The sequence below is a fragment of the Vibrio sp. 05-20-BW147 genome (assembly GCF_013369385.1).
In the GTDB taxonomy this organism is placed as follows: Bacteria; Pseudomonadota; Gammaproteobacteria; order Enterobacterales; family Vibrionaceae; genus Vibrio; species Vibrio floridensis.
The window spans coordinates 230,070-287,740 of the sequence record NZ_SZTO01000001.1 but is presented as its reverse complement, the minus strand read 5'-3'; the positions used below and the strand labels follow the sequence as shown (position 1 = coordinate 287,740).

At 46.0% G+C, this 57,671-nt stretch carries 51 protein-coding genes (2 of these 51 cut by a window edge); 28 read left to right on the top strand and 23 right to left on the bottom strand.

Annotated elements, in window-relative coordinates; genetic code table 11:
* Both FC652_RS01275 and FC652_RS01270 read left to right on the top strand, forming a co-directional pair.
* Positions 1 to 526, top strand: partial view of an ABC transporter permease gene (locus tag FC652_RS01275; protein ID WP_176297177.1) — the final stretch only. It extends 620 nt beyond the left edge of the window; 526 of the gene's 1,146 nt are visible here — the last part of the coding sequence; its start codon lies beyond the left edge, outside the window; it ends in the stop codon at positions 524 to 526.
* A gap of 178 nt (positions 527 to 704) precedes the next feature.
* Positions 705 to 1,892 carry a helix-turn-helix transcriptional regulator gene (locus tag FC652_RS01270; RefSeq protein ID WP_176297176.1) on the top strand — a complete coding sequence of 396 codons (1,188 nt, stop codon included), beginning with the start codon at positions 705 to 707 and terminating at the stop codon, positions 1,890 to 1,892.
* Positions 1,893 to 2,010: 118 nt separating this feature from the next.
* On the opposite strand, the gene FC652_RS01265 is transcribed toward FC652_RS01270, so the two are convergent.
* Positions 2,011 to 3,294 (bottom strand): DEAD/DEAH box helicase, encoded by a 1,284-nt coding sequence (locus tag FC652_RS01265; protein WP_176297175.1) that lies wholly within the window; start codon positions 3,292 to 3,294, stop codon positions 2,011 to 2,013.
* Positions 3,295 to 3,643: 349 nt separating this feature from the next.
* On the opposite strand from FC652_RS01265, the gene FC652_RS01260 reads away from it, so the two are divergent.
* The gene (locus FC652_RS01260; protein ID WP_176297174.1) at positions 3,644 to 6,631 is read left to right on the top strand and encodes a DUF6701 domain-containing protein; all 2,988 of its coding nucleotides are present in this window, start codon (positions 3,644 to 3,646) and stop codon (positions 6,629 to 6,631) included.
* Positions 6,632 to 6,755: 124 nt separating this feature from the next.
* On the opposite strand, the gene FC652_RS01255 is transcribed toward FC652_RS01260, so the two are convergent.
* From FC652_RS01255 to FC652_RS01245, 3 genes are all read right to left on the bottom strand, one after another.
* Positions 6,756 to 7,739 carry a GTP-binding protein gene (locus tag FC652_RS01255; protein WP_176297173.1) on the bottom strand — a complete coding sequence of 328 codons (984 nt, stop codon included), beginning with the start codon at positions 7,737 to 7,739 and terminating at the stop codon, positions 6,756 to 6,758.
* 193 nt (positions 7,740 to 7,932) lie between these two features.
* The gene (locus tag FC652_RS01250; RefSeq protein WP_176297172.1) at positions 7,933 to 8,865 is read right to left on the bottom strand and encodes an exopolyphosphatase; all 933 of its coding nucleotides are present in this window, start codon (positions 8,863 to 8,865) and stop codon (positions 7,933 to 7,935) included.
* A 153-nt stretch (positions 8,866 to 9,018) separates the two neighbouring features.
* Positions 9,019 to 9,915, bottom strand: coding sequence for a YdcF family protein (locus tag FC652_RS01245; RefSeq protein ID WP_369597872.1), 897 nt, complete (start codon positions 9,913 to 9,915; stop codon positions 9,019 to 9,021).
* Between the two features lie 157 nt (positions 9,916 to 10,072).
* Here FC652_RS01245 and FC652_RS01240 point away from each other — a divergent pair, with 157 nt between their 5' ends.
* Positions 10,073 to 11,443 (top strand): L-serine ammonia-lyase, encoded by a 1,371-nt coding sequence (locus FC652_RS01240; RefSeq protein WP_176297171.1) that lies wholly within the window; start codon positions 10,073 to 10,075, stop codon positions 11,441 to 11,443.
* 361 nt (positions 11,444 to 11,804) lie between these two features.
* Positions 11,805 to 13,289 (top strand): peptide MFS transporter, encoded by a 1,485-nt coding sequence (locus FC652_RS01235; protein ID WP_176297170.1) that lies wholly within the window; start codon positions 11,805 to 11,807, stop codon positions 13,287 to 13,289.
* Between the two features lie 101 nt (positions 13,290 to 13,390).
* Here FC652_RS01235 and FC652_RS01230 read toward each other — a convergent pair whose 3' ends face one another.
* Positions 13,391 to 14,209 carry a hypothetical protein gene (locus tag FC652_RS01230; RefSeq protein WP_176297169.1) on the bottom strand — a complete coding sequence of 273 codons (819 nt, stop codon included), beginning with the start codon at positions 14,207 to 14,209 and terminating at the stop codon, positions 13,391 to 13,393.
* Between the two features lie 395 nt (positions 14,210 to 14,604).
* Between FC652_RS01230 and FC652_RS01225 the strand changes: the two genes are divergently transcribed.
* The 4 genes from FC652_RS01225 to FC652_RS01210 all read left to right on the top strand — a co-directional run bounded on the left by FC652_RS01225 (position 14,605) and on the right by FC652_RS01210 (position 19,259).
* On the top strand, positions 14,605 to 15,288 hold the full coding sequence (locus tag FC652_RS01225) for a winged helix-turn-helix domain-containing protein (RefSeq protein ID WP_176297168.1): 684 nt from the start codon (positions 14,605 to 14,607) through the stop codon (positions 15,286 to 15,288).
* Positions 15,267 to 15,749, top strand: coding sequence for a hypothetical protein (locus tag FC652_RS01220; RefSeq protein WP_176297167.1), 483 nt, complete (start codon positions 15,267 to 15,269; stop codon positions 15,747 to 15,749). The genes FC652_RS01225 and FC652_RS01220 overlap by 22 nt, the downstream gene beginning before the upstream one ends.
* Before the next feature lie 169 nt (positions 15,750 to 15,918).
* Positions 15,919 to 17,541 carry an MFS transporter gene (locus FC652_RS01215; RefSeq protein WP_176297166.1) on the top strand — a complete coding sequence of 541 codons (1,623 nt, stop codon included), beginning with the start codon at positions 15,919 to 15,921 and terminating at the stop codon, positions 17,539 to 17,541.
* Between the two features lie 74 nt (positions 17,542 to 17,615).
* Complete coding sequence (locus FC652_RS01210) at positions 17,616 to 19,259, top strand: MFS transporter (protein ID WP_176297165.1); 1,644 nt, start codon at positions 17,616 to 17,618, stop codon at positions 19,257 to 19,259.
* Positions 19,260 to 19,534: 275 nt separating this feature from the next.
* Here the strand turns inward: FC652_RS01210 and FC652_RS01205 are convergent, their stop codons facing one another.
* From FC652_RS01205 to FC652_RS01180, 6 genes are all read right to left on the bottom strand, one after another.
* Entirely contained in the window at positions 19,535 to 19,957 is a 423-nt protein-coding gene (locus FC652_RS01205; RefSeq protein WP_176297164.1) for a hypothetical protein, read from the bottom strand.
* A 118-nt stretch (positions 19,958 to 20,075) separates the two neighbouring features.
* Positions 20,076 to 21,818 carry an amidohydrolase gene (locus FC652_RS01200; protein WP_255199113.1) on the bottom strand — a complete coding sequence of 581 codons (1,743 nt, stop codon included), beginning with the start codon at positions 21,816 to 21,818 and terminating at the stop codon, positions 20,076 to 20,078.
* A gap of 197 nt (positions 21,819 to 22,015) precedes the next feature.
* Positions 22,016 to 22,186, bottom strand: coding sequence for a hypothetical protein (locus FC652_RS01195; RefSeq protein WP_176297162.1), 171 nt, complete (start codon positions 22,184 to 22,186; stop codon positions 22,016 to 22,018).
* A gap of 232 nt (positions 22,187 to 22,418) precedes the next feature.
* The gene (locus FC652_RS01190; protein ID WP_176297161.1) at positions 22,419 to 23,204 is read right to left on the bottom strand and encodes a phosphotransferase enzyme family protein; all 786 of its coding nucleotides are present in this window, start codon (positions 23,202 to 23,204) and stop codon (positions 22,419 to 22,421) included.
* A 208-nt stretch (positions 23,205 to 23,412) separates the two neighbouring features.
* On the bottom strand, positions 23,413 to 24,117 hold the full coding sequence (phnR, locus tag FC652_RS01185; RefSeq protein WP_176297160.1) for a phosphonate utilization transcriptional regulator PhnR: 705 nt from the start codon (positions 24,115 to 24,117) through the stop codon (positions 23,413 to 23,415).
* A 74-nt stretch (positions 24,118 to 24,191) separates the two neighbouring features.
* The gene (locus FC652_RS01180) at positions 24,192 to 25,061 is read right to left on the bottom strand and encodes a GyrI-like domain-containing protein (protein ID WP_176297199.1); all 870 of its coding nucleotides are present in this window, start codon (positions 25,059 to 25,061) and stop codon (positions 24,192 to 24,194) included.
* Positions 25,062 to 25,174: 113 nt separating this feature from the next.
* On the opposite strand from FC652_RS01180, the gene FC652_RS01175 reads away from it, so the two are divergent.
* On the top strand, positions 25,175 to 26,329 hold the full coding sequence (locus FC652_RS01175; protein WP_176297159.1) for a PLP-dependent aminotransferase family protein: 1,155 nt from the start codon (positions 25,175 to 25,177) through the stop codon (positions 26,327 to 26,329).
* A gap of 55 nt (positions 26,330 to 26,384) precedes the next feature.
* Positions 26,385 to 27,104, top strand: coding sequence for a lipoate--protein ligase (locus tag FC652_RS01170; RefSeq protein WP_176297158.1), 720 nt, complete (start codon positions 26,385 to 26,387; stop codon positions 27,102 to 27,104).
* Between the two features lie 3 nt (positions 27,105 to 27,107).
* On the opposite strand, the gene yjjG is transcribed toward FC652_RS01170, so the two are convergent.
* A complete protein-coding gene (yjjG, locus tag FC652_RS01165) occupies positions 27,108 to 27,782 on the bottom strand; it encodes a pyrimidine 5'-nucleotidase (protein WP_176297157.1) in 675 nt (224 codons plus the stop codon).
* 160 nt (positions 27,783 to 27,942) lie between these two features.
* Between yjjG and FC652_RS01160 the strand changes: the two genes are divergently transcribed.
* A complete protein-coding gene (locus tag FC652_RS01160; RefSeq protein WP_011082494.1) occupies positions 27,943 to 28,257 on the top strand; it encodes a hypothetical protein in 315 nt (104 codons plus the stop codon).
* Between the two features lie 44 nt (positions 28,258 to 28,301).
* Positions 28,302 to 28,988, top strand: a complete 687-nt coding sequence (locus tag FC652_RS01155; protein WP_176297156.1) for a YafY family protein — start codon at positions 28,302 to 28,304, stop codon at positions 28,986 to 28,988.
* A gap of 57 nt (positions 28,989 to 29,045) precedes the next feature.
* Here FC652_RS01155 and FC652_RS01150 read toward each other — a convergent pair whose 3' ends face one another.
* Positions 29,046 to 29,594 carry a sugar O-acetyltransferase gene (locus FC652_RS01150; protein WP_015727642.1) on the bottom strand — a complete coding sequence of 183 codons (549 nt, stop codon included), beginning with the start codon at positions 29,592 to 29,594 and terminating at the stop codon, positions 29,046 to 29,048.
* A gap of 123 nt (positions 29,595 to 29,717) precedes the next feature.
* Positions 29,718 to 30,116, bottom strand: a complete 399-nt coding sequence (locus FC652_RS01145; protein ID WP_047111874.1) for an OsmC family protein — start codon at positions 30,114 to 30,116, stop codon at positions 29,718 to 29,720.
* Positions 30,117 to 30,263: 147 nt separating this feature from the next.
* Between FC652_RS01145 and msrB the strand changes: the two genes are divergently transcribed.
* The 3 genes from msrB (at position 30,264) to FC652_RS01130 (ending at position 34,292) form a co-directional block, all read left to right on the top strand.
* Positions 30,264 to 31,406 (top strand): peptide-methionine (R)-S-oxide reductase MsrB, encoded by a 1,143-nt coding sequence (gene msrB, locus FC652_RS01140; protein WP_176297155.1) that lies wholly within the window; start codon positions 30,264 to 30,266, stop codon positions 31,404 to 31,406.
* Positions 31,407 to 31,812: 406 nt separating this feature from the next.
* Positions 31,813 to 32,829 (top strand): GGDEF domain-containing protein, encoded by a 1,017-nt coding sequence (locus FC652_RS01135; protein WP_176297154.1) that lies wholly within the window; start codon positions 31,813 to 31,815, stop codon positions 32,827 to 32,829.
* 389 nt (positions 32,830 to 33,218) lie between these two features.
* The gene (locus tag FC652_RS01130) at positions 33,219 to 34,292 is read left to right on the top strand and encodes an OmpA family protein (protein ID WP_176297153.1); all 1,074 of its coding nucleotides are present in this window, start codon (positions 33,219 to 33,221) and stop codon (positions 34,290 to 34,292) included.
* A gap of 142 nt (positions 34,293 to 34,434) precedes the next feature.
* Here the strand turns inward: FC652_RS01130 and FC652_RS01125 are convergent, their stop codons facing one another.
* On the bottom strand, positions 34,435 to 35,070 hold the full coding sequence (locus FC652_RS01125; RefSeq protein ID WP_176297198.1) for a LysE family translocator: 636 nt from the start codon (positions 35,068 to 35,070) through the stop codon (positions 34,435 to 34,437).
* Positions 35,071 to 35,301: 231 nt separating this feature from the next.
* Between FC652_RS01125 and FC652_RS01120 the strand changes: the two genes are divergently transcribed.
* Positions 35,302 to 36,777, top strand: a complete 1,476-nt coding sequence (locus FC652_RS01120; protein WP_176297152.1) for a carboxypeptidase M32 — start codon at positions 35,302 to 35,304, stop codon at positions 36,775 to 36,777.
* Between the two features lie 179 nt (positions 36,778 to 36,956).
* Here the strand turns inward: FC652_RS01120 and torS are convergent, their stop codons facing one another.
* The gene (gene torS, locus FC652_RS01115; protein WP_176297151.1) at positions 36,957 to 39,905 is read right to left on the bottom strand and encodes a TMAO reductase system sensor histidine kinase/response regulator TorS; all 2,949 of its coding nucleotides are present in this window, start codon (positions 39,903 to 39,905) and stop codon (positions 36,957 to 36,959) included.
* A gap of 109 nt (positions 39,906 to 40,014) precedes the next feature.
* Here torS and torT point away from each other — a divergent pair, with 109 nt between their 5' ends.
* Together torT and FC652_RS01105 are read left to right on the top strand one after the other, a co-directional pair.
* Positions 40,015 to 41,031, top strand: a complete 1,017-nt coding sequence (torT, locus tag FC652_RS01110) for a TMAO reductase system periplasmic protein TorT (RefSeq protein WP_176297150.1) — start codon at positions 40,015 to 40,017, stop codon at positions 41,029 to 41,031.
* 52 nt (positions 41,032 to 41,083) lie between these two features.
* Positions 41,084 to 41,539: a methylglyoxal synthase gene (locus tag FC652_RS01105; protein ID WP_176297149.1), complete on the top strand. Its 456-nt coding sequence runs from the start codon at positions 41,084 to 41,086 to the stop codon at positions 41,537 to 41,539.
* A gap of 118 nt (positions 41,540 to 41,657) precedes the next feature.
* Here the strand turns inward: FC652_RS01105 and helD are convergent, their stop codons facing one another.
* Positions 41,658 to 43,730 carry a DNA helicase IV gene (helD, locus tag FC652_RS01100; protein WP_176297148.1) on the bottom strand — a complete coding sequence of 691 codons (2,073 nt, stop codon included), beginning with the start codon at positions 43,728 to 43,730 and terminating at the stop codon, positions 41,658 to 41,660.
* A gap of 207 nt (positions 43,731 to 43,937) precedes the next feature.
* Between helD and yccS the strand changes: the two genes are divergently transcribed.
* The 4 genes from yccS (at position 43,938) to FC652_RS01080 (ending at position 48,213) form a co-directional block, all read left to right on the top strand.
* The gene (yccS, locus tag FC652_RS01095) at positions 43,938 to 46,091 is read left to right on the top strand and encodes a YccS family putative transporter (RefSeq protein ID WP_176297147.1); all 2,154 of its coding nucleotides are present in this window, start codon (positions 43,938 to 43,940) and stop codon (positions 46,089 to 46,091) included.
* 246 nt (positions 46,092 to 46,337) lie between these two features.
* Positions 46,338 to 46,499, top strand: a complete 162-nt coding sequence (locus FC652_RS01090; RefSeq protein ID WP_255199112.1) for a hypothetical protein — start codon at positions 46,338 to 46,340, stop codon at positions 46,497 to 46,499.
* An 81-nt stretch (positions 46,500 to 46,580) separates the two neighbouring features.
* Entirely contained in the window at positions 46,581 to 46,874 is a 294-nt protein-coding gene (locus tag FC652_RS01085) for a hypothetical protein (RefSeq protein WP_176297196.1), read from the top strand.
* 79 nt (positions 46,875 to 46,953) lie between these two features.
* Complete coding sequence (locus tag FC652_RS01080) at positions 46,954 to 48,213, top strand: hydroxymethylglutaryl-CoA reductase (RefSeq protein WP_176297146.1); 1,260 nt, start codon at positions 46,954 to 46,956, stop codon at positions 48,211 to 48,213.
* 94 nt (positions 48,214 to 48,307) lie between these two features.
* Here the strand turns inward: FC652_RS01080 and FC652_RS01075 are convergent, their stop codons facing one another.
* Complete coding sequence (locus tag FC652_RS01075) at positions 48,308 to 48,574, bottom strand: hypothetical protein (protein WP_176297145.1); 267 nt, start codon at positions 48,572 to 48,574, stop codon at positions 48,308 to 48,310.
* Between the two features lie 347 nt (positions 48,575 to 48,921).
* On the opposite strand from FC652_RS01075, the gene FC652_RS01070 reads away from it, so the two are divergent.
* Positions 48,922 to 49,170 (top strand): YgjV family protein, encoded by a 249-nt coding sequence (locus tag FC652_RS01070; RefSeq protein ID WP_176297144.1) that lies wholly within the window; start codon positions 48,922 to 48,924, stop codon positions 49,168 to 49,170.
* Between the two features lie 94 nt (positions 49,171 to 49,264).
* On the opposite strand, the gene FC652_RS01065 is transcribed toward FC652_RS01070, so the two are convergent.
* The gene (locus FC652_RS01065) at positions 49,265 to 49,687 is read right to left on the bottom strand and encodes a VOC family protein (protein ID WP_176297143.1); all 423 of its coding nucleotides are present in this window, start codon (positions 49,685 to 49,687) and stop codon (positions 49,265 to 49,267) included.
* A gap of 29 nt (positions 49,688 to 49,716) precedes the next feature.
* Positions 49,717 to 50,145 (bottom strand): VOC family protein, encoded by a 429-nt coding sequence (locus FC652_RS01060; RefSeq protein ID WP_045622767.1) that lies wholly within the window; start codon positions 50,143 to 50,145, stop codon positions 49,717 to 49,719.
* Between the two features lie 242 nt (positions 50,146 to 50,387).
* Here FC652_RS01060 and FC652_RS01055 point away from each other — a divergent pair, with 242 nt between their 5' ends.
* Both FC652_RS01055 and ylqF read left to right on the top strand, forming a co-directional pair.
* Positions 50,388 to 51,917 (top strand): DEAD/DEAH box helicase, encoded by a 1,530-nt coding sequence (locus FC652_RS01055; protein ID WP_176297142.1) that lies wholly within the window; start codon positions 50,388 to 50,390, stop codon positions 51,915 to 51,917.
* 173 nt (positions 51,918 to 52,090) lie between these two features.
* Positions 52,091 to 53,035, top strand: coding sequence for a ribosome biogenesis GTPase YlqF (gene ylqF / locus FC652_RS01050; protein WP_176297141.1), 945 nt, complete (start codon positions 52,091 to 52,093; stop codon positions 53,033 to 53,035).
* 53 nt (positions 53,036 to 53,088) lie between these two features.
* Here ylqF and FC652_RS01045 read toward each other — a convergent pair whose 3' ends face one another.
* The gene (locus FC652_RS01045) at positions 53,089 to 53,637 is read right to left on the bottom strand and encodes a GNAT family N-acetyltransferase (protein ID WP_176297140.1); all 549 of its coding nucleotides are present in this window, start codon (positions 53,635 to 53,637) and stop codon (positions 53,089 to 53,091) included.
* Positions 53,638 to 53,803: 166 nt separating this feature from the next.
* On the opposite strand from FC652_RS01045, the gene FC652_RS01040 reads away from it, so the two are divergent.
* Together FC652_RS01040 and FC652_RS01035 are read left to right on the top strand one after the other, a co-directional pair.
* Positions 53,804 to 54,928 carry a fatty acid desaturase gene (locus tag FC652_RS01040; RefSeq protein ID WP_176297139.1) on the top strand — a complete coding sequence of 375 codons (1,125 nt, stop codon included), beginning with the start codon at positions 53,804 to 53,806 and terminating at the stop codon, positions 54,926 to 54,928.
* Positions 54,929 to 55,172: 244 nt separating this feature from the next.
* Entirely contained in the window at positions 55,173 to 57,065 is a 1,893-nt protein-coding gene (locus tag FC652_RS01035; RefSeq protein ID WP_176297138.1) for a sensor domain-containing phosphodiesterase, read from the top strand.
* Positions 57,066 to 57,147: 82 nt separating this feature from the next.
* On the opposite strand, the gene FC652_RS01030 is transcribed toward FC652_RS01035, so the two are convergent.
* Positions 57,148 to 57,381 (bottom strand): hypothetical protein, encoded by a 234-nt coding sequence (locus tag FC652_RS01030; RefSeq protein WP_176297137.1) that lies wholly within the window; start codon positions 57,379 to 57,381, stop codon positions 57,148 to 57,150.
* 137 nt (positions 57,382 to 57,518) lie between these two features.
* Positions 57,519 to 57,671 carry the 3' portion of a response regulator gene (locus FC652_RS01025; RefSeq protein WP_176297136.1) on the bottom strand. It continues 1,509 nt past the right edge of the window, so the window shows 153 of its 1,662 coding nt (coding positions 1,510–1,662); its start codon lies beyond the right edge, outside the window — the gene reads right to left on this strand; it ends in the stop codon at positions 57,519 to 57,521.

Below are 57,671 nucleotides of genomic sequence, written 5' to 3'. Positions count from 1 at the left end.
TGGCACGCAAAAACATGGTCACGGATATTGGACTAGCCAACCTCGTTGGAAGCTACTCGCTGTCAGAACTCTGGTATTGGTTGGTGTGTACTACCTTTTAAGCGCGTACTATTTTGGTGCCAGCTTTACCATGCATCAGGTCAACACTTTAGGCCACGCTACCCAGTTGTTGACGCTCTTGTTACCCTTCCTCATCGCGTCGTGTTTGGCTGGTTATTGGTTGGGCGAGCTACTGCCGCGAAGAGAGCTTGTCACCCTCGTGGTGCTGATTAGCTCAATGCCACTGATCTTCTTAGCAGGTTTCATTTGGCCTGTGGAGATGATACCAACACCGCTACTATGGCTGGCACAACTGAGCCCAAGCACCAGCGCAATCAAAGGATTCTTAGCCCTCAATCAAATGGGCGCGAGTTGGCAACAAATCGCCAACTATTGGAGCGCCTTGTGGTTAGTGGCCGTGTTTTGGTTAGTACTTTGTCTCTTCCAAACCGTTCAGCAAAGACGCGTAGCTAAAAGACTGACTTAATGGTCTAACACCCATATGTTTGATATTCAAAAAGGCTCATTAATTTGAGCCTTTATCAATTGTGAGACGGGCAAAGATCGAGTGACTTAACACTTCTCACAGTAAAAACTTCGATCCATTGAGAATATCTATAAGTTATAAATTACACATAATGATAAGTAGAAGAGCGACCATTTTTATGGAAAAGGATATCCATTCATCGATTAGTCGTTTTAGCCAACTTATTGATTCTCTCTACCAAGCTCCTGTTCATCCTCGTGGATTCGAACCGTTTCTAGAGCAAATGGTGGACGAATTTCGTTTGGCCGACGCAGTCTTTTATATTCAATCAAGCTATCGCGGAGAGCTGGTATCAGGCTGGATGGCGGGACCTCAAATTGATGCGGTCCTCGAGTACATAGAATTAGATTTGGCCGAAGGCAATTTGGTAAACGACTTTGTCGCCGCTCAGCCTATAGGTCGTTTTTATTCACTCGATAAGCACATTGGAAAACAAGCTCATCTGACATCAAAAGAGCAAAAAGTAGAAGCGTGGTTCGATCGTCATGGCTTCTGTGATGTTGCTGCAGCCCTTGTTGGGCACGCTGATGGCAATATCGCTTTTTTGTCTGTACATCGAAACGAACGTGAAAAGCCATTAAGTGAAACAGACCTTTACTTAATGGAGATACTGGTACCCCATATTCAACGAGCCTTCACACTTTACCAACAGTTTAAAGCGTCTCAGAAATATACCGTCAACCTCACTCAGATCATTAGCCAACTGCCACACGCAGCCTTACTGTATGATAGTAAAGGTGCATTCGTCGCAGCGAACTACCGAGCAAAAGACCTTATCTCTCTACAAGAAAACCTGACGCTGCTACCTAGTGAGCTGAAGTTCCGAGACACTGAGAGAAAAAAGGAATTTATGCTTAATATTCAAGAAACACTGCATCATAGGAGCGCCAAAAATGATGATGCTTGTAAGGTGATGCATTTCATGTCACCTCGTGGCGGGTTGACTTTACTTTTTGTCGCCATAGGCTTAGAAGCTCAGACCATCCCCAAAGGATATCCTATTGCTCTTGAAGAAAAACAGCTCTTAGATGAAGGTATTGGTTGTATTGTCTATCTCTATGATCGTGAAAAAAGTGCCACATTAAACCCGACTCTCCTCAAACCAATCTTCAATTTTACCGACGCGGAGACCGAAGTTTGCCAACTGTTAGCACTCGGGTATAGCCGTGATGAAATCGCCCAGCTTAGCCATCGCTCACCACACACCATTAAAGATCACATTAAGTCCATTTACAGTAAAACTGGCACCGGAAAGCAATCTGATCTCATTGCAACCATCTTGACCAGTCCGGCACATACACCCTGACCAACCTAAATGATGGTCAGTCGACTGACTCTCCGTATTTCAGCCAAGTACCCTCATCGCCATAAAAAATCCGAGTGTTTAAAAACACTCGGATTAAAAATACCGCTCTCAACACCCATTAACCACGGCGGGCTTTAATACGCTTCATCATTGTTAAACGACGCTCTGCTGCGGCTTGATCCGCTGGCTCATTAGCGTTGTTGCGACGGCCCTGACGGTTTTTGAATGACGGCTTTGAATTTAGTTTGTCGATGTAGGCGTCTCGATTCTTTGGCTCATAACCAGCAAGCTCAATACGACGAATGTGTTGCTTAATCAGGTTCTCTACCTGAACAACTGTTAACTCTTCTTCGCGATTGACGAAAGAGATAGCGTGGCCTTGTTTTCCAGCGCGACCAGTACGACCAATGCGATGAACGTAGTCTTCTGCCAAGAACGGCATATCGTAGTTGATCACGTGGGGCAGATCTTCAATGTCTAATCCACGAGCCGCAACGTCAGTCGCAACCATCACGCGAACTTTACCTTCTTTAAACTCTTCTAAGGCGCGGCGACGTGCGCTCTGCGCTTTGTCACCATGACAAACATTGGCTTTGATGCCATCAAGCTTGAGTTCTTTAACAATCTCATTCGCCGTTTCTTTGTAGTTAACAAATACCAACACTTGTTGCCAGTTTTTACGCCCAATCAACTCTGAAAGCAGCTCGGTTTTACGCTCCTGATCGACAGGATAAAGAACGTGGGCAACAGTATGAGCCGTGGTGTTTTCGCGCTCGACCGCAATACGTTTTGGCTTGCGAAGAATATCTTTGGACAATTCATTCAATTGGCTTGATGTGGTTGCCGAGAACATCATGATTTGTGGGTTGGTTTCAACATCCAACATGATCTTACGCACCGCGTTGATGAAGCCCATATCCAAAATACGGTCGGCTTCATCAAAGACGAGGAACTCGATATTCGCGACAGAGACATTGCCCGATTCAATGTGTTCTTCAAGACGACCAGGCGTGGCGACAAGAATATCCACACCGTTTTCGAGCATGCGCTCTTGGCTTGACATCTTGCGACCACCAAATATCGCGGCGACCGAAAGATCGGTGTATTTAGTGTAGGCTTTGATGTTATCAGCGATCTGTTCCGCCAGCTCACGAGTTGGAGCGAAAATAAGTGCACGCGCTGTTTTGCGCGACGCGGATTTTCCACTTTCCAGCAGCTGCTGAATCAAAGGTAGAGAGAAAGCCGCTGTTTTACCGGTTCCTGTTTGGGCGGTTGCAAAGATGTCGTGGCCACGACGTGCAACTGGAATGGCTTTTTGCTGAATTGGGGTTAGCTTTTCGTAACCGCACTCTTCGAGCGCTTTCACGACTTCCGGAGCAAAACCTTGAGATGCAAATGACATTGAGCGTTTCCTTAAACAGACAAAAAATGATCGCCGATACAAATGGCCGCACATTCTACATGAAAATGAGTGATATATCTCAATCTAGTGAAAATATTTTAGGATTTTGAAAAATACACTTTCCTGATTCTAAATGGTCCTGCAGCAAACGGGTCAAATTTGGCGCAATTCACCACCGCAGACACATTCTTCAACAATTATTCCGTACAAAAAAACAGAACGACGAACGGTATGGTATTGATTATTGGTCAGACCTCATGGTTAAATTCGGCCCATAAAAAAACACGAAATATAAACACTATTTTTCGCTTACAGCCATTGTTTCCATTAAGTTTGTAGGAAATTTTAGATGTCCAAATGGCATTTGCTCGCATTGTCTATTTCACTGCCTTTTACCAGCGATGCGCTCGAGTATGATCTTTACAACCCAGAACATTTTAATCAACTGTGCAGCCAAAGTACGTCACAAACGGGAGATGACTTTCTCTGTTATGGCGCATTTTCACTCCCTGCGGGTGCGACTCTCATTGCTTCTAAGGCATCCAGCCTAGGTGTCACAGTGTCTGCCCACAGCGGTGTTAAGCTCCATGGCAACAACATGGTCGGCAGCCCAGAGAAGCGAATTTCTTTGAAAGCACTGTCAACGGGCATTTCGATTCTGCAACCCAATGGTGGCCTCCCTCCAACGACCTACCATCGCAGCCAGATATTCGGTGATCTACTTTCACAAAATTTCATTCACATGCGCAACGCCGAGGTTGATGGTGATGTTATCACTCAAGGCTTAGAGGTCATGACCGAAGGTGACCATAACATCGTCAATGGCAACGTTTTTGGCCACCACAAAGTCATTTTGAGAAACACCAACGTCTGCGGCAATGTTGAATCTCAGGGGCATGAAATATTACTCACATCGAACAAAGCCACTCACTACGTTGTCGGAAACATCACCTCGCTCAATAAGCTCGATCTCAGAAATATTGATGTGTATGGCCAAATATACTCGCCAGGGGCCAGTGGTCGGCTTGATCTGTCAGGCAGTGCGGTTTACGCGCACAAAGTGGCATTGAAAGTCCACCAAGACGGAACGGTGAAAAACGGGACCGTTTGTGGCGAAATCACCACGCACGAATCCAGAATCCACAATGTAAAAAACTATTGTGGTATCAGTGACCTTGGCTGTAACTACTCTAACCAAGGCTCAAACACCGCATGTCCGGTTCCCGAAACCCCGCCGCTTTGTGAAGTTAAGCCTCCTGTAGATAATGATTATCAATTTGTCGTTGGTCCAGACAATGACATGGCGTTGATGTGTGGAGAAAACCTGCCTCAGTTCAATATTGTCACAACCAATAATGGGGAAGTGGCGAGCGTAGAGATGTTTACGGAGCTTTCCGAGCCTTCTTTGTTTGACGTTACGATTGTGAATAACATCGGCTCAGGTAACTATCCCACTTTCACCTCATCCAATGAGGGGCAACTGCGTCTACAGATTCGCCCCAAAAACCTTGATGCAATAAGGCTAGACAAGGTCTATACGATGAGTCTTCACCCAATCGGTGAACCCGGTAAAAAGAAAACCGTCCGTTTCCTTTTCACTCCATACATGTTCGAGCCTTACGAACCCAGTTCCGGTAAGGAGATTTCTGAACTCTCTTTGGTTGCTGCAAAACCAGAACCGTTGGGCGTTCGACTGCTTGCCTGCAGTGACAACTTACAGCCTAGGATTGCGACCAGCTATCAAGGTACGCCGAATGTCACTCACACCGTCACTACGCCATCGAAAGCCGCGGGTGGCTTAGACGGAACGATGCTCTACCAACCCAGTTTCAGCCAAGGGAAAAGTGAATCGCCGATTTCCTTATCTGAGTCAGGTATCTTTACCCTAAATATCCAAGATTCTTTTTCTTGCGCAGGCTTCGCTGAGTGTCCCTCTTCAGGCAAAAAAATGGTCTCTGGTAACCTATCGATTAAAGTTCGCCCATGGACGCTGGCTATCTGCCCTGCTGCTCACGCTCTAGAGTCGGGTACGTCCCAAGGTGGCAATCGATTTATGCCTTCGGGCGAGACCTTTTCACTCAACGTCAAACCAATTCATTGGCTTGAAAATGGCAGTGTCACTCAAGCGATTAATACCGAGACACTTTGCTCCACCGGTATCACACGAAACTTCTATCATTCTCAAGCGCCCGCTGCACGAATCCTACTGAGTAGCCGTCAAGCCTCTCCGTATGAAACCGCTGCAACGCAAACCACGCTGTTGGAGAGCACAACTGGCCTCGATAAGCAGCATCACCAAATCAACAATGGTTCGTATCTCTTTAACGATTTGCTGTGGCGCGAAGTCGGCAGTTTGAAAGTGCAAGCGGATGTCTCGAACACTTACTTAGGCATGAAGGTGAACCAAGGCTATCGCAACATCGGTCGCTTTTACCCGAAATATTTCAAAGCTTTCAACCAGTATTGGGATTACCCAGGTAACCAACCGTTCGCTTACATGAATCAGCCATTTGATCAGGTATGGGTAGACGTTGCGCCGCTCAATAGCCTAAAACAGCATGTGGCCAACTATCACTATTTTGCCACCAAAGCGCATTTTGAACTGGCGGAGTTAGGGCATCATTTAGATCGTTTTATCACGCCTTCAATTCAGGCTCCGCTATGGTATGAGAACGAACAAATAAGTTTGGGCCGTTTTACCATCCCTAGGGGAAACACCTGCCAAGACAGTGCTTGCTGGGTCAAAGATGCCATTTCAGAACAGTATCCGGATGGGCCATACAATACCTATTCAGATTCTGAGACCAGTAAAATTGGGTTGGTGTACCTGCAAAATGCGGATCCAATCGAACACTTTGATGATAGTCATATTTTATCGGAACAACCGGACGTACGTTTCGGAAGATTGAAATTCGAAGATGTTGGTGGCTATCAGGGGCAGACGATCGTCGTCCCGCTAGATGTTCAATACTGGCGAGCGGGTCAGTTTGTGGAAAACAAACACGACCACTTCACGCTTGCTGATGGCGCAAAACACTATCAACAACCAATCTGGTCGCACAGTTTAGAAAACAACGCTTATCTAGCAGGAATCGGCAAGATGCACTTCGGCAATACGGATGGAATCAAGGCCACACAGAAAATTCCCGCACGTGAACAGATTCGCTTTTGGTTGGATCTAACCGTTAGTCAGAACAATCTCCCTTGGCTGCAATACGACTGGGATACGCATAGTGCAGGAGAAGAAGACCCTTCTACCGTTGTTACATTTGGCATTCATCGTGGCCACGACAAAATCATCTTTCGCGGCGAATCTAACCTTACGGGAATGCTGTAAGCAGAGTCAATTATCACGCTGGATCGCACTACCCAGTCACTCATAACGAAAAAAAGCCAGTGAGCTTCCTCACTGGCTTTACGGAATCACACGGGTTTAGTGGGAGACGGGTAAAACGAGCTGCTTATTGAATATTGGCGAGCTTGAGTAAAATCGCCTCCAGCTCATCCCACGGCATCAACTGAGAATCGATCACCTCAATACGAGATTCAAACCCTTCAAGACTCATTTGGTTCACTGAGACCACACCATTTGCAACGTTAAACGCGAAACAACCTTGATTCGTATTAACCACCGCTTTGACACGCTCAGCAGTCAACGCTGAAAACATCGAGAAAAGCTGGTCAAAATCAAACCGATATTCCGCACCTATTAACCAACCGCAGCTGTGGTATCCCTGTCCTCGGTTTTCTTTGCGCACATAGGCTTTGCCCGGCGCCAATTCAAACTGCGGCTCCATTTCAGCATGATGATGGTGATGCGCTTCAATGTGGGTCGACGCGCTACCATACACACGTTCGATGTCTAACACTTCAACAGGCAGTTGACCATCGTGGATGAGCTTACTGAACACTTTTGCCGGTGTTTGATCTGTAACCCAATCATTAAACACATCGATATCATGCGATGTAGAGAGATCCACTTTGCTGCCAATCACCACATCGGCAGAATCGAGCTGATCATTAAAGTTTTGATTACCAGTGTATTTTTCATCACTCAAGTTTCTCGGGTCCACCAGTGCTATCGTCGCTTTAAGATCCACATATGGTTCATACTGAGCGGAGGTTAAGGTTGCGATGACCTGTTTAGGATGACCAAGGCCTGTTGGCTCAATAAGCAGGCGATCCGGTTTTTGGCGTAGCAAGGTATTAATACCAACGCTCATCGGTACCCCAGCCGTACAGCACATACAGCCTCCAGGGACTTCCTTGATCAACGCGCCACTGTCAGTCATCATTGCGCCATCAATACCAATCTCACCGAACTCATTGACCAGAACTGCCCATTTTTCGTCTGCGGGTTTCTCTTTCAATAGACTAAGGATGGTCGTGGTTTTCCCTACACCAAGAAAACCGGTGATAATATTCGTTGGAACCCTGTTGTTCATTCTTGTCTCCACAATGCCATCGCGTTATGAACGGTATTGTACTTTTCCTTAATGAAACCTCAACAACAGAAACGCTCAAAGCTCAGTTCCCCTATGGCATTGATTGTCGCTTCTTTACAATAGGTAGGGGTTATTTCTCGATTGACCGTTAAGCGACCAGTAAAAAGCCTCGCGATTGCGAGGCTTTTAGCATTTACCCATCCAGATTTATCTGCTCAATCAGTTCCGCCTGAACCCGCTCGGCATCTTCAATATTGATCTGACACGTACCTGCTGCCTGATGCCCACCACCACCGTACTTCAGCATCAACTCACCGACGTTCGTTTTGGATCCACGGTCGAAAATTGATTTACCCGTCGCGAACACCACGTTTTGCTTCTGAAATCCCCACATTTTGTGGATCGAAATATTGCACTCAGGAAACAGAGCATAAATGATGAAGCGATTACCAGCGTAGATGGTTTCTTCATTGGTTAAATCCAGTAACACTAGGTTCTTGTGTACTGTGGCACAACGTTGGACCTGCTCTTTAAACTTCGTTTCGTGCTCGCGGTATAAATCAATACGTTCTTTAACATCTGGCAGGTCTAGAATTTGCTCAATGGTATGGTTTTTACAGTAGTCAATGAGATCCATCATCAGGCTGTAGTTTGAAATACGAAATTCTTTGAAACGCCCTAGACCAGTACGTGCATCCATTAGGAAATTGAGTAAGTTCCACCCTTTCGAGTCTAAGACATCGTCGCGGCTAAACTGAGCAGAATCACCTTTGTCTACCGCTTCCATCATTTCCATCCACTCAACGGGGAACACCGAGGTGCCACCATAGTAATCCCACACCACTCGCGCGGCAGATGGCGCATTAGGATTGATAATATGATTAGCATGACGGCCACGATTGCGAATGGTTTCGGAGAGATGGTGGTCGAAAACAAGGTGAGCTTCAGCAACATAGGGCAAGTTGGTGACAATATCGTTTTCAGTGATTTCGATAAGGCCATCTTGCATATCTTTGGGATGCACAAACTTGATCTCATCAATCAAATCTTGTTGTTTTAATAAAACTGCACAAACCAAGCCGTCAAAATCACTGCGAGTTACCAAACGGAATTTTTGTTGTGACATTTACATTTCCTTTGCCAATGATGAGTTGCGATACGATAACCGCAGAATGAAAAGTGGCGCAACAAACCTATTAATATCAATGGTAAAAATCGGAGCTTCACCACTTTGAAGCTACTCTAAGCGTAGTCGAGCGTGCGCTAAGTTCCAAATCACTCAACTCGCTTTCTCACCTGTTCCACTTTGTTCGGGATCGAACTGGCGATTTAAGCGAATCAATGTGCGGTTAAACAGCCGAGCAATTTGCGCGATGGTCTGACTATCTTGTTCAACCCCACTCTCTTCAATCCACTGCTGTAACTGGGCAAAATCATAAAAATATCCGGTGTATTCAGGATGAGCGCGCAATATGGGTTTAATTTTTTGCAATGCACTTTGCGCCAGTTGATACGGTATGGTACGCACCTCGGCTAAGGAGCGAGCAAACACACCTCGCGCAACCCCTTCTAAATAGACTCGGTATGTAGTGAGCTCATCGATAAGCAAAAACAGTTGCGCATCCACGCCAAAATGAGGATATGGCACACTGATATGATCGGCCACGCGATAGCTAATGGAAAGCTCAGCCCCTTGCTCTGCACACCGCTCGCGTAATACACGCAACAAACCTTGCTCGTCCATCAATTGCTGAATTTCAAAAATGCGTTTGAGGTGGTAGTCGTTTGAAACAAAGGTAACATGAAGTGCTGAGCCCGCTGTACATTCGCCACTTTCAAGCAGCACTTTAGAGACTTCAAAGATATTCTCGACGGTACTGGTCGAACGCTCTTCTAACAACACATTTTCTGCCCGAAAGCGCACATGTCGCTCGGCGCACAGCTGGCAGAAATAATCGTACATCGCTTTGGCTTCTGAGACCGTTTGACCTTGTGTGACTCCACCGCAAAAAGCAATAGATGTGGTCAGCGCCAGCCGACCAACCGCCAGAGCGTCGACCAAAGCCTCTACACGACTGCGCCCTTCAGCGGTTAACGTGTCATTAAACAGCCTCTTACCTAATACAATGATCAGTGGTTTTTCGGCCTTTATTAACAGATCTCTCGTTTTGCTCACTCGACTCTCATCTTCTACTGTACTTTTACCTAAACTGACGTTATTTTCACCGCAACGAAATTAATTAACAAAATTTCAACATACATATCCAAGTTCAACTGGTACAACTCACTGCTTCATCCATACTTATTAGCAGGTTGTCAGATAGGAAGTTATTATGCTGTCTATTTTTGAAATTTTTAAGATCGGTGTTGGCCCTTCAAGCTCCCATACCAATGGTCCCATGATTGCGGGTTACCAGTTTACGCAATTATTGGGCGATGATCTTGATAAAGTGCAACGAATTCAAGTCGATCTCTACGGTTCTTTATCACTAACTGGCCGTGGCCATCACACGGACCGAGCGGTGATTCTCGGACTGCTTGGTAATCGTCCCGATACCATTCGTATTAGCAGTGCTAATCAAGCAATGCGCCAAGCGATTCAGGAAGGCCAACTATCTCTGCGTGGTGAACGTTTTGTTGAGTTCGATTTTGCCAGCGATATTCTTTTCCATACCGAGAACTTGCCTCTGCACGAAAATGGCATGACCATCAGTGCGTTCGACGAAACCAATCAACGTATCCACTTTGAAACCTACTACTCGATTGGTGGAGGCTTTATTGCGACCGAAGATGAACTTAAAAATGGCAAGAAAGAATCCGCTGTGAAGGTGGATTTCCCCTTTAGAAATGCCGATGAAATGCTAGAAATGGCAGAAAAGAACGGGCTTAGCCTTGGTGGAATGGTGCTGCGTAATGAGCAAATGTTCCACGATATGGAGACCATCGATGCCAAAGCCGAGCAGATTTGGAAAGTGATGAGCCTGTGCATGAAGCGCGGTTTTGAAACCGAAGGCATTCTTGATGGTGGTTTAAATGTGACTCGCCGTGCGCCGAACTTGTTGAAAAAACTCGAAGCCAATGCCGCGATTGAAAACGATCCGATGGAAATCATGGATTGGATTAACCTGTTCGCTTTCGCCGTCAGCGAGGAAAACGCGGCAGGCGGACAAGTGGTCACCTCCCCGACCAACGGCGCAGCGGGTGTGATTCCAGCGGTATTAATGTACTACCACAAGTTTATCAAAGAGCTCGATACCAAGCAGTTGAAAGATTTCCTTGCCGTATCTGGTGCCATTGGCATTTTATATAAAACCAATGCCTCGATCTCCGGAGCGGAAGTGGGCTGCCAAGGTGAAATTGGTGTTTCCTCCTCAATGGCTGCGGCGGGATTGACCGCATTACGCGGTGGCAGCAACGAGCAGATTTGCATTGCTGCTGAAATTGCAATGGAACATTCACTTGGCATGACGTGTGATCCGATTGGCGGCTTGGTTCAAGTGCCGTGTATTGAACGCAATGCGATGGGCGCAATGAAAGCGATAAATGCTTCGCGTATGGCCTTAAAGCGCACAAGTAAGTGCCTCATCTCATTAGATAAAGTGATCGAGACCATGTACCAAACGGGCAAAGATATGAATAAAAAATATCGAGAAACCTCGCTTGGCGGTTTGGCGCTGATTCACATGGCACCTCCGTGTGAATAGCTTGTTACCTCATCAAATTGACTAAATAAACATCACAAAGGGTAGCGCAGCTGCCCTTTTTTATGCTTGCGCACAGCTCAATGCCCCTTCTCTTCCTCCCTTTCTGTGCGTTTTTGCTTACCAAGGCAAACACATTTGTGAAATTTCACAAAAAACCACCATTAATTTCATTTGTCGAACATTATCCCAATCAGCACATTTGATTTAGAGCAACCCATTAGTTAAGCAATCGTTTGTCATTAGAATATGTAGTGAATAGCTTTTACTTTGCACGAAAACTGTTTCAAGATATTACAACTCAAAAATCTACAACATATCCAGTTATAACCACTGCATATCAATCAACATTGAGCAATAAATTATGTGGAATAAACTCAATAAATCGATGATGTTCTGCCAAATGATGTTTGGCTTGTCATTTTACGGCGTGCTCGTTAGCTTAACGCGCTTTTTCTTAGAGGATCTGAATTACAACGAAGCCGATACGATGATGATCGTTGGCGCATTCTCTGCCATCGGTCCCCTGTTTGCGATTGCGGGTGGCTTTATCGCTGATAAGTTTTTAGGCGCATATCGTTCATTGACTATCGCATTCCTTGCGTTTTCTTCCGGCTATGTGCTGTTAATATTTGGTGCTTCCACCAGCAATGTACCCCTTTCAATGTGTGGCATCGCGTTGGCCAGCTATGGCCGAGGCTTGATGTCGCCATCCTACCCAAGCCTGTACAAGCGCACTTTCAACTCTCAAGAAGATTTTGAAAAGGGCTACCCGATCAACTATTCCGTCAACAACGTCGGTGCTTTTTTGGGTCAATACCTCTTCCCAATGTTGGTGCTGGTGATAGGCTTTAACGGCAGTTTCGTCATTTCAGCCGTGATGGCGGCAGCAGCGCTGGTCACCTTGATTATATTCCGCAAAGACTTGGTGGGTGTTGCCACGGATTTGGACAGACGGTCTGTAAGTTTTAGCAACTGGCTCTTCTTCGCTGTGATTTCTGCAGCCATGATTGCGTTGGTGTTCTTCATGTTCTCAAACATGGCGATTGGCCAAAACATCGTTTACGCCATTGGCGGCGCAGCCATCCTCTACTTCATCTCTTTGATGTTTAAAGTGAGCAAGTCAGAGTCGTTGAAGATGGGCACCATCTTAATCGTGACCTTCCTGACCACATGTTTCTTCGTCTACTACGGTCAGATGATGACATCGATGAACATGGTGGCGATCAATACGCTAAAAGGCGACCTCTTTGGTTTCATTCCACTTGAGCCAGAAGCGGCCATGGCGATGAACCCACTGTGGTGTATGGTGGGCGGCCCTATCGTGGCAGGTTTCTTTGCAATGCTAGAGAAGCGCGATATCTTCCTCTCAACAGCAACAAAGATTGCTTTGGCGTTTGTTTTAACCGCCATTGCCTTTGGTATCCTGACCTTCGCAGTCATCAATATCAGTGAAGATGTGATCATCCTACCGGAGATTTTCCTCGCGATTCACTTCTTCCAAGCGATTGCTGAAGTTATCGTGGGCTCCATGGTGGTGGCGTTTATCCTATCGGTTGCACCAAAACACATTGAGAACTTCTCTGTCAGCTTGTTCTCTGTGGCGCTTGCGCTCAGTGGCATCGTTGGCGCGGTATTCTCTACTTCTATCGCCCTAGAGAAAGGTCAAGCAATTACGCAAGAGATCGTGCAAACGGTTTATGGTGATTACTTCCAACTGCTCACCGTATTAGCGGTTGTCATGGTGGGTGTGGCGCTGGCCGCCTCTTGGGTGATTCGTAAAATGCTTGATGCAGCAAAAGAGAGCGAACAGCCTGAAGTACTGGCCGAAGCTGAAATGCAAGGTTAACCGCATCCGTACTTCGCTACTGCGTTTAGCACACCATGTAAAAGTAGAAGCCCCCAACGGTGTTAATCCACCGTTTGGGGGCCTCTTTTATGGAGCCAAACCTAAAAGTAGTAACTGTAGGTAAACTTCAGCTCCGTTCCTTGCCTGTTGTGACCAAAACTCTGCTCAGTGTCATCGAAAAACTCGGTATAAGTGACTTTGCCCCAGTGCTTGCGGTCATCCGTAAACGGCGCTTGGAAAGCGAGATCAAGCTGTAGTTGATTCACCGTCCCGACGCTTCCACCAAAATCTAGCGAACTAAACTGAGGATTGACTTGGATATGCGTGCCATTTTTATTTAGATAAATCGAGTTTAAAAAATTGAACTGAACGCCGTAAGAATAATCATCAACAAGCCCTAGCCTACTGTAGGTGTTGTTGTTTTTCCCCACCGCTGCAGCAAGAATCGGGAACGATAGCCAGTTTTTAAATGGTGTGTTGACACGAATTAAGCCGCCAATCGCAAACAACCTATCGGAAACAGCATCCGTAAAACTGGTTTCAATGTAATCCAGTGAGACCCCGACCATCGGTGCATGCTCCCAGTCGGTGTGGCTCACTTCAAAGTAACGCGCGCGAACTTGAGATAAGTTGAAGTCTTCACTGCCAACCTTGCCCCCCTCTCGCCCTTGTAGGGTTAACTGTCCTAAAAACAAGTTTTCGTTACTTTTCTTGCCTGACACCTGGCCTTGAATTTGGGCGAAGTTATTGTCTTGCTCTCCGAAACTCTGTTTACCGTAGGTCAAATTAATCACGGACGACACTTTGGTGTGATCGCCCGGATCGGGAGCCTCTTCTTGGTTCATTTTTTCATCAGACAAAGCAAAGGATGAGAATAGAACAAGGACACTCGCTACTGTTATTTTTTTATTGTTATTCATGGATAAAACCTATTGTGCATTATTGGATATGGGCACTACTCTGAGGTAGACCAAACTCCAAATCACTCTAGATAAAACTCATCGCACTAGATAACAAAATAAAAAAACAATAAATAAAAAAAAGTGACCTATTAGATTACAATCAGCTAATCACCAGGTTAACGTTCGCTCCAAGAACGTTTTTAAAATACAAAAGACAAATATAACAACAAAAATAATCTCTCATATAAATATTACTTTCATTTATTGTCATATATTTAATGGCTGTAATTGTTCAAACTCTCATTTTTACATTAGTAAAATGCAAGCAGGGCCACTTATTGTCTCAGATCAAACTAAATAACCATCCTCCACCGTTAGCATATTCATCATTCTATCGACAATGAGAATAATTAATGGCCAAACTATATTTAGAAGCACCTATATATAAAATAGGGGATATCTATTATTCGCCAACCTCTGCTGTAATTGACAATCTAGGGGAGCTGTCTCGACTAAGAGCACGAGAAGCCAACTTACTGCATGAGTTGATTAAGTCTTTTCCCGAAGTACTCTCTCGTTCCTCAATTGAACAAACACTTTGGAAAGATTCTTACGCAACCGATGCCACCATCAATCAAACAGTAAAAGCATTGAGGTTTACCCTTCAAGATGTTGAGCGAACATTGATTAGAACCATTCCAAAACAAGGCTACTCACTTGCTATTGCGCCTATATTGGAAGAGAACTATGGTACGAAACCAAGCCCGGAACCAATCAAAATCCATGTGAGCACACCGCCCGATGATTCTGCTGCGAAAAAGCGTGCTCCGATTTCGCGGCGTTATTTAGTGGCCTCTGCTGTGATCGCACTTAGCTCTTTATTGTTGGCTGCCAATGGTTTTCTCGCCGATGAGCCTGATCGCATCAGTCAACAATACGGAAAACACTGGATTCTGTTTAATGCCACAGAGCAAGAGTTGGCATCTCTGCCATTGCAAGACACTGACACAACCAAATACGTACAAAAAGGCAAGTCATTTTATCGGATCTGTTCGGCGTCTTTAGGGGGGCTAGAATGCAAAAAAATACAATTCTAAAGGGGGCATCCCTTCTCGCCATCGCAATGTTCTTCGGCACGTTGGGCACTCTATTTCACCAACACTTCAATAGCCCCTTCTATCTGTATCAGGGTGACTGGGAAGGCGATGGCGCGATCTACATCGATGATAAAAAAATCGACAGCCGTGCATTTATGCTCATTAATGAGAATGATGTCCGATTATCAATTCATAATAAATACAAAAACTTTAATTATACATTTGACAGTACTTTAGTGATGATACGTCGAGACTATGTCCGGTCGCATTTTGACATCGAAAATCGTCAAACAAGAGGGCTGGATACGTTTAGTCAGAATACGCAGATTGATATCCCAACCTCTGGAAACTTGTTGAGATTGAACGGATGGCGACTAGATGAAGGGCGATTATTTATTGAAGTAGAAAAGAGTAGCGGAATAAATGCACTGTATGTTTTAACTAAGAAATCAGACCATTAGATAAAATTTAGCTTTTTTTATCTTCTAAAATGTGAAGACAATTTTTTTTATTATAAAGATACTTTTTTTCGTTGGAGCACCTTGTACTGCTGAAGGTTAAATAGCGATGAAGATTATTTCATAACTATAACGACTGGAGCTTAGGCTCTTTAACCAAAAGGTATCCAACATGACGGTATCCGCTTCTACTATCCCTACTCAGGACGAAAAGTCTGGGCTAGCTAAATGGTTCCCACTTCTCGTTCTTCTCGCCGCCCAGTTCTCAACCATGGCGGACAACGCTGGTCTTGCAATATCGACTGATGCGCTTATCGCCCTTCATGGTGCGACAATGCCACAAATCCAAATGTCGAATGCAATGTACCCACTCATTGCAGGTGCCGGCATGATCGCTGGCGGTTTGATTGGCCTAATCATCGGCTGGAAACGCCAAATGATCATCGGTGCCGGTATGCTTGCCGTCGCCTCATTCGGTGCAGCGTTCGCACCGAACATGGAAATCTTGAACTACGGAGCGCGTGTTGGAGCAGGTTTGGGTGCTTGTTTGCTTATTCCTGCTGTTCTCGCCAACGTTGCGGGCATCTACAAAGGGAAAGATCAAGCTATCGCCTTCTCTGCTATTGCTGCATTAGTTGGCCTCGCGAGCGCGGTCACCCCGCTCCTGTTTGGTTTCATTCTCGATATAGCGAGCTTTCAAGTCGCGTTTACTTGCTTGGGCATTTATTGCTTATTGGTTATGTTGGGTAGCATGAAGTTACCCGTTCTAGACTCTAGTCCTTTCCAAGGGAAATTAGACACGATGGGCATTGCCTTAGCCGGTATTGGCCTGCTCTGTTTTGTAACAGGTCTGCTCAAAATCTCTGAATGGGGTCTGATTGCACCACTGACAGACTTTACCATCTTGGGCATTTCTCCTGCGATTCCAACCGTTCTGCTCGGTGCTGCAATTTTGAAAGCACTGATGGTTTGGGAGCGCCGCTTTGAGGCCAAAGGGGGCACGCCGCTGCTACCTTCTTCCTATGTAAAAAATCCGCAAGTGATCGTTGGCTTGGTACTGTGTGCCACCATTTTCCTACTCTTTGGCGCAACAGGCTTTATCAACGTCTCTTACATGCAGCTCGTTGCGGGCATGAGCGCCTTTTCTTCCGGCTTGGCTCTGTGTGCATTTGCACTGGGCATGATGATTGGGTCATTAGGGGCACCGGCGAAACTGGCTCATCTCACCTGCCAGCGCATTTGCCAACTTGGCTTTATTGTCGCTGCTATTGGTACTGGCTTAATGTTCCTAGGTTTCACCACTGAAGGGATCACTTTCTGGCAATATATCTCGCTGACCATCTTTGGTACTGGTGCAGGCCTACTGGCTTCTCAAGCTTCGATTGTGGTGACTTCCGCTCTAAGCGAACGTGAAGCACAGCAGTCTGGAGGCATCCAAGCAACCTCTCGTAACGTAGGCCAAGCATTTGGTGTGGCGATTTTAGGCTCGGTGATGCTCTTCTCGCTGACTGGCGCAATCAAAGCCAATGTATCGGCGCATGACGCCCTTTCTGCCGAAACCAAGCAGATTATTATTGAGCAACCATCATTGCCATTCGTCTCGAATGCCATGGCTATTGAACTGATGGAAAACCTTATTGTCGACAAAGAGGAACAGCAAATCGTCCTTGAAGTAATGGCTGAATCACGATTGCAGTCCGTCCAGTACGCACTCTTTGCCCTGCTAGGACTGATGCTCGGTGGGTTGGCACTGTGTTCAAAACTGCCTCAGCGTTCCTTGATGAAGAGCGAATAGAAACGTTTAAGCCTCGGTCATGCCGAGGCTTTCTTCGTTTTACTTCTTTGAATTTAACCAAACAGTGAGACTCTATGGATAAGAAAAAAGAGAACAATACGCGTTGGTTGCTCATCGCTCTGTGCTTCGCACAATTTACCCTTTCAGCAGACGTAGCAAATCTCTCCATTTCTACTGCCGCTCTGGTCAGTGTGTTTCAAACTGACATCTCCAGCATTCAGTTTTTAGGCAGCGTGCAACCCCTAGTTGGCGCAGCAATCATGCTTTCGGCCAGTGTCTTAGGGCTAATCATTGGCTGGCGAAGATTATTGATCCTCGGCACGTCCGTTGGATTCATCTCAACGATTGGTTTCATCACCATCGACAGCATTACTCTCTTATCTTTGTTGGTGCGTCCGTTGGCAGGCATTGCCTCGGCACTCATTCTTCCAGCAGCTATCGCCTTGGTCGTAGCTCATTTCCCTGGCAAAAATCGCGCTGTTGGCTTTGGCTTGATGGCGGCATCCACAGGGTTTGCCGCTGCCATCATTCCGTTGATGAGTGGATGGCTGCATGACAACACGCAATGGTATTGGCCTTTCATTATCATTGCTCTTTGCTACCTATTTAGTTTGCTCGCCGCCATCTTCTGGATCAGGCCAATACACACCAACTGCCCGAAGAAGTTTGATCTCCTTGGTGCACTCTTAGGTGCAATCAGTATAGTGACGATTTTTTTCGGCTTGATAAAAATGCCGTACTGGGGTGCGGTTACCGTGTTAAAAGGGGCAGACATACCGCTCTGGTTACGGTTTGTTTTCCCTATCAGCCCTGCACTCATTTTATTGGGCGCTGGTTTAATCCTCTTTGCCCTATTTGTCAGACAACAGCGACTGTTTGAAAAACAACACGGTTTCGCTCTTTTACCTTTCAGTTGGTTTAAAAATCGTGCGTCTCGTATCGGTTTCGTTGTGCTCGCCCTGATGTATGTCGCACTGGGTGGTTGCAGTTTTGTCATTGTGACCTACTTACAAGTGGCCCTATCGCTCTCTTCAGCGCATTCCGGCGGCATTATTCTGCTGTTTTCGCTCAGTATGATCGGTTTATCAGTCACGACGCCAATACTGTTTAAACACCAGTCGCCGAAGAAACTGTGTCAGGTCGCTTTCCTTGGGCTACTGTTGGCGGGCGCTGTGTTAATGGTATCGAGTAAAAGCCAACATATCTTAGCGCCGTTCTATTTAGGCATGATCCTTTTTGGCGCTGCAATGGGAATTCTGGCGTCCCAATGCCCCATTATCATCACTAGTTCGCTGGGCGAGCGTGAAGCTGAGCAATCAGGAGGACTACAAGCCACCGTTCGATACATTGGCTTGGTTTTGGGCATTAGTCTGTTTGGCGGCCTTAACCAATGGGCGATGGATCACCGAATCCAATCCAATAACGAACTGTCCACCTACTACCCCAGTGCCTTTGTTCAGGATTTAAAGCAGTTATCACATGTTCCTTATATTGATGACCGACGATTGGAAACGTTAGTCCAACGCTATCAACTCGGTGAACAACAAACGTCTTACCTGCTCAAAGAGAATGCTAAAGCTCGCGTGTTCGGTTTTGATTTGACGATGATCCTGCTGATTACGCTGGCATTTTTAGGCAGCTATGTAAGCTCAAACATCGACAAACCGCCCCGCAAATCAAATCCTCCATTAACGCCCTTCAATACGCCACAACAGTAGTCCTAGGCCAACCAACATGGTTGGCCACTTCTTTTTTAACGATGGATATTCGTTTTCATTTTGACATCTAACTTGAGCACTTCTTGTTTAAATCAAAGCCATTCATTAGGCGCTTTAGAACGCTCCAAATAGCCACTGTCCGAACGACGAAAACCAATGCCCAGCGCCACAGATTAGTATGATGCGACTCAGCAATAAGCTAAGCCACCATAACAAAAGGCCCCACTGTTGAAGTGAGGCCAAATAGATTGAGTTCGTTAATTAGCTTGTCATCATTAGATCGGACTTTGTTGCTTCACTGCTCGTTTTGCGACGGTTTTGAGAAAGGCCGATTCCAAAATCACAATCGAGATAATGGTGATATAAAAAGCAACCACACCTCCTGCTGGGCCCGAGAACTGCACTTGTTCATCAAACAGCAGCACAATCGCCCCCATCGCGATGACTTTTGAGCCAATCAAAATGAACCAAGAGGAAAAGAAACGCTTTACCTTTGGTAACGTGGTTTGCTTGATACAAACACTGGCCACCAGTTTTTCAAAAGCAACCGAGCTTTTAAGGACGAGTGCCATGATGATGGCGGACACGAACGCCATATACACGCCATCGACAGAGACCCAACTCCAAACGCCACCATAAGCTAGCATGGTTATGGTACCAATCACACTGCATAGGATAAGTTCGTTGACCTTCTTCATTTTTTGTTCCTTGAGGTTTGGAAACAGAGCACACTCCCTTTACGCCCTCTTATCTAGAGTTAACAAAAAAGTGCCTCTGATATCAGAAGCACTTTGACAATAGTTATCCAATCCGCGCTTAAGCGTGTGTGAACTCTTGCTCTGAAGAGCGAACCTGAGCGGGTGAGTGAACGGAGATCTCACCACCCAGCATGGTGGCGTGAACGTGCACGTCTCGTACTCGCTTCTTATCCACTTCAAGAATGTTCTCATCCAGAATGGCCATGTCTGCCAGCTTGCCCACTTCGATAGAACCAATCATGTGCTCTCTATTCATCAAGTAAGCGGCGCCTAACGTAACGGCATGCAGTGCTTGCTCCACGTTTAAGCACTCTTCTTCTCCGTATACGTTGCCAGAGAAGATACATTCTCGGTTCATCGCGCCCCAAATCATAAACAGCGGATTCACTTGAGTAATGCCATCGTCACAGTGAAGAGAGAATGGGATGCCTTTTTGAGCAGAAGTCTGGAATGGGTTCAAACGTTTAACGAGCTCAGGGCCAACCGTTTGCGTGGCGTGAACATCTCCCCACACTGGAATATGGGTCCCAAACAAATTGTGGCAGACACCGAGCGATTTCATTCTATCCATCTGCGCATCTGTCACCATTTGGTTGTGCTCAAGGCAGTGACGCGCTTCTGGCATTGACGTATCACTTTGCATCCGTTCAATGATATCCAACAGTTTTTCTGTCGTTCCATTACCGTTGCAGTGGTAAGAGATGTTGTACCCCGCTTTATGGAAAGGTAATGATGCTTGGTAAATTTCTTCAACGTCCCGAGTTAGCGATGTACTCGGTTTGCCATTGTAGTATGTGTGACCATCAAGCAAGTTCGCGGTGAAACCTTGAATCGAACCATCGGTATTCACATATTTAACGCTACCAATGCTTAAACGATCATTGTCATGTTGCTTCATTGCTTCAACACTTTCTAGCTCAAACGGACCAATCAATGGGTACGCGGTGATACGCAATTTGAACGCAGGATTTTTGCTCAACGCTTGGTACAGCGGGTAAGGATTCGACGGCAGTCCCATGCCACAATCAGACACGGTCGTCACACCCAAAGAGTGGGCGATATTGGCATAACCAATCAGTGCTTTGCCAATTTCAGCAGGATCACTACCAAAGTTAAACGCGCCGACACTCAGTGCACGGTAGATGTCCTTCATCTCTGCGATATCCCCCGTTAGTCTTCCATTTTCTCGACGCACAAATTCTGGATCGTCACTTAGACTGTACCCCACCATTTCTAACGCTTTAGTGTTCATACAGGCCAAGTGACAACTAGCGTGCATGAAAAAGACCGGCGAGTCGTCAATGACTGCATCGATAAAATCACGATCAACCGCGGTATTGTCTGTCATTAACAGTGGATCGAGTCCCCACAAGTTGAGCCATTCTCCGGTTTTGCCTGCGAGATCATGTTCTTTTTTCAACGCCAGCAAACGCGCTTTGAGTGACTCCTCTGTTGAACACCCCTTTAAAAGCTTACCGCCGACACCAAGCCTGTCATATTGACCACCATACTCAAACATACCCGTGAAGATCGCAGCAATTAATGGATGCATGTGCGCTTCAATAAAGCCAGGCACAATGGTTTTCCCCTCAAACTGAGTGTCTAAGCGGTATTCCATTTTTTCATTTGATAGATAAGTTTCAGCTTGCTCTTTGGTCCCAACAAAAAGGATTTTTCCATCTTTAACTATGGTAGCGGTCGCTCTAGGCTGTTCTTTATTAACCGTAATAAAATTACCCGTATATAGAACAGTTTCAGTACTGTATTCTAATCCTGCTTTGTGGAATGTTTTATTTTTCATCAGAAACTCCAAGTGTAGGGTTATCATTGTCGATATTGGTTAAGTTCAAGATGCCTAATAGCTCTGGTTCGGACTAGAATTTAAAAGTGATAATTAATCATCAAAAATCACCGAGTGAAAAACTCGTCAGTAAAAATCAAAAAAAAACTAAACACACCAAATGAAATACTTATAATATTAATAAGTTAGCAACATTCCTATAGGTAGTTTTGGGGGCGCTCGAAAAACATGTGCACTTCAAAACTGCCCAGTGGATACTCTGCTTGCTGTTCTTCATCGAAAGAAGCTGAGGCGATTTTAAAGATAATAAAGAGTGTGCATAACAACGCAGCAATAACTAACACGAGTAAGCGAAATGAGATGATCATGACGGTATTCCTTATTTAGAATGAATCACATCATTTATATAGAACGAACAACATTCCCTTTTATTGACAAACCGCGCCACAACACTATTTATTATTAATTGTCATTTTTATTTATACCATTTGCGATGAAATGCGCAGTTAATCTTTGTCTACATAAAAAGAAGATTAATTAACTGCTTTAGCAGGATTCAAAGTGTGGATAAGAAGAGGGGCGAAGTGCACACGTGACTCTTTATCTTGTAAGACCTTGCAGCAGCCCATGGGTGATCGCGTGGCGATATTTATTGAGATAATCGATGTCATTCAGGTAGGCCAAGTGATGGCCTTGTGCGATATTTTCTGCGAATTGTGCATTGCCCTCACTGGCTTGGGTTCGCATGTAATCCACCAGTGCGGTCAGCCTTAACGTCATGGTTTCCACCAGTTCTTCTCGCTGTAAACGACTGCATTCATAGGCATCACAAAATACCCGTGCGCGGTTAATTTGCTCTTCTAGACTGCCAAGCTTATCTGTTTCATCCGTTTTAAACGGTGCCCAGCCATAAACCGCAAAGGCAATGTCCCAAATTCTTGGCGCTGGGTGCGCGGTATCAAAATCAAACACGCCCACCACCACCTCTTCATCAAGCACAACGTTGTAAGGCATAAAGTCACCATGACAAATGACCTCCATCGGTTGCCTTACTGGTAGCATCCAGTTCAACTCTTCCTGTTGGTGTTCACTTAAAAACCATTGTGATGCATCATGCAGTTGCTTGAGTAATCGACCCGCTGATTTAAGCGCATTAATGCTGGTAATCCGGCCACTGAGCGGATAGTTATAGCAATCGCCTTTGAGATAACTAACGCTTTCGGTAGCCGATTCCAAATCAAAAGGAAGCGGGCAAGCATGGAACCCATAATGATGGAGATGGCGTAATAATTTATGAATGGTAGGCGTTGCGGCACTGACGGGGCGAATAACACAATTTCCTTGGCGAAAAACGGCGCCATCGCGGCCACCTTTTAGCTCTTCCATATCCCCGCTCCCCTGATGGCATTGAACCGAATGTAACTTGCGCTAAATTTGCCTCACATGGTATCAGCGAACAAGATGAGTCTGACAATCAATAGACGCCAAGTTGCAGCGGATATCTCACCAGTTTTTGCAACAATCTGTAAGCCAGTTGTCCTTACTGACACTAAAAACCAGCGGACAGAGAAAATCGGTGGTACGACTGTTTGACTCACCCACCCAATTGCGCGCAAGATTCAATGCAAATCGCGTCATGACGCCAATATTCAATCGCGCAGTCCACTAACTCACCCTGTTGGTTGTAGTTGATGCGCTCCACCACCATTGCTGGCGTTCCTGAAGTTGCCCGCAGCGCTTGCGCCATCTCACCGAGCAAGGTGCTGGTCGATATGCGGTAGCGCGTTTTTTGATAGCGGACCCCAAAGTGCTCACGATAAATATCCGTCAGTGAGTTCGATAAATCGTGGTCTAACAGATTGGCAAACAACTCAGGGCGAACATAGTTTGTAACGTACACCACCGGGCGATCTTCAAGATAACGCACACGATCAACACGCAGCACATCCGAAAATGGCTGAAGATTAAGCAATCGAGCTGCCGCTTTGTTGGCTAACATCGCTTTTGCGCCGAGCAGTTGTGTTTTCGGCACTCGATTCTGCGCTAACGCCATATTGGTAAAGTTCAGCGTTTGCATTGGGTCGTAACGCAACGGCAAAGGCGAGATAAACCAACCTCGGCGGTCTTCGCGATAGATACGCCCTTCGGCCTCCAAAAGTGATAGCGCCTCACGCAACGTAACACGTGTGGTATCAAACGACTCGGCCAATTTTCGCTCGGCGGGCAACTTCTGTCTTGGGGCCAACATGCCGGCTTCAATTTGCTCGACTATCGCCTCTTTAATCTTTATGTATTGCACGACGTTTTCGTTCCTTTTTTCAAATCAAACAGCCATCTGCAGTGTACCGCCACCGCGAAGCATAACAGCAGCCCTCAGAAAAAACTGATAGGCAGATAAAAGTCCAGCTCGAACGCTTCACTTTCATTGACAAAATGATTGCGGTGATAGTGCACATAGGCGGGCGTTGAGCGCAGCTTGAAACCTGACGCTGGCAACCACTTTTCCAGTACCATGCTAATTTGAGGTAGCAATTCACCATACACCCCATGCAGACGAAACACCGCGTGCAAACCACCTGGAATCACCATTTGATTCACCACTCCCCGATATTTCAAAGGCTTATCTATCGCGATACACGCCACATAACGGCACTTATCCAACTCAACCCACGCTGGATTGGAATGGTGCAAGCCAAATTGCACCTCAAATGAGCGCCCTTCACTGTTTGCCCACGCTTTGAGGATCAGCCACGCATTTTTGATGGATCGGTTATACCCCACATGACGCACATACGCTGCCATCCGTTCAGGTACTTCGGTAATTTTCGGTTCGGGTAAGGTACGTTTCGCCACACGATGATAACCCGCAGCCACCTCGGGATCCTTCAAATAGGGTTTATCGGAGATGTGTAAATCGTGATAACGCCACTCTCCGGGTGCCATTGAGAATGTCGCTTTGAACGCTCGGCTAAACGAAGAGACCGAGCTAAAACCGCATTTGTTGGCAATATCGAGTACCGATGATCGCGTATCAAACATCAATTGATTGGCTGCGTACTCCATTCTAGTGCGCCGAATATATTGATGAATGGACTCCCCAACCACCTGTTTAAACACACGATGAAAATGCTGCTCAGAGTAAGCAGCCACATCGGCCAGTGCTTTGGCAGACAGTTCGCGACTGATGTCTTGATGAATGAAGTAAAGAACGTCATTGATACGGGATATGTGCTGCTGGCTCATCAACGAAAATAGCATAAATGGACATATTCAAGAGCATAAATGGACATTTCACAAAACTCAACCCCATGTACTATCAGTCGAATAAACAAAATAAAAGACAGACAGGAAACACAATGGAAATCGCTCGTTCGTTACAACAAATTCAATCGTCCTATATTCGCGAAATCCTCGCTGCTGCGAGCGATCCTAGTGTCATTTCTCTTGCGGGTGGTTTGCCTGATGAGCAAACTTTTCCGATCGAGTTAATGAAACCGACATTGGAAAAACTCTCGGAAATGCCGCAAGTATTCCAATACGGTGCCACGGCGGGTTACACCCCGCTACTTAACTTTCTAAAAACCTACATGTCGCTGCCTGAAACACACATGGCAATGGCGTGTACCGGTTCACAGCAAGGGCTCGACCTCATCGCTCGCGCTTATATTAACCCGGGCGACACCGTGGTGATGGAAGCGCCAAGCTATCTTGGTGCGATGCAAGTGTTTGGCCTTGTTAGTGCCAACATTGCCACGGTTTCTCAAACCGAAGCGGGGCCCAATCTTGACGAACTTGAAGCGTGTTTTAAGCAGCATTCGCCAAAAATGTTCTACGCCGTACCTGATTTTCACAACCCAACAGGCGTGTGTTGGTCACTCGAAACGCGCAAACAGGTCGCCAAACTGTGTATCGAACACAAAGTGGCATTTATTGAAGATGCACCATACCGTGAGCTTCGCTTCCAAGGTGAAGCACTGCCGCTGGTTTCAGATTTCTGCCCGCAAGATTCTATTGTGCTTCGTTCGTTTTCAAAGATCGCCTCTCCGGGTCTACGCATTGGTATCGTGACAGGCAAAGTCAGCTACCTAGAACCGTTGATCAAAGTAAAGCAAGGGGCCGATCTTCATTCCAGCGTGCCGATGCAAGCGTTACTGCTTGGTTTGCTGGAGCATGAAAAATTCCCAGAGCATATGGAAAAAATCCGCGCGCTATACCAATCTCGCTACCAAGTGTTGGCAGAGGCGCTGCAAACGCAGTTGCCTGAAAACTGCCAGTTGAAATCGGTCGATGGCGGTATGTTTGTGTGGGTAACGCTACCAGAGTGCGATACGTTCGCACTGGCTAAGTCACTACTCGGCAATGGTGTTGCAGTGGTCCCTAGCCCGGTGTTTTATCCTGCGGGACAAAAAGCGCAAGCCGCGCTGCGTCTCAACTTCACCAATGCCACGCCAGAACAGTTAAAAGAAGCCGTGACGCGATTGGCGGAAGGTCTTAAACTGGCCTTGGTTTAAGAACAGAAAGATCGAGACTAAACCGCCTACGGGCGGTTTTTTCATCGTCGTCGTAATGGGTGTGAGGAACATTGTGGCTACAAAAAACCGATTAATTCGCTATCTCAGTATCGATGCAGAAACGCTGTTCCAGCGGGAAGAGGCATTGATCAAGCAGGTACAGGCTGGTGAACTCGATCAAGTGCTGTTGCTCTGGCAAGTAAAGCACCCCACGCTTGTGCTGCCCGCGGGTAATAAATGGCCACAAACCGAACATTTGCGCAGTGAATTGGCTAAGCTTGGCTGGAAACTGACGGCACGAAAAACCGGTGGAGCGCCTGTACCACAGGTACCGGGCATTATTAACCTCTCGCACCTTTACCACTGGCCGCAAGATCAAGCCTATGACATCCGCTCAGCCTATCTGAAGCTGTGTGATACTCTGTGCGGCTTTTTTCAGCAATATGGCTTAGAAGCCGATGTTCATGCCACACCGGGGTCTTATTGTGATGGAGACTACAATCTCAACATTGCTGGGCAAAAAATTGTGGGTACTGCGCAACGTGTGCTGCTGAAAAAATCAGGAGGACAAATCATCCTTGCTCAAGCGTGTTTATTGATCGATGCCGATATGGCCGAGATAGTCAAACCCGTGCAATTATGTAACCAGCTGAGCAATCATAATGCGGAGATCCTTGCCGATGTGCATACGCCGTTGTTTGAGCAAATAGCACAAAGGCCTTGCGTCGATCACCTTATGCAATCTCTAACCAAGGCCTTCCTCACGCAAAGCTAATCTTTATGCAAACAGGATTTCTTTCAGTTCATGCAAAGAGGCAACCGTGTAATTTGGCACGATATCGTCGTCTGCTTGACTTTGAGGATGTTGCAACCAACAGGTTTCAATACCAAAATTTAGCCCGCCTAGAATGTCAGAGTGAAGGTTGTCGCCCACCATCAGAATTTTGCTTTTGCATGGTAATCCTGCCACTTGCAGCGCGTGGTCAAAAATGGCGAGATCCGGTTTGGCAACGCCCACTTGTTCTGAGATCACCACTTTGTCGAAATAGGCGCTCATTCCGGTGCGCTCTAAACGTACTGCCTGCAATTCAGTAAAACCATTGGTGATGATGCCCATCTTCACTTTGCCGTGCAGTGCTTCCATTAGTTCTCGCGCACCTGGCAGCAAAGTACAAATATCGGCCATGGCATCGAGAAACGCTGAGTTAAGCTCTAAAGTCGTGGTGTCGAGTCTTTTCGCCCAATCAGCAAAACGTCGATGCTTGATCTCTTCTGCGGTGATCTTGCCATCTTGGTAGTCTACCCAAAGTGGCTTGTTGACGGTTTGATACTCTTGAAAGTCCTCTTGCGTGAAATCCACCCCTTTACGGGCAAACATCAATTGCATGCCTTTAAAGGCATCAAAGTGAAAAAGGGTTTCGTCTGCATCAAACCAGATCCATTCGTATTTCATTGTTTTACTTCCACAACCAACTCATTTTTCGCTAGTTTATACCCAAGTAACCTCAAGATGCGAGTTTCAGCGAACGTTTACCGGGATTCGGCTACTGACACGTTCTGACAGCAAAGAGAGCTAATGTGAGTTCGACTATCACACAACAGGAGAATCTCTCATGGAACAAGTTATCGAGTTAGTAAGCTACACGTTAGTGGAAGGGGCAACAGAGCAGGACATCGTTACAGCGACAGAACAAAGCCATCGGTTTATCGCTACTCTGCCCGGTTTTCTTTATCGCTCGCTAAGTCACGACAGCACCACGAATCGTTGGACAGACATTGTTTACTGGCAAACAATGGACGATGCCAAGAATGCTGGTGAACAGTTTATGGCTTGCCCTGATTGCCAACCATTGATGGGGTTGATCGAACAGCCATCATTAGTGATGCAGCATCAGTTGATCAAAATGAGTTCATGCAGCACTCAGTGATCGACCAGCATCACTTAACCCAGTTTGTTTAATTTAGGAACACCATGAGTAAATCGGAACGACTATTTGAACTGCTCACCCTATTACGCTCAAAGCGTTACGCAGTCACCGCCAAGCAACTTGCCGAAACAATGGAAGTGAGCGAGCGGACGATTTATCGTGACATTCAATCACTGATTCACTCTGGTGTTCCCATTCAAGGAGAAGCGGGCGTTGGCTACTTACTCCAAAGTGGTTCTCACCTGCCACCGCTGATGTTTACTGAAAAAGAGATGATGGCACTGGAACTTGGTATGCGAATGGTGCGAGCTTGGTCAGATGCAGAATTGGCCGACGCGTCGCGCTCCGCCTCCATCAAGATTCTTTCGGTCCTGCCGGATAAACTCAAACAGCAAGTGGAAGATTTTCCTCTCATTGTGCCAGAGTTTCATACCTATTCAGAAACCGCAAAGCGCGGGCAACTGCTGCGACACGCGATTGAACATCACTTTAAGGTCAGCCTCGATTATCAAGATGAAAACGGCCAAACCACTGAACGTAAAATCCAACCTCTTGGCCAGTTCTTTTGGGGCAAGGTTTGGACGCTGGTCGCCTGGTGCGAACTTCGCCAAGATTACCGTCAGTTTCGCCTCGACCGAATCCAAGCGCTGCGTATGCACGATGAAGAGTTTGAGACAACCGCAAGCAAATCGCTCAAGCACTATCTAGCGCAATACGAACCAAAGGATTGATAGCGAACAACCAACCTGAGCGTTTTTCGCATCAACGGTGTCGATAACGTGTTCGCGCTACTTGTCTAACCGTCTAATCAGTTTCGCTGGGGTGCCCCCATACAAACAGTCTGGCGGGACATCATGATTGACGACCGAATTTGCAGCGATGACGGAACGAGCTCCAATGGTGACCCCCTGATTGATAACGCAATTTCCACCAATCCAAACATCATCTTCTACAACAATCGGTTTGCAGAAGGTTTCCCACTGGCGGCGGCTTCGGTAATCAAGAGAATGAGAAGCGGTATAAAACTGGCAACTCGGGCCAATTAACACGTGGCTGCCGATCGTAATGTGCGCCCCATCCAGCATCACAACATTCATGTTGATGAACGTTTCCTCACCAATAGAGATGGTTTTGCCAAATTCACACATAAATGGTGGCTGGATATAACTGTTGCCCATGCTGGCAAAGAGCTGTTTTTGCAGTGTGATGCGTTGTTCTGTTTCCGTTGCTGCGTTGATCTCTTTCAATAACACCGCAGCACGATTGCGAATCGCATCAATTTCCGCATCCGCGCCATCAAAGATTTGCCCGGAATTCATTTTTTCAAATTCAGTCATCGGATACACCTCATCCTAAGTGACGAAAAATACTCATCCATCCTAACCACAAGTCAAAAAGAAAAAAGAGAAAAGCCTTCACTTTTCTCTTCCGCTTTAACGAGTTATTTGGGTCGTTTGGATTTAAACGATTTCCCAACTGTGGCTCATTTCCACTCCTGCACCGAGCATCAAGCACACAGAACAATATTTTTCGAGAGAGTCCGCCGCCACTTTTGCCACGATCGCTTCATCAAGCTGTTCACCCGAAACGACGAAATGGATGTTCACTGCGGTAAAAATTCGTGGAGCGGTTTCACGACGTTCAGTGGTCAGTTTTGCGTTCACAGAACTCACTTTTTGACCTGCCGTCTTCAGACCGTCTACCACATCAACAGAGCTACAACCACCCGCAGCCATTAGCACCATTTCCATAGGGCTTGGCGCCGTTGCACCACCATTTCCGTCCATAACAACGGAATGTCCTGACTGCGAGGTACCCAAAAATTTAAAATCTTCTACCCACTTAACTTCTGCTTGCATGGCTTCTATTCTCAACATTGACCATTAGTGGCTCTACTCTAGCCAGCTAAAACCGGATAGCAACGGAAAATTGCATTTCTAGGAAATTTTTTTGTCCTTTGGCCTTTCTTGTTACGTATGTTCTCAATAAATTCCATTGAGGTAGTAATGAAAAAACTCAGCAAATTACTCATTTCCGCAGCCATTGCGCTGCCACTTATGTTCACTCTGCTCGCCAAAGTCGGCGTGGCCGATACCATGGACAAAACCGCACCACATTTGACATCCTTGCCAGTTGCAACGCTAGCTGGTGGTTGTTTCTGGTGTACTGAATCAGACCTTGAAAAACTGAATGGGGTGTATGATGTGGTGTCTGGTTATTCGGGTGGCGAAATGGCGAATCCGACTTATCGACAAGTCTCCTCGGGTAAAACGGGTCACATTGAAGTGATTCAATTCCGCTACGATCCCAACGTTGTCAGCTATGAAGCGGTGTTAGATTACTTCCTACGCCATATTGACCCTACCGACGATAAAGGCTCATTTGTCGATCGAGGTCCACAATATCGCCCCGCTATTTTTTATCATACTGCCGAGCAAAAACAGATTGCGGAGCGGTTTCTTAAAGAAGTCGATGAGGCGAAGATCTACCCGAAACCAATTAAAACGGAATTGATTGAGTACACAGCGTTTTATCCCGCGGAGCAATACCATCAGGACTACTACAAAAAAAGTAGCTTGAAATACAAGTATTACCGCCACGCCTCTGGTCGCGACCAGTATCTCGATAAAGTCTTTGGTGATGATCGCATTGAGCAACCCAAAACACTGCGTCAGTTGATTGATGAGAAAGCACTGACGAAAAACGCCAAAACCTACTCGCGCCCATCAGACAAAGAGATCAAAGCACAACTAACAGATTTACAATATTACGTCACACAGAAAGAAGGCACTGAAAGACCCTTTAACAACGAATATTGGGATAACAAAGAAGCGGGTATCTATGTCGATATTGTCTCTGGTGAGCCACTCTTTTCTTCAACGGACAAGTATAAATCCGGTACAGGCTGGCCAAGTTTTACCAAACCGATTAGCTCGGCTTACATTGTCACCAAAACCGACTACAAACTGCTTTACCCCCGCACAGAGGTACGAAGCAAGTTTGCGGATTCGCACTTAGGCCATGTATTTGACGATGGACCCGCACCAACCGGATTACGTTATTGTATGAACTCTGCTGCGATGAAATTCATCCCTGTGACTCAAATGGAGAAAATGGGTTACGGCGAGTATTTAACGTTGTTCCAATAACAAGGTCGATTTTCTGTTTATTCTCCAATGAGGGGCACATTTTGTGTCCCGCATTTTCTTTTCAATTTGTCTCATACCTACAAACTGTGATTTCAAACTGGATTTTACCAATTTTCTGGTTTAAGGTTCACTCATTGCAAACAACCTTGTTGCACATCACTTTCCCAAATGTGTTCCGCGAGAGGTAAGGCAGTTGTTTCAACACCCTCTTTCTCACTTCATTGCGGAACCTTTCTCTTCAATCTCAAAAATCAATAGATCGACGACCTATTATTAAATTGATTGCTTGCAGCATAGATTTTTTTAATAATTCCTGCTCAAAAATGATAAAAATTAAAGCACTACAATCATTGTTCCGCTACTCTTAGCTATATGATTGTTAGCTATCGTTAAAAGCATAATTAGAATGACAAGCGACGACTTTAAGAAATCCACCGCCAACTTAAAAAAAGCGGTACCTTTGATGATTAAGAATCACGTAGCGGCTACACCAGCAAACTATGCCCTTTGGTATACCTACGTGGACAACACCATTCCTCAACTCAACCAGGAAATGGATACCGTTTTAGAAAACTACGGTATCTGCCCACCCGCGACGAACGAGCAACTCTACAACAACTACGTAGCAAGCAAAGCGGAAACCAGTATGAAGGAGTTGAGAAGCAACATTGAAGTGTTGTTGCTCGAGGTTGCAAGCTCCATGACGGATACTATTGCGGACACTTCCTCTTTTTCAGCGCTCGTTGATAAGAATTTCAGCAAGTTAGAGAAAGTCGAAGACGAAGGCTTGAGTATCGAAGAAGTGATGGGAGTTATTCGAGAGTTGGTGACAGAGTCGCGCGAAATTCGTCACTCTACCCGTTTTTTAACTAGTCAGTTAAACAATGCGAGTAGCGAAATTTCACGACTCAAAGAACAGTTGGCAGAGGTACAACGAGATGCCCTGTTTGATGGTTTGTCAGGCATCTATAATCGACGCGCATTCGATAGTGATCTTAAGGCCCTTGTGAACTCGCAGCAAAATCTCAGTATTGTGTTACTCGACATCGACCATTTTAAAACGTTTAACGACAACTATGGTCACCTGTTTGGTGATACGGTTATACGAGCCATAGCCAAGCGCTTGCAAATGAGTTGTCGAGAAGGAATTTCCGCCTATCGCTTTGGCGGTGAAGAGTTTGCGTTGATTGTGCCAAACAAAACGCTTCGTATCGCTCGTCAGTTTGCAGAATCTCTACGCCGGATAATCGAAAAACTGCAAGTAAAAGATAAGCGTACCGGACGACAAGTAGAAAATATCACGGCATCATTTGGCGTTGCTGAACTTAAAACGGATGAAACATCAGAATCGTTGATCGAACGTGCAGACAAGTTACTTTACGAAGCCAAACAACTAGGACGCAATCGCGTTATGCCGATTTAGCCTCAGTCCGTTATCGGTGAAAACTATGCCGTTGCTAACGGCTTTCTGGCTCTCCTATTATAATGAAGCCGAATACCAATTCTAAGACCTAAGCAGCTACGTTTACTCATCAACGTAGCTCCACTGAGCAACATCACCTTAAATCACTCAATTTTAGTTAGCAAAAATAAAACACTCCCCGTCATTTTGCTCAAACACTTTGTGTAAACGATCACGTAATCACTCAAATATTAAATCAATCTTTTAACATCACTGCTTGGTTAATCTTTCAGTGCTAGTATAAACCTGTTGAATGCATAGTTAGGTCAACTGAGCTAAGCACTGCATTCCAAGCGTTCTCCATTAGGACAATAAAGGAATTATTTAGCCTTAAACAGTAAGGGAAATATATGAAAAAATTAGCCATCACCCTTTCCACGGTGCTCGCTAGCAGTGGTTTGTTTACGGGGGCTGCGCATGCGGCTTGGTCAGATCTCTATTTTGGCGGTAAAATTGGCTACGCTAACCTAGATGATGCATGCTATTTGGACTCTCCGTGTGACGATGAGTCCCTTGGTTTTGGCGTTTACTATGGTTATGACTTTAATAAGATCATTTCTGCCGAGTTAGGCATCGATATGCTTGGAGAATATGAAGCAAATTTCTCCAATGGCTATTTCTCCGAAGGAAAACTGGCGGCTTTCACCTTGGCTCCAAAAATCAATCTACCCATCAATGACAAGTTAGATGCATTTGTTAAACTTGGCGCAGCCTATATGCTTTATGGTGAAGACAAAGACCTTGTCCCTACCGGCTCTCTTGGTATCGAATATGCGCTAACAGAAAGCTTTAAAGCACGAGCAGAATACCAACGCTATCAAGATATGTCTGATGAGATTGTGCAAGATATGGATGCCAACTTCTTTGCTATTGGTATTACTTATCTATTTGGGGGTGCAAGTTCTGCTGCTGCCACTGCCGCTGCGGCAAAAGAAACCGCTGTTGAACCAAGGGCGACTGAAGAAGTGCAATCAGAACCCGTGGTGGCAGAGCCGATCCTTTTAGTCGAAGAGGCAAAACCTGAACCGAAACCGGAATGGGTGAGTAAGTTCTCTAACCAGCAGTTCAACCAAGAGCTTTTCGCCACGGGTAGCAGTACGTTATCTCCTAGTGGCAAACAGGCCTTAGACCCGTTGGCGGAAGCATTGCTTAAGTTCCCTGACGCACAAGCGAACATCGTCGGTCACACAGATTCAACGGGCTCAGAAAAGGTAAATCAAAGAATTTCTGAGCAGCGTGCTCAAGCTGTCGCTGACTACTTGGTCTCACGGGGAGTCAAACTGGAACAACTAACGGTTGTTGGCGCAGGTGAATCTCAGCCCGTCGCGACTAACAAGACGGCAGAAGGCCGTGCGAAAAACCGTCGTGTCGAAGTAACCATCCCAAGTTTTGAGTACCAAGAGTTGCAACAACCAACACAATAATCTCTCCGCTTAATAACGAAGGGAGCAAGCTGCTCCCTTTGTTATAAGCTAAAATCGTGTTTGCGGAACACTGACTAGAGACACTCATGTAAGAGCACCACCGTCGCCATTATGTGTCTTCAACAGTAATCAAGCTGTTGACTCACATTGGCTTTTCGGCCAGGAGTTTAACGCCCAATACAACGAGCACCGCACCTGTTGCTCCCTCCATCCACTTCATAAATCTCGCATTTTTAAGTAAATTTTTTGCCGAGTTGAGCGCCCCCGCTAAGCCACATTGCCAAACCATTGCAATCACAAAATGAATACCTGCCATGGTCATTGATTGAACAATCGGCGACCCTTCAGGGTTTACGAACTGGGGTAAAAAAGCCAAATAAAACACCGCTGTTTTTGGGTTCAGCACATTCGATAGAAAACCTTCACGAAGCGAGCGCTTAGCATTAAATGGTTTACTTAGGCTCTCGTTGACAGACATCCCGTTATTACTTTTAAACAAAGCTTTCAAACTGCTTAACCCCAACCAAATCAGGTAAACAGCACCGACCATTTTCACCAGTTGAAAAAGCTCTGCGGATTGAGCAAGAATGGCCGAAATGCCGATTGCAGAAAACAACGCGTGCACAAACAAACCTGTACAAATGCCTAGGCTGGTGACACATCCATCATTAAGCCCCCCTCGGCTGGTGTTGCGAATCACCAATGCAGTGTCTAATCCCGGCGTCAGAGTCAAAATTGTAATCGCGATTAAGAAAGCTTCGAAGTTTAAAATATCCATATATCGTTGTAATGACGTTGAAAGTGTGAACATCAATACTCTTAAAGTTCGCTCTGTGCAAGTAGTACTCGAAGGAAACGTTTCCGAGTTGTACAAATCCGATGAATTAGGGACAATGCATCTTTCGCTTTATGTGCAGCACTAAAGCGCAATTTGGAACCTTCATTGTTAAGCACTATGTGCCTAGTGCATGAAGGAGATATGGATAGAACAATCATAAAGAGACGTCACATGAGCGCATTTCAAAAACTCCTCGAACATTCCCAAAAAGTCTCCCACTTTGAACACCTAAGTGCCATTGTCAGCTGGGATCAAGCCGCAGTCATGCCATCCGGGGGTGCAGAAGCCCGCTCAAATGCAATGGCAGAACTGTCAGTACATATTCATTCACTGATGACCCAGCCACAATTGGGCGACCTGTTCGAACAGGCTTCTCTAGAGTCGCTATCGAACGAACAAAGCGCTGTTTTACGTGAAATGAAGCGCAGCTGGCAACAGGCGACACTCTTACCCGAATCTTTGGTGCAAGCACAATCACTAGCGGGTTCAAAATGTGAACACGCATGGCGCACGCAAAGGGGCAATAACGATTGGCAAGGTTTTGAGAAAAACTGGGCTGACGTGGTTAAACTATCGCAAGAAGAAGCTCAAATTCGTGCAGATGCGGCGGGGAGCTCTCCTTATGATGCCATGCTCGACATCTACGAACCTGGCACAAGTTCCGCTTCTCTTGACGTTCTGTTTTCCGATGTAAAAACGTGGCTACCATCATTGATTGATGAAGCCATTGAAAAGCAAAAATCAAACAACACTCAGCTGCCAACGGGTCACTATCCAGCAGAAAAGCAGAAAGCACTTGGCCTAGAAGTCATGAAGCTGCTTCAGTTTGACTTTGAACATGGCCGGCTCGATGAGAGTGTTCACCCTTTCTGTGGCGGTGTACCGACAGATGTGCGAATTACCACTCGTTATGACGAAAAAGAGTTTGTTCAATCACTCATGGGGATTGTTCATGAAACTGGCCATGCACGTTATGAGCAAGGATTGCCAAAGGCATTTTCTGGGAACCCAGCGGGCCAAGCTCGTTCAATGGGTATTCATGAGTCTCAATCCCTGTTTTTTGAAATGCAACTGGGTCGCAGCCAGCCGTTTGTTGATCATTTATCGCGTTTGGCAGCAAACCATTTTCAAGGTGATGAGTTCCGAGCAGAGAACTTGGCCAAAATTTATACTCATATCGAGAAAGGCTTCATTCGTGTCGATGCCGATGAACTGACCTATCCAGCGCACGTGATTCTACGCTATGAAATTGAACGCGATTTGATGAATGGCGCAATTAAGCACACCGACGTGCCTGAGCTTTGGAACGAGAAAATGAAGTCCTATCTCGGACTATCGACTGAAGGTAACTATAAAAATGGTTGTATGCAGGATATCCATTGGACCGATGGCTCTTTCGGCTACTTCCCAAGTTATACCTTAGGTGCAATGTACGCCGCGCAGTTTATGGCAGCCATGAAGCAAACAGTGGATGTAGAACAAGCTATAGGATCGGGCGATCTCACGCCGATTTTCACGTGGTTGTCTACTAACATTTGGAGCAAAGGTAGCCTCTTAACAACGGATGAGTTAGTAAAGCAAGCCACTGGTGAAGTCCTTAACCAAACGCATTTTATGCAGCACTTGAAATCTCGCTATCTGGGCTAATCACCCGACGCTAGAAACGTGGGCTGGTGACAATGATTGTCACCAGCCTTCCACTGCTCTCATCATCGCCAAGCTTGTTAGAACTTAAAGCAAGGCACGCTATTTACCTTATCTTACCGACCAGACTAAAAAACGGTGGATGTAAAACAACGCCGTGGATAAGCCGTGTTCTTCTAAACTTATTGGACACCGCGTGAAACAAGCGTAGTCAGCACCATAGCACTTTGTTTTACACAATCATCAAGCTGACTTTTCAGCTGAAGATAGCGATTGTTCGATAACGGATCGATTTCAATGTCGCGACAGAGCATCATCAATGCGGTTAGCCCTAAACTGCCCGCACTTCCTTTTAGCTTATGCGCTAAGCTTCTAACTTTCGCCTCATTGCCTGCTTGCGATTCTTCTTGCAATTGTTGCAAGATCTCTTGGGAACTACTGTTAAACAGTTCCACAATTTCACGCATCTTGCGTGGCCCAAGCACTTGCATATCCGCAAGCACCACGTTGGGATCGATAATCTCAGCAGCCTCCTCTAATGCACTATCTAATGGCAGAGCTGTTTTGCCGTCGTTACATTTGGCCAGAGCGTCATCGTCAACACCATCATCATTCACGACCCGTTCCCTACCTTCCAACATTTTTTGGATAAGCACTTCTAGAGCATCCCTCTCTAGCGGTTTTGCAAGGAAACCATCAAAGCCAGACGCGAGATAACTTTCGACTTCTTCGTTAAATACATGAGCAGAAACGGCAACCATAGGCGTTTTTCTCGCGAAATCCCCCTCGAGTTTCTTTAGACGATGTATCAACTCAGTGCCATTACAATCAGGCAAGTTAATGTCCACAAGCGCAAGATCGAAACCGTTGGGTTCAAACAACGTTTCTGCATCCGCGCCATCTTCGGCCATGACAACGCTGTGTCCCAGGCTCTTTAAAAAACCTTCAGCAACAATTCGATTCACGGCATTGTCTTCAACCAATAGGATTTTGGCTTTGCGGCATTGTGACCATTGCGTATCGACGATTGGTTCGATGGCGTCACACCGAGTTAGCGGCACTGAGAACCAAAAACGACTTCCCTCCCCCTCTTGCGAATCCATGTCCATATCCCCACCCATGGCCTGTATGATGCGTCGGCTTATCGCTAAACCCAGTCCTGTACCACCTACAGACTGTTGCCCGCCGCTGGCCTGAGTGAACGCATCAAAGAGCGTGGCTTGCTCTTCAACTGCAACACCGATGCCCGTATCAGCGACTTCAAAACTAACCCTGCGCTCATCATTGGCATCGAGACAGACATAAATATCCACCGATCCTTGAGGGGTAAACTTGATCGCATTTCCCACAAGGTTGTTCAATACTTGGCTAATTCGAGTAACGTCGCCACGCCAATACTTAGAGACATCCGCCTCAATATGGTAGCTAAAGGTCAAATTTTTCTCAGCGGCTCTGCTTTGCATCAGTTGGAACGTATCTTCCACCATCTGATGCAACTCAAACGCTGACTCACGGATCTCCAAATGGCCAGCTTCGATTTTGGAGTAATCCAGCACGTCGTTCAAAATCGCTAATAGATTCTTACCACTGCGGTTAATGATGTCGGCATAGCGCTTTTGTAAAGGGTTCAACCCAGAATCCATCAGCAATTGAGCCGTGCCCAGCACCCCATTCATCGGTGTGCGGATTTCATGACTCATCGTAGCAAGAAACGCTGATTTAGCTCTGTTAGCTTGTTCGGCTTGAGAGCGTGCCTTAGCGTGATTAAGTACTTCGTGATTGAGCTTTTCATTCGTCAACTGCAACTGTCGCGTCCGCTCCGTCACGAGTTCTTCAAGGTGCTCTTTGTGTTCTTGCAGCTCGCGTTTCGCTTTGGCTTCCCCTTCCGCAACAATTTTTAACGCTTGAGCCGTGTTTCTAGCAGTAATAATGGCTTGCCCCATATGAGCCAACTCGTCGTTACCGCGAACGTGCAACTCAACATCGAGATTACCCTGGGCGACTTGTAATAATGCCGCAGAGTACTCGGTCAAACGCCTGACCACTGAGACGTACACCACTCGCCAAACAATGACGATAGCGACAATTAAACCTGCCAGTGAGATCACCGTTAGGATCAGTTGAGCGAGATTGAGCGTTTGGGTTAACGCCGTGACCGCATTGGTTGTGGTTTGATTTGAGTCATCTACCAGCTTGTTTACCGTGCCGTTCAGTTCAGAAAACAGCGCCAAGTTTTTCTGCATCAGTTGTTGTGACTCGAGCTCATTTTGATACTGCTGGCGAAGAATATTGAATACCACTTGTCGTTTACCCAGTTCGCTGAGTAAGTGTGACATTTGTGCTGAACGAGTCGGATCTTCAACAGCTTGAACTCGACGAACCATGATCTTCAGATTCGCATCAAACTCATTTCTCACATCTTGAATTCGGTCAATGTTGGTCAATGTGCGAGCCTCTTCAATCTGATTGAGCATTTTAAAAGCCAACAGATGAAGTTCGTGTAGTCGCTCCGATAGGTCTAAATCCACCTCGACCAAGGCATCTAACGCTTGGTAGGCTTGTTTGGTTTTACCATCTTGTAATAAATCATAAATATGAGTGACGTTCGCAACCGCAATCGTGCTGGTGTTCAGAACTTGTGTGCGAGTAAGCTGCTCCAGTTCTTCGCTCAGCAAGCGCATTTCTTCTACCCTGCTTTCTATCTCTTTAGCCAGCCATAACTTCTTTTCAACCGACACACCAAGATCGGCTAAGTTATCAATCACACCTTGGACGTTAGACTCCAAACGCTCAAGCAATAACGGATCAAATGACTCTCCGCCCCCTAAGGCTTTAATATGAGTGAGCAACGATTCCAACTGGGCAAACAGCTCCTTACCTGACATTTTCCGTTCGTCTTCATTTTTCGCGTTGGAGAGGGTTTGAACCGATGCAATGATACGTGAGCTGAGCTCAGAGACTTGACGCGCTTCAATCATGGCCGGGATGGCTGTATCGACGACGTTTCGCTCGGTTTTTGCGACAAAGGAAAAGCCTGACACACCAATCAGTGCTGAGAACATCACCAACATGGCCATGGCGATGAACGAAAGCAGAAGTTTACGCCCAATACTTGCTGTTGCTAATAACATACGTTTCTAAACCTAACCTATCGGCCATTGCTACATCAGCATTGGTTCGCCGGGGAGAATACGCTATATTCTGCACGTATCTTCCATCTATGCCAATGAACCTTGCCGCATGTTAAAGACTAAGCACATTTTTTCGCGTTGTTTGCGCAAAACTATACCAGTTTCTCTCTCGCTGCTGTCGATGGGCACCGTACAAGCGGCAGAAAAACTGTGCGCCATCTATCCGCATTTAAAAGACTCTTATTGGCTCTCCGTGAACTACGGCATGGTTTCTGAGGCGCAAAAAGAAAATGTGAATTTGCGCGTACTCGAAGCTGGCGGTTATCCAAACACCACCAAACAACAGCAACAATTGATGCTGTGCAGTAAATGGGGCGCCGATGCCATTATTTTGGGCACGGTTGACCCACTCGCTTTCAACGAGAACCTACAGAAATGGACGGGAAACATCCCCATTTTTGCCACGGTAAACCAACTGATTCTGGACAAGAAGCAGAGCCAAAACCTTAAAGGCAGTGTCGGTGTAGATTGGTACTGGATGGGGCATCAAGCAGGTCAATATCTTGCACAAAAACATCCCGCAGGCTCAGGGGTAAAAAAGGTGGTTCTTTTGCTTGGTCCCAAAAGCAGCGGTGGCACCAAACCCGTTGATAAAGGATTCCGAGAAGCGATTGAAGGGAGCGACATTCGCATCATCGAAAGTTTCTGGGCCGACAATGACAAAGAGTTGCAGCGTAATCTGGTACAACAGGCGATTGACATGCCCGATGTCGATTATTTAGTCGGTAGTGCGGTCGCCATGGAGGCCGCCATCAGCGAACTGCGAAGTGCGAACAAAACGGGTGAAATAGGCTTGATCTCAACCTATCTCAGCCATGGGATTTATCGCGGTCTACTGCGCAACAAAATCGAGTTTGCGCCAACCGATAAAATGGTGCTTCAAGGACGTTTATCCGTTGAACAAGCGGTGAGCTATTTGCGTCAGCAACAATATGAAACCCACAGCAGTCCAATCATTCAACCGCTCACTCCAGACACGCTGAATGTCTCAACTATCGAAGAGTCTTTATCGCCATCCGAATACAGGCCTATTTTTGATGTTAAAGCAGTTGAATCTCAGCGATAAATTATGCTTAATGAAGACGAACCTCGTTAGGTAACCATAACGGAAAGAATGAATGCAAAAAACAACTCGTACCATGCCTGCGCATAAGCACATTGCGCTAGTGGCCCACGATAACTACAAACCTGAATTGTTGCGCTGGGTAAAAGAAAACAAAGAGAAACTACAGAGCCATTTCTTGTATGCCACAGGGACAACTGGTCACATGCTAAGCCGTGAAACAGGTCTAGCCATCAAAAGCATGATCAGTGGCCCAATGGGTGGTGACCAACAGTTAGGCGCCTTGATCTCTGAAGGTAAAATCGACATGTTGATTTTTTTCTGGGATCCACTCAACTCAGTACCGCACGACCCTGACGTAAAAGCCCTTCTTCGTATCGCCAGTGTTTGGAATATTCCAGTTGCAACCAACCGCGCAACCGCGAAGTTCATTTTTGAATCTTCACTGCTTAACCAAGAGGTTTCCATCGAAATTCCAGATTACCAAGCTTACCTTTCTGCCCGTACCTAATCGTTTGACAACAAAAAACTTACGTCAAAAATAGATCGGAAGATTCAAAAGTAGATAGAAAAATGCCAGCTCTCGCTGGCATTTATGTGTTATCGTTGCTCTGTTTCGAAAGAAGGGTTTAGCTATTGTGCTTCACCACTGGATAATCGTTTTCGAGCAGTTCTTGCACAAAACCTGATCCAGAACCGCTGTGCGTGATCCACACCTTTTCTTTCGCTCGAGTGAGTGCAACGTAGAAAAGCCGTCGCTCGTCAGCGTAAGCAAACGAATCTGACGATTGCGTCAATGCACCATCTACGTGCAACTGTTTTTTCTTGGTCGGGAACTGCCCTTCATCCACACACAGTATGATCACATAATCCGCTTCTTTGCCTTTACTGGCATGACAGGTCATAAAGTTCAGCGTAAGATTTTTGAAGCGTTTCACCCAATCTTCATACAAATCAGGTCTGTGATAGTGATTGCGTCCCAACAGCAGCACGGTTTTGTTCTTGTCTGATTTTCTATCCAACTGATCAAGGATTTTTTCCACCGAGTTGCTTGGTGCCGTATGCACCGCCTTTTGCTTCTGCTGTTTGTAACTGTCTAACGTTTTGCGCAGCTGTCTCGGGTTTTGTTGAATAAAACGGTTGGCCACTTCGCCAATCATATTGTTGAAACGGTAAGTCGTGTCGAGGTGATGTACCGTTGAGTGCTCAAAGCGCTGTTGAAAGCCGGTAGTTAAGTCAACATCCGCCCCAGCAAACTGATAAATGGCTTGCCAATCGTCACCGACGGCAAAAAGTGATGCGCCAGGCTGCTTATGGGTTGTCTCGCAGAGTGCTTCAACCAAAGCCAGCCGATCGGGTGAAATGTCCTGATATTCGTCGACCATAATGAAACGCCAAGGAGAGACAAACTTCCCTTCTTTGACGTATTTCGTTGCACGACTGATCATGGTTGGAAAATCGATCTGCTCGGTCTCTTTCAGCATTTTTTGCCATGCGCTGAAGCAAGGCCAACACAGAGACAGCTCGCTGTTTAAGCGCGTGTAGTCAGGCAGTTCCACCAATCGCTCTTGGATCTCTTTCTTACTAAAGCCCAATGAGGCAAATTGAGTGAGCTGCCTGTCTAGCCAAGCAATCAGTTTGGGGTTTTCTGATTGGCTGCCCAACTCATCATCCCCAGTGAGGTAGGCAATTGGCCATTTGGTTAAATGTTTTTGCCAACGTTTGAAGTTGGTTGGGGTCATCCAGTGTTTTTTCAACCAATCGACACACCACGCCTGACGTAGCTTGTCATCCAACGCCACTGGTGAGATTTCAACAGGCCGAGCTTCCACTTGGTTAATAATGGATAGACCAAGCTGGTGAAACGTTGAGACATGGGCATTTTGCGCCGCAAGGCCGATTTTATCGACCAAACGCTGCTTTAACTCTTGAGCAGCTTCACGACCAAACGCCAGCAGTAACATCTGATCATCCGTTGCTTGATGACTTTGTAGAAGATAGGCAACGCGAGCGGTGAGCACGCTTGTTTTACCTGAACCTGCCCCTGCTAAAACCAAATTGTGGTCATCATTGAGGAGTACGGCATGTTGTTGAGAAACATTGAGAGGAGAGGATTCAATTTGGTTGAACAACACTTCCCAATTACGACGCTCTTGCTCCAACCAAGTTAGATTGCGCGCTTGTATAGCCTCTTCCCCTTGCAACAGCCAACTTGCCAAAGCTGCAACACGCTCGGGTAAGCGTTGTTTCGCTTCGTCTAACGTCATGTTCATCGTTTGAAGCTGTGCATGGACATCGCGAATCCATGTATCCACTTTAGAGTGAGGCAAATAGGCAGGTAAATACTCTAAGCGATGCAATTCCTCTTCCCACAATGGAAGGTGTTGGCTCAGTTGGCGACATTGCTGATCGTGCCACTGTTGGTATTGTTCCACGGCGTGCCGTGCAAACTGTTTACATTCAGGCCAAGGCAGCCCTTGAACCAACCAACTCTGCTGACGATGACCATTGGCATGGGCAAAAAACTGCAGTGAGCCCCAAAAAAGGCCCCGCTGAATGCTTACCTCTCCGTTCCAAACCGTAAATGGAATGTGTTCCTCACTGCCGACAGAAACCAACAGCAGTGAGTGTCCCTGCAATTCAACATGGTGGTACTCTTTTTGGATAAAAAACTGGGCAGTTTTGTTGGCCGTTAGCAACATCGAACACTTTCTCTTGCTAGGGATTCAAGGGTTTGAGGTTTATACCATTTTGTAGCCGGAAAATGTAGCCATTATTCCTGTCGAGACGGCGCACACTGGAGAAATACTAAGCATCCATGACTTTTTATGTGTCCAAGTCATATTGTTGCTGGCGGATTCTGCTACACTGCCGTTTCATTCACTTCTGCCAATTTACACAGGAAAACCGTGAACTTACGTTTTAAACTGCGCCATTTTTGGGCGAATAAAACCATTAGTTACAGTGTGCTGATTCTACTCACCTTACTGGGAGTCGTGGTGCCTGCTTGGTACTTTGGCCAGAGCACCTTAATAACACCACTTATCCTTGGCGTTATTGCCGCGGCATTGGCAGAAAGTGATGATAGCTTCAGTGGACGGATCAAAGCCCTGTTTTTAACCTTCCTCTGTTTTGCTATCGCGGCGTTTTCAATCGAACTTCTGTTTCATACCCCGTGGCTATTTGCGATTGGGTTATTTGTCTCTACTTTTGGTTTTATCATGCTTGGCGCACTCGGTCCCAAGTATGCCAGTATCGCCTTTGGCTCTTTGCTTATCGCCATTTACACCATGCTTGGGGCGCATCAAAGCACCAATATATGGTTTCAACCAGCACTACTACTATCGGGCGCAGCTTGGTACTATTTCATGTCGATGGTTTGGCAAATCATCTGGCCGATGCAGCCTGTGCAACAAAGCCTCGCCAATGTGTTTAGCCAGTTGGCTAACTATCTCGATGCAAAAGCACAGTTGTTTCACCCTGTGACCAACATGACACCTCAGCCAATGCGTATCACGGCAGCAAGCCTTAATGCCCAAACGGTCAACGCACTGAACAACTGTAAACAGACCCTGCTGACTCGTTCAAAACGCGGTCATATTGATGGCCCAAGTGATCGCTTTCTCAATATCTATTTCATCGCCCAAGATATTCACGAACGAGTCAGTTCCAGCCACTATCGTTACCAAGATCTTGCGGTTGAATTTGAACGATCTGACGTGCTTTTTCGCTTCAAATACCTATTGGAATCACAAGCAAGTGCATGTCGAGAAATTGCAGAGTCGCTGCGATTAGGTAACGAGTATAACCACAGTGCCGATTCCATTCTCGCCTTGGCAGAGTTACAAAATGCGCTCGCTTTCCTCAAAGATCAGAAGAATCCCAAATGGGCACATTTATTGAGACAGCTAAATTATCTTTTCAATAACTTAGCAACGGTCGAAAAGCAGTTTAATAACATCAATAATCCCGACGCAGAAAAACTAGAAGAAAACCTTCTCGACGATACAAACCCGCATACCTTGAAAGCGATGTTTCTGCGTATTAAGTCCAACTTCAATAGAGATTCTATGCTCTTTCGTCATGCTATCCGAATGGCTATCGCGCTAACGGCAGGCTATGGCGTTCTTCAAGGCTTAGGGATTGAGCGTGGATACTGGATACTACTGACCACGCTGTTTGTTTGCCAACCCAATTACAGTGCGACTAAACAAAAACTGATCGCTCGTATTGCCGGAACCTTTGCAGGTTTATTGATTGGTGTGCCATTACTGACTTTCTTTCCTTCTCAAGAAAGTCAGTTAGTTTTTATCGTGATTTCTGGTGTGCTCTTTTTCGCATTTAGAATCAATAATTATGGTTTTGCCACCGGTTTTATTACCCTGTTGGTACTGTTCTGTTTCAACCAACTCGGCGAAGGCTACGCCGTTGTGCTACCACGCTTGGCCGATACCTTGATTGGCTGTGCATTAGCGGTTGCCGCAGTGGTGTTTATTCTTCCTGACTGGCAATCTCGCCGATTGCATAAAGTGATGTCAGACGCGATAGATGCCAACAAGCAATATTTGCTGCAAATCATCGGCCAGTATCGAATTGGTAAAAAGGATAGTCTGGCTTATCGTATTGCCCGAAGAAATGCACATAACCACGATGCCAACCTTTCGTCTGCGATCAGTAACATGCTGATCGAGCCAGGGAAGTATCAGACAGCGGTCGATGAGAGCTTCCGTTTTCTCACTCTTAATCACGCCATGTTGAGCTATATTTCAGCATTGGGGGCACATCGCACTCGCCTAGACGACGAATCGACTCATCAGTTGGTGTTGGATGCACACAGAACGATTCACCAACATCTGGAGACGTTACAGTCACAGTTGTACAACCGTTGTAACAACTGTGATCTAGACACGAGCAACGCGGCCGATCTAGAAAAGCGCCTGAGCGAATGGCGTGAAGATGATGAAGGAAGCGCGCGAATGGTGCTGCAGCAGCTCCATCTCATTTATCGCATGATGCCCGAACTCCACTCTCTGGCCAGTAAACTGGCGGTTCGCATCCAATAACCGTCGTTTTGTAACTGTGGGGCTATTTGGGACCTATCAACCAAGCGATTAAATCTCAGGCAGGTCATTGGACCTGCCTATCCTCCTCATTCCCGTTTTATTTTCCCTTGCTGTTTTACCTCTGCCTGACATTTTTCGGACAATAAAACAGCGTTCAACACGTATATTGGCGATCATTCAGTCGATGTGATGGACAGCTTCGTTATGGATGGTGACAAGAAGAAGCGTTATAAAACGGTGATCAACATGAAACAATCTGACTTTGAGAGACTTCGCGAAGAGCTAAAAAGACTCTCTCCGCTACAACTTCAACATTTGCAGGGTGACATTCAACTTGCTTTAGTAAGAAAGAATAACGACATTTTAAGCCTTGAAGAGCGAGATGCGCTGGCAAAATTGTTCGTCTAACTCTTCTCTCAGGTAGCATAGTTGTCAGCTTTGTCAAATAAGACTATGCTTACGTTAGGTTAACAAATGAGCAGGTTATCGATGCCAGTTTCCTCCATCCAATCCGGCTATCAACTCATTCAGCAATCCAGTAAGATGGCCGAAGAAGCTGCGTTGGAAGTGAACCAAGCAAACGGAAATCCCACCTCTGATGAGCTTGCTTTTAATCGTGTCGAATTTGACCGCAAACCTGAAGAAAAACCCACTCAACCACCCAAAGATCACAGCGAAGCTTTGATGAAACTGAGCCAAGCCAACAGCTATAACCGTATTGGTGCGAGCGTTATTGAACGAAACAACGATGTGATTGGTAGTCTATTGGATATCCAAGTGTGACCATTTGTTACGCTTACCACCTTGTTTACTCTTCCTGATTCAGTAGAATCGGCGCTTCCTTTTTCTTGCTGACAGACTTATGCCCGTTAAAACTACTCAAAATAAAAATATTCATACCGCACTTCGCTGTCTAGATAGCGCGCAACAGATAGAGCAAAAACTCAACCCTAATTACGCCCCACCAAAACGTACTTTACCCAAAAGCCCTTTTATTAGCGATAAAACTCTAAAGAAGCGTTGGGATGTGGTGAACTGTCATGCCACTCAAGACCAATTATTAGATCAACATACTCTTGAGCACATGGCGCTCTATCAGAAGAACATTGAGCACTTTGTTGGTACGGTAAAAGTCCCCGTTGGGTTAGCTGGACCATTGCGCGTCAATGGCCTGTTTGCCAGCGATGATTATTTGATCCCCCTTGCTACGACAGAGGCCGCTTTGGTGGCCTCCTATTCACGAGGGGCCAATCTTATTACCGCAGCTGGCGGAGCAACGGCCATGCTGGTGAATGAAGGAGTGACACGCACCCCGGTATTCGCGTTCACTAACTTAGTCTCCGCGGGTCAGTTTGTCGCTTGGGTGACCACCCACTACGAGCGTTTTAAGCAAATCGCCGAATCCACGACTTCGCATGGTACGCTCAGTGACATCAACATCAACATGGAAGGCAATCATGTTTACTTGATGTTTGAATACCAAACAGGTGACGCCTCTGGGCAAAATATGGTGACAATCGCGACCAACGCCGTATTTCAGTCAATATTGGAAACCTGCCCCATCGACATCAAAGAAGCCTTTCTAGATGGCAATCTCTCCGGGGATAAGAAAGCAAACAGCAAAACACTGACAAGCGTCCGTGGGAAAAAAGTGATCGCCGAAGTGACCCTTTCCCGCGAGATGGTTGAAAAGTACTTGCACACTACGCCTGAAAAAATGGTCAAATTCGGTCAGATGACGACGACGGGTGCAGCATTGAGTGGCGGAATTGGTGTCAATGCCCATTACGCCAATGCGTTAACGGCACTCTATTTGGCTTGTGGACAAGACGCCGCTTGCGTGGCTGAATCAGCCATTGGCATTACCCGGATGGAACTTACCGCCGATGGGCACTTATATGCGAGCGTTACATTACCAAATCTGATGGTCGGAACCGTTGGCGGCGGCACTGGCCTACCAAGCCAAAAAGCCTGTTTAGACATTCTACGACTGTATGGACAAGGCAACGCGCGAGCATTGGCTGAAGTTTGTGCTGCACTTTGCTTAGCCGGAGAGCTTTCGATTGTTGGTGCTTTTGCCGCTGGACATTTTTCTCGCGCGCACCACAAACTGGCTCGCTAAAGCGACAGTCTCTCAAAACAGCTGTTTCTCACGGCTTAATTACTCTCAATTAAGCCGTGAAGCACAAACACCCAGACGATCAACCTTTTAGCGTTCAAAGAAAAGCCACGATGATCACCACAAACGCTGGCAATAAAGAAAACCACTTATGCCCTTTTTCTTTGCACTCCCCACGATGACACATGGCAATCTGAATCGGGGCTGAAAAAAACATCACAATCAAATAACTCACTGCATAGGTATGCCCGGCTAAAATAAGAAAAACCGCATGCAATACGATGTGCAATAAAGCATAAGCCTTTTCTACTTTCATTTTTACGATCAATAACAGCGAAAACAACACAGCAATCAAAATAGACATATAAAGACACTTGATGATAATAATTCTCGTTAGCAATAATAGATGAGCGATATCTCTCTGTCCAACTATCGTTTCAATAGGCAGGAGAAATAATGTAGCACCAAAATTCTGCCATTCTTATTGAGCGTATTGATAGTTCTGTACGTTGCGTTTTTCTTTCTAAACGTTTGCGTAATCGCTAACCTTCTCTTAACCTTGAATTGAGGCTTTCATCACGGATTTTCCATTGATATAGTGCACTTAACGAAAACAAAATTAGACCATTCGAGGCATGGAGCTTCCTCACTTATCTCAAGAAGAGAAGAATTGGTACCGACATATTCGGCAAGATTTAAGAGGGTCAAATTATGGAAATGAATATGGTTGAAATTCTAGGCTACGCTGCTTCAATCATGGTAGCGATTTCGCTAATGATGAAAGATATCGTTCGTCTACGCGTTTTAAACTTCATCGGTTGTGCACTATTCACAGCATACGGTCTGATGATTGACGCATGGCCAGTTGTGGTAACAAACGGCTTCATCGCCTGCGTGAACATCTACTTCCTAGCGAAAATGCAACAGGAAAAAAAAACTCTAACGCCTGAACAAGCATAACAATTTATATTGTATGTCTTTATTTCGTAAGACTTTTTAAACATTATTTTTTTGAAACTGTCTCCCATGTGGAGACAGTTTTTTGTTGTAAGCATCAATCAAAATTCTCAGGTTTTAGCTCAACCGTATTGCCCTCAGGATCGGAGAGGTAAATGGAACGGCCAAACCCCTGCGCGCCATAACGATTGGCGAAAGCTTCCACCATCACCCCGTGTTGAATGAGAAAATCGAGAATCTCTTGCTCATCTTTAGGGGTAATTTGCAAACAGAAGTGATCCAGATTTCGCCCTTCTTGCTCGGGAGCTTTGCCGCCTTGTCGCCCGAGCTTGCTGTCCACCGTAACCAGATCAATCAGTGCACTGCCTGCTCGCAACTGAGTTAAACCAAACTCGGCCACTTCACGCTCAACAACACAACCTAAAATATCGCAATAAAATGCCAGCATCTTGGGTAGATCCACCACCCGCAACACAATGTGATCAATCGCTTGCAACTGAATTGGCCTCGCCTTCTCCATGACGTTTCTCTCCTTTCTGCTATTTTTAGTTATAGCGTGTAATCGTTTTTCAGATCATTTTCTTGACTAAAGTACTCAACAAATTCGAACTGGAAACCATGATCTTCGAGATAGTAAACGCTCTTGCGATGTGGATGATCGCCACCCCAATGATCTAAAGCGTAGCCCGCTAACGCGAGTCGTTCGACCACCGCATCCACATTGGGTACCACGATACCAATATGCTTTACCCCCGTGAAAGCCGTTGTCCAATTCGCAGCATCCCCCTCTCCACCAGTGCTGATGGCGATATAACTGTGTTCATCGCCAACATGGAACCACTCGATCGCGCGGCCAAACCAGTTGTCCAACTTTCCCCCGCCACGCACTCGCCATTCGGGAATCGCACTGGTTAAGAAATGAATGGTTTTCTGCGCATCAACCACTGACATGTTGGCGTGTTCTACATAGCTTTTCATCATTTTGCTCCTTGCACTTAACTGACAAAGAACAGCCTAAAACCTCAAGTTAAATTGAGGTAAAGCACGAATTTAAAGACGAAAACAGAAAAGAGAGATCGATCACACAAAGATTCCCAAATGACGGATTTCGAGAAAGGAGAATTATCGGTTGAAGTCCCCCCTTAAAAGCCTCAGAATGTCGCACTTTTGGCCGATAGCGAAATCGTCGGCCCTGACTTTACTAATATAGAGAATCATACATGGGTTTTACCTCCTTAGGTCTGTCTGCACCAATCCTTAAAGCTATTCAGGAAAAAGGCTATGACACCCCTTCTCCCATCCAATTGCAGGCCATTCCTGCTATTTTAGAAGGCAAAGATGTCATGGCGGCGGCACAGACAGGAACAGGTAAAACTGCGGGCTTCACGCTGCCTATTCTTGAACGTCTGGCAAAAGGGCCACGTGTGCGTGCAAACCACATTCGTGCCCTTATCTTAACGCCGACCCGCGAATTAGCCGCGCAAGTACAAGAAAACGTCTTTATGTATGGCCGCCACTTGGACTTAAACAGTGCGGTGGTGTTTGGTGGTGTGAAAATCAACCCACAAATGCTGCGCCTGCGTAAAGGTGCTGATGTATTAGTGGCAACACCAGGCCGCTTGATGGACTTGTACAGCCAAAATGCAGTGAAGTTTGATCAGCTCGAAGTGCTGGTACTGGACGAAGCCGACCGCATGTTGGATATGGGTTTCATTCGTGATATCCGCAAGATTCTGGCATTGTTGCCAGCAAAACGCCAAAACCTGCTGTTCTCAGCCACGTTTTCTGACGAAATTCGTGAACTGGCAAAAGGCTTGGTGAACAACCCTATCGAGATTTCAGTTAACCCAGCCAACTCAACGGCTCGCACCGTAGAGCAATGCATCTACCCAGCAGACGTAAAGAAAAAGCCAGCGATGCTTGCCAAGCTGATTAATGACGGTGACTGGCAACAAGTACTGGTGTTTACTCGTACCAAGCATGGCGCAAACCGTCTAGCGGCTTTCCTTACCGATCAAGGCCTGACTGCTGCCGCTATCCACGGCAACAAGAGCCAAGGTGCGCGTACCAAAGCGTTGGCGGATTTTAAATCAGGCGAAGTTCGCGTGTTGGTGGCAACCGACATCGCCGCACGCGGTATCGATATTCCTCAGCTTCCTCAAGTCGTAAACTTTGAGCTTCCAAAAGTGGCGGAAGATTATGTACATCGCATTGGCCGTACTGGCCGCGCGGGTGAAACGGGTAAGGCAATTTCTCTAGTATGTGCGCTCGAAGCGCCTGAACTGTTTGCCATTGAGCGTTTAATTCAAGAACTGCTACCTCGCAAAGCGCTGGAAGGTTACACGCCAACCAACGCAGTACCAGAATCTAAACTGGATACGCGCCCAATTAAGCCGAAAAAACCGAAGAAGCCAAAGAAACCGAAAGCACCTAATGCGGAAGCAGCAGGCAGTGAGGCGAGCAGCAAAGGCAGCCAAAAGGCAAAAACTGCGGACAAACCTCAAGGGCAAAACCGTGGCAATGGCAAAGCCAAACGTCAGTTTTCTGCACCAAAAGAAGGTAACAACGATTCAACCAACAAAGGTAAGAGACCAAATACAAAGGGCTCGAAACCTGCGAACAACGCGAATGGCAAAACAAACGGCAAGCCAAGTCACGCCAAACCAAACAGCGCGAAAACTGGTAACAGCAAGCCTGCCAATGGCAAGCCTTCGGCTCAACGTCGTAAGCCACGTCCACAAAACGCATAAGCTATCTGTACATCAAGAGCGCCACTCGTCAGTGGCGTTCTTTCTCACCCTTCATCCTATCTCCATATAATGATAAACTTAGCGGCTATGGGCCCATCGAGCCTAAGTACTCAGATGAATGAATTTAATTGTCATTAAAGGCCACATTTCATTTAAAAAAGGTAAATATTCAAATGGTTAACAACTCAATTCAATGGTTTCCAGGGCACATGCATAAAGCCCGCAAAGAAATAGAAGAGGCCATTCCACAAGTCGACGTTATCATTGAAGTGCTGGATGCACGTATTCCTTTTAGTAGCGAAAACCCTTTGATTTCAAAAATTCGTGGTGACAAGCCCGTTGTTAAGGTGCTTAACAAGCGCGACTTAGCCGATCCTGAACTCACTCAACTTTGGATCGAGCACCTTGAGCAAGAACAAAACGTGAAAGCAATGGCGATCACCACCTCTCAAACCCAAGAAGTTCACAAAATTCTCGAGCTCTGCCGTAAGTTAGCACCCCATCGTGAAGAGGTAGGTAAAAATATTCGCACCATGATTATGGGTATTCCTAACGTAGGTAAGTCCACTATTATCAACACACTTGCAGGTCGAGCAATCGCGCAAACCGGCAACCAGCCGGCAGTGACTCGTCGTCAGCAACGCATCAATCTGCAAAATGGCATTGTGTTGTCCGATACTCCTGGAATCTTGTGGCCTAAAGTAGAAAACCCACACAGTGGTTTTCGTTTGGCGGCAACGGGAGCAGTGAAAGACACGGCTATGGAATATGATGAAGTGGCCTTTTACACGGTGGAGTACTTAGCAAAGCACTATCCAGACAAGCTGAAAGAACGTTATCAAATCGAACAACTACCGGAAACGGATGTTGAACTTATGGAAGAAATAGGCCAACGTCGTGGGGCATTAAGAGCCGGAGGACGAGTCGATATTCATAAAGCCAGTGAAATTTTGCTCCATGAGCTTCGTAGTGGAACTTTAGGCCAAATAACACTCGAGCGCCCAGAAATGATAACGACAGAGCTAGTTGAAGTAGAGCTTGAAGCAGAGCGTCGTGCTGAAGAGAAAGCGAAAAATAAAGAGGAGCGCCGCAAACGCTACCTGCGCAACAAACGTTAATTATGAGAAGGGATGCTGAAAGAGCATCCCTTTTTTATTGGTGCAATGTCCTCTCAGCTATGCACAAAAGCAACGGCAAGCCCGGTCGTTAACGCGTCCGCATTTGGCCATGTAATGACTTTCTCCACGACAATTTCTCCCGAGAGATCTTCTCTTTTCCTGATATCAGCGACTTTTCCGCCCATATGTAGATAAAAATCAATTGCTTCGGTGTTGGATTCGCTCACTTGCAAGTAAAGACCTTTGTCACTGAAATAATGCTGATGCCATTCTGCTATTTGTTTAAGTAACTGCCTTCCTATCCCACGATGCTGGAAAGCATCATCTACATACAAAGAGTCAATATACGTACCCAACTCAAAATCATGATTGCCAAATGCGCAAATGAAGCCAAGCAATAACCCTCCTTCTTCAGCGAGGACGATATGCTGTCCAAAAGGCGGGTTTGTTAAGCGAGTCTGCCATAGTAACAACTTCTCGGCGGACACCTCATTTGCCAGGTATTGATCACTCAAGATGCCACCATAATGTGACTTAAGACTATTTGCTTGGAGCAGAGACACCCGCTCAAAATCGCAATAATTCGCCACTTTAAAATCCATTTAAAAGTCCTTATCGCTACCAATCTGCATATATTGTGGAAGTTAATACTACACTTATTGCACCTAAAAAGGGAAACATTCCATTCACATATTTGTTTATAAGTTTGACTTACAACTGTACGCTGGATATTCTAGCGTACAGTTGTTAGCTTAAACGAGGTGTACTTTGCAACAATCTACCCCCCCTCTGATCTGGTTAAACATAACCATTTTTGGCCTGTCTCTGTTTCTCGCTCTTTTGGTGACCCCATGGTATGGATGGCAACATGGTTATGGAACCGAGCACCTTATTTGGCTTTTGATCACATTTAGTTTTACCAACCTTTCCATCACCGCCGGATACCATCGTCTTTGGAGTCACAAGACCTACCAAGCGAAAGGGATTCTGCGAGTAATCTACGCCATCGGTGGCGCGTTTTCGCTACAAAATAGTGCTCTGCATTGGTCATCCGATCACCGCATGCACCATAAGTTTGTCGATCATCACGACAAAGACCCTTATTCAGCGAGCCGTGGATTTTGGTTTTCCCACATTGGCTGGATGCTTCGCGACTATAATCATGACACGTACAATGACTACAATAACTGCCGTGATCTACAGAAAGACAAGGTGGTGATGTGGCAGCACAAATACTATATCCCTCTCGCTATCGCGACGAACTTAGGCATCCCTCTTGTGCTTGGCTGGTATTATCAAGACATCATCGGCATGCTACTAGTGGTTGGTGCGTTGCGGTTAACACTAAGTCACCACTCAACATTCTTCATCAACTCTCTAGCTCATATTTGGGGAAAACAAACTTTCACCGATAAAAACAGCGCTAGAGACAATGGCTTTTTGGCGGTGCTAACCTTTGGTGAGGGCTACCACAACTTTCACCACATTTTTGAAAATGACTACCGTAATGGTATTTACTGGTGGCAATACGACCCAACAAAATGGCTGATAAAAGCCTGTTCGTGGATTGGCTTAACGGGCAATCTGCGTTTAACTCCCCAAATTAAAATTGATAAAGCAAGAGCCGCTACACGTCTTAAAAATGCGCTAAGCAATATTGGCCATCGAGCTGACCAAGAAACATTGAAACAACACTTGCAAACCGAGTTTGATAGCTTAGTGGTCACCATGAAAGACTACTACGATACCAAAAAACAATTACTTGATAGTAAAAAGCAGAAAGCCTTTAAAACCTATGAAATAGCGTTGCTAAAGATTCGTTATAAGCAGATCAAAGCGGATCTGATGAGTCGTCAGAAAAACTGGATAACGCTCACCGCGCATTACGCCTAGTGGGGAACTAAACCAATAAGTACCCGTGTTTTTCACTCATCCAAATCACGTGCGTTAAGACGACATCTTTTTGTAGACGAATCATGCCCCTCTAATCAGCCTCCACTCAAGGAGGCTGATTTGCGTCTCAAACGGTAGTCATTTTTCTGCGCCCTAGTTACCGCCCCCGTTAACCTAGCCTATACTCAACGGTATGCTCAAAGCATTACACTGTGTTTTCTGAATCGATGGAACGACAAAGATCATGGCAATAATTGATACCTCACAACTCACGGTACCTGAGTCAGTGATAAATAGCTGGCAAGAAATTGTTGATTTAGTTGCAAAAATGACACAATGTCCGGCGGCGTTGGTCATGAGAATTCACGAGACTGACATAGAAGTCTTCTCCAGCAGCCGAAGCGAAAACAACCCCTACGCGCAGCACGCCAAAGACTCCCTTGGTCACGGGCTCTATTGTGAAACCGTGATTAGCGAGCGACGCATGCTTAATGTGCCCAACGCTTTGGCCGACCCCAATTGGGACAGCAACCCTGATATTAAACTCGGCATGATTTGCTATTGTGGACTTCCGGTCTTCTGGCCCGATAACACCCCCTTTGGCACCATTTGTATGCTCGATAATCACGAACGGTACTTTGATGAAGATTCGCTATCGCTGCTTGGTCGTTTTCAAACTGCCATTGAAGGCCAACTAGACATGCTGTATCGGAAGGAAGAATTGGCACAGCTTAACCAAGAGCTAGAAGCCAAGGTGGCGGAACGAACCAAAACGCTCGCCGATTTAAGCAGCCGCTTACTGACTGAAGTTGAACAACGTACTGCCGCGGAGACCCACCTAGATTTTCATCTCCACTATGATCCTTTAACCAAGTTACCTAACCGAATTACCTTGGCTGATGATTTGGCAAAGCAGATTAAAAAACTCTCACACGACGAACAAATTACGCTGGTCTACTTTAGTTTGAAAAACTTTAAGTTCGTGAATGCCAGTTATGGTTACATGTTTGGCGATCAAATTCTCTCTTCACTCAGTGAGCGCCTGTGCCACAAATTACCGAAAGAGTGGAAACTGGCACGCATTGTCGGGTCGGATTTTGTTCTATCAGCTCGCCATAAGCGCAATCAGGAAACACAAGAGGAGGTGATCGAACGGGTGATAAAAGCCTGCACCCAACCTTTCATGGTTAACGAGATGAGTGTGAACCTGCAGTGTAATCTCGGTATTGCCTTAGCACCTATGGATGCCACCGATTCGTTTAGCTTGATGCAGAGAGCTTGCTCCGCTATGAGTGTGGCCAAGAACCAAGGTTTGCAAGCCTCCTATTTTAACGTCGCCGCTCAGAAAGAAGCGGAAGAGCGCTTACTACTAGAATCCCACCTATCTGATGCACTAAAGAATCAAGAGATGCAAGTCCATTTTCAGCCGATCATCTGTTTGAAACAAGGTGGAAAAGTTATCGGTGCGGAAGCGCTGCTGCGTTGGAAAGCCGCTCAACTGGGATCGATTTCACCCGATCGCTTTATTCCATTAGCAGAAAGTAATGGCCAAATTATCGAGATCGGTTATTTTGTTCTTCACCAAGCCCTCAAACACGCCGCTGAGTGGCGTAAACTCTCATCTCACTCCTTCAAAATGGCGATCAATATCTCTCCGATTCAGTTTCGTGAACCCCATTTTGTTCAGCATCTTCAAGATATTATTGAGCTTTATCAACTCCCGCCTCAATGTGTTGAACTCGAACTCACCGAAGGTATTTTGCTGCAAGATGAAGAGTACGCCCAAGAGGTACTGGCTCAGTTACGTCACTATGGTGTCAACATTTCACTGGATGATTTTGGTACAGGCTACTCATCATTGAGCTACTTGCAGAAGTACGCGTTTGATACGCTAAAAATTGACCGCAGTTTTATCAACCAACTAGAACACAAACAACACAATCGCGAGTTGACACGTGCCATTATCGCGATGGCGCATAAGTTGAACATGATGGTGATAGCGGAAGGCGTGGAAAACCACTTTCAAGAAGACTTTATCCGAACAGAAGAGTGTAACTACGCTCAAGGCTTTCTCTATGGAAAAGCGATGTCACCAGCGGAATTTGAGGATTTTTTATTGAATCACGAAGGCTTCTAAACCGCACTTTAAAACTAAGCTGCAGCCTATTAGCCATAGGCTGCCCTGACAAATCGACGAAAAGAGTCCAACGCAGGATAGTTTAGTCTTCAATGACCTTGTGACCACAACGCTCACATACTAAGTGGCGCGCAAACTCATCCATGGAAGCGAGAAAGGCACCAAATACTGCACTTTTTAGAAACCCAGCAATAAACTCTTTTCGGCTACGCTGGGGATCGCTTTTAAAGGCGCTCGTTTTTCTCACCAGCACAACGACATGGGGTGTTTCTGTTTGACAATGTTCGCAATAGTGATTCTCTATTTTGTGTGACATATGCACTCCTACAACTTGCGACCCAACACCCATCAAAAAATACCACAAGTGACGAATCGTAACTATGGTTAGCTACTGACCCATATCACAGATATATGAAATTGATATCATTATTGCATTTGTCTTCGGTGAACAAACTACGCCGGTTCGGTGACCATGTATTGTCGTTCATGCTGCTGCTTTGCTTTTTCCCACAGCGTTTCATATTGAATTTTTTCTCGCTCTTCTTCCGACATCAACTGACGAATGGTGACATCACACTGCTTCATTATGACGTGGATTTCTTCTAT

Bases quoted from the DNA above. Each gene is read 5' to 3' on its own strand.
- torT (WP_176297150.1), top strand. From the start codon at position 40,015: ATGTTAAAGACTAAGCACATTTTTTCGCGTTGTTTGCGCAAAACTATA.
- ylqF (WP_176297141.1), top strand. From the start codon at position 52,091: ATGGTTAACAACTCAATTCAATGGTTTCCAGGGCACATGCATAAAGCC.
- FC652_RS01180 (WP_176297199.1), bottom strand. From the start codon at position 25,061: ATGAGCCAGCAGCACATATCCCGTATCAATGACGTTCTTTACTTCATT.
- FC652_RS01090 (WP_255199112.1), top strand. From the start codon at position 46,338: ATGAAACAATCTGACTTTGAGAGACTTCGCGAAGAGCTAAAAAGACTC.
- helD (WP_176297148.1), bottom strand. From the start codon at position 43,730: ATGTTGCTAACGGCCAACAAAACTGCCCAGTTTTTTATCCAAAAAGAG.
- FC652_RS01265 (WP_176297175.1), bottom strand. From the start codon at position 3,294: ATGTCATTTGCATCTCAAGGTTTTGCTCCGGAAGTCGTGAAAGCGCTC.
- FC652_RS01085 (WP_176297196.1), top strand. From the start codon at position 46,581: ATGCCAGTTTCCTCCATCCAATCCGGCTATCAACTCATTCAGCAATCC.
- FC652_RS01190 (WP_176297161.1), bottom strand. From the start codon at position 23,204: ATGGAAGAGCTAAAAGGTGGCCGCGATGGCGCCGTTTTTCGCCAAGGA.
- FC652_RS01220 (WP_176297167.1), top strand. From the start codon at position 15,267: ATGCAAAAAAATACAATTCTAAAGGGGGCATCCCTTCTCGCCATCGCA.
- FC652_RS01175 (WP_176297159.1), top strand. From the start codon at position 25,175: ATGGAAATCGCTCGTTCGTTACAACAAATTCAATCGTCCTATATTCGC.
- FC652_RS01170 (WP_176297158.1), top strand. From the start codon at position 26,385: ATGGGTGTGAGGAACATTGTGGCTACAAAAAACCGATTAATTCGCTAT.
- FC652_RS01225 (WP_176297168.1), top strand. From the start codon at position 14,605: ATGGCCAAACTATATTTAGAAGCACCTATATATAAAATAGGGGATATC.
- FC652_RS01270 (WP_176297176.1), top strand. From the start codon at position 705: ATGGAAAAGGATATCCATTCATCGATTAGTCGTTTTAGCCAACTTATT.
- FC652_RS01030 (WP_176297137.1), bottom strand. From the start codon at position 57,381: ATGTCACACAAAATAGAGAATCACTATTGCGAACATTGTCAAACAGAA.
- FC652_RS01130 (WP_176297153.1), top strand. From the start codon at position 33,219: ATGAAAAAATTAGCCATCACCCTTTCCACGGTGCTCGCTAGCAGTGGT.
- FC652_RS01235 (WP_176297170.1), top strand. From the start codon at position 11,805: ATGTGGAATAAACTCAATAAATCGATGATGTTCTGCCAAATGATGTTT.
- FC652_RS01195 (WP_176297162.1), bottom strand. From the start codon at position 22,186: ATGATCATCTCATTTCGCTTACTCGTGTTAGTTATTGCTGCGTTGTTA.
- FC652_RS01060 (WP_045622767.1), bottom strand. From the start codon at position 50,145: ATGAAAAGCTATGTAGAACACGCCAACATGTCAGTGGTTGATGCGCAG.
- FC652_RS01080 (WP_176297146.1), top strand. From the start codon at position 46,954: ATGCCCGTTAAAACTACTCAAAATAAAAATATTCATACCGCACTTCGC.
- FC652_RS01240 (WP_176297171.1), top strand. From the start codon at position 10,073: ATGCTGTCTATTTTTGAAATTTTTAAGATCGGTGTTGGCCCTTCAAGC.
- msrB (WP_176297155.1), top strand. From the start codon at position 30,264: ATGAAAAAACTCAGCAAATTACTCATTTCCGCAGCCATTGCGCTGCCA.
- FC652_RS01135 (WP_176297154.1), top strand. From the start codon at position 31,813: ATGACAAGCGACGACTTTAAGAAATCCACCGCCAACTTAAAAAAAGCG.
- FC652_RS01125 (WP_176297198.1), bottom strand. From the start codon at position 35,070: ATGGATATTTTAAACTTCGAAGCTTTCTTAATCGCGATTACAATTTTG.
- FC652_RS01155 (WP_176297156.1), top strand. From the start codon at position 28,302: ATGAGTAAATCGGAACGACTATTTGAACTGCTCACCCTATTACGCTCA.
- FC652_RS01065 (WP_176297143.1), bottom strand. From the start codon at position 49,687: ATGGAGAAGGCGAGGCCAATTCAGTTGCAAGCGATTGATCACATTGTG.
- torS (WP_176297151.1), bottom strand. From the start codon at position 39,905: ATGTTATTAGCAACAGCAAGTATTGGGCGTAAACTTCTGCTTTCGTTC.
- FC652_RS01045 (WP_176297140.1), bottom strand. From the start codon at position 53,637: ATGGATTTTAAAGTGGCGAATTATTGCGATTTTGAGCGGGTGTCTCTG.
- FC652_RS01055 (WP_176297142.1), top strand. From the start codon at position 50,388: ATGGGTTTTACCTCCTTAGGTCTGTCTGCACCAATCCTTAAAGCTATT.
- FC652_RS01160 (WP_011082494.1), top strand. From the start codon at position 27,943: ATGGAACAAGTTATCGAGTTAGTAAGCTACACGTTAGTGGAAGGGGCA.
- FC652_RS01150 (WP_015727642.1), bottom strand. From the start codon at position 29,594: ATGACTGAATTTGAAAAAATGAATTCCGGGCAAATCTTTGATGGCGCG.
- FC652_RS01200 (WP_255199113.1), bottom strand. From the start codon at position 21,818: ATGAAAAATAAAACATTCCACAAAGCAGGATTAGAATACAGTACTGAA.
- FC652_RS01120 (WP_176297152.1), top strand. From the start codon at position 35,302: ATGAGCGCATTTCAAAAACTCCTCGAACATTCCCAAAAAGTCTCCCAC.
- FC652_RS01215 (WP_176297166.1), top strand. From the start codon at position 15,919: ATGACGGTATCCGCTTCTACTATCCCTACTCAGGACGAAAAGTCTGGG.
- FC652_RS01205 (WP_176297164.1), bottom strand. From the start codon at position 19,957: ATGAAGAAGGTCAACGAACTTATCCTATGCAGTGTGATTGGTACCATA.
- yjjG (WP_176297157.1), bottom strand. From the start codon at position 27,782: ATGAAATACGAATGGATCTGGTTTGATGCAGACGAAACCCTTTTTCAC.
- FC652_RS01250 (WP_176297172.1), bottom strand. From the start codon at position 8,865: ATGTCACAACAAAAATTCCGTTTGGTAACTCGCAGTGATTTTGACGGC.
- FC652_RS01145 (WP_047111874.1), bottom strand. From the start codon at position 30,116: ATGCAAGCAGAAGTTAAGTGGGTAGAAGATTTTAAATTTTTGGGTACC.
- FC652_RS01230 (WP_176297169.1), bottom strand. From the start codon at position 14,209: ATGAATAACAATAAAAAAATAACAGTAGCGAGTGTCCTTGTTCTATTC.
- FC652_RS01075 (WP_176297145.1), bottom strand. From the start codon at position 48,574: ATGTCTATTTTGATTGCTGTGTTGTTTTCGCTGTTATTGATCGTAAAA.
- FC652_RS01105 (WP_176297149.1), top strand. From the start codon at position 41,084: ATGCAAAAAACAACTCGTACCATGCCTGCGCATAAGCACATTGCGCTA.
- FC652_RS01035 (WP_176297138.1), top strand. From the start codon at position 55,173: ATGGCAATAATTGATACCTCACAACTCACGGTACCTGAGTCAGTGATA.
- FC652_RS01070 (WP_176297144.1), top strand. From the start codon at position 48,922: ATGGAAATGAATATGGTTGAAATTCTAGGCTACGCTGCTTCAATCATG.
- FC652_RS01260 (WP_176297174.1), top strand. From the start codon at position 3,644: ATGTCCAAATGGCATTTGCTCGCATTGTCTATTTCACTGCCTTTTACC.
- FC652_RS01255 (WP_176297173.1), bottom strand. From the start codon at position 7,739: ATGAACAACAGGGTTCCAACGAATATTATCACCGGTTTTCTTGGTGTA.
- FC652_RS01210 (WP_176297165.1), top strand. From the start codon at position 17,616: ATGGATAAGAAAAAAGAGAACAATACGCGTTGGTTGCTCATCGCTCTG.